Annotated in this window: 49 protein-coding genes and 1 tRNA gene (1 of these 50 cut by a window edge); 27 read left to right on the top strand and 23 right to left on the bottom strand. The window is 64.8% G+C overall.

The genetic code is table 11. The annotated features are described in order from the left end of the window. Positions 1–55: 55 nt before the first annotated feature. The 5 genes from DCG74_RS06090 to DCG74_RS06070 form a co-directional block, all read right to left on the bottom strand. Positions 56–856, bottom strand: a complete 801-nt coding sequence (locus DCG74_RS06090) for a hypothetical protein (RefSeq protein WP_172787904.1) — start codon at positions 854–856, stop codon at positions 56–58. Between the two features lie 126 nt (positions 857–982). Then, positions 983–1,492, bottom strand: a complete 510-nt coding sequence (locus tag DCG74_RS06085; RefSeq protein WP_172787905.1) for an OsmC family protein — start codon at positions 1,490–1,492, stop codon at positions 983–985. A gap of 55 nt (positions 1,493–1,547) precedes the next feature. Continuing rightward, the gene (locus DCG74_RS06080; protein ID WP_172787906.1) at positions 1,548–2,333 is read right to left on the bottom strand and encodes an ABC transporter ATP-binding protein; all 786 of its coding nucleotides are present in this window, start codon (positions 2,331–2,333) and stop codon (positions 1,548–1,550) included. 4 nt (positions 2,334–2,337) lie between these two features. After that, entirely contained in the window at positions 2,338–3,183 is an 846-nt protein-coding gene (locus DCG74_RS06075; protein ID WP_172787907.1) for an ABC transporter permease, read from the bottom strand. A 133-nt stretch (positions 3,184–3,316) separates the two neighbouring features. Further along, positions 3,317–4,288, bottom strand: coding sequence for an aliphatic sulfonate ABC transporter substrate-binding protein (locus tag DCG74_RS06070; protein ID WP_172787908.1), 972 nt, complete (start codon positions 4,286–4,288; stop codon positions 3,317–3,319). Positions 4,289–4,475: 187 nt separating this feature from the next. Here DCG74_RS06070 and DCG74_RS06065 point away from each other — a divergent pair, with 187 nt between their 5' ends. Continuing rightward, complete coding sequence (locus DCG74_RS06065) at positions 4,476–7,265, top strand: [protein-PII] uridylyltransferase (protein WP_172787909.1); 2,790 nt, start codon at positions 4,476–4,478, stop codon at positions 7,263–7,265. Between the two features lie 159 nt (positions 7,266–7,424). Here DCG74_RS06065 and DCG74_RS06060 read toward each other — a convergent pair whose 3' ends face one another. After that, positions 7,425–7,955 (bottom strand): methylated-DNA--[protein]-cysteine S-methyltransferase, encoded by a 531-nt coding sequence (locus DCG74_RS06060; RefSeq protein ID WP_172787910.1) that lies wholly within the window; start codon positions 7,953–7,955, stop codon positions 7,425–7,427. Between the two features lie 72 nt (positions 7,956–8,027). Here DCG74_RS06060 and DCG74_RS06055 point away from each other — a divergent pair, with 72 nt between their 5' ends. Both DCG74_RS06055 and DCG74_RS06050 read left to right on the top strand, forming a co-directional pair. Further along, complete coding sequence (locus tag DCG74_RS06055) at positions 8,028–8,411, top strand: DUF1304 domain-containing protein (protein ID WP_246708945.1); 384 nt, start codon at positions 8,028–8,030, stop codon at positions 8,409–8,411. Between the two features lie 134 nt (positions 8,412–8,545). Next, entirely contained in the window at positions 8,546–9,772 is a 1,227-nt protein-coding gene (locus DCG74_RS06050; protein ID WP_172787912.1) for an ABC transporter substrate-binding protein, read from the top strand. Between the two features lie 139 nt (positions 9,773–9,911). On the opposite strand, the gene DCG74_RS06045 is transcribed toward DCG74_RS06050, so the two are convergent. Further along, positions 9,912–10,337, bottom strand: a complete 426-nt coding sequence (locus DCG74_RS06045; RefSeq protein WP_172787913.1) for a DUF1330 domain-containing protein — start codon at positions 10,335–10,337, stop codon at positions 9,912–9,914. Between the two features lie 170 nt (positions 10,338–10,507). On the opposite strand from DCG74_RS06045, the gene DCG74_RS06040 reads away from it, so the two are divergent. Further along, the gene (locus tag DCG74_RS06040; RefSeq protein WP_172787914.1) at positions 10,508–12,718 is read left to right on the top strand and encodes a transglycosylase domain-containing protein; all 2,211 of its coding nucleotides are present in this window, start codon (positions 10,508–10,510) and stop codon (positions 12,716–12,718) included. Between the two features lie 326 nt (positions 12,719–13,044). Here DCG74_RS06040 and DCG74_RS06035 read toward each other — a convergent pair whose 3' ends face one another. The 4 genes from DCG74_RS06035 to DCG74_RS06020 all read right to left on the bottom strand — a co-directional run bounded on the left by DCG74_RS06035 (position 13,045) and on the right by DCG74_RS06020 (position 17,371). Further along, positions 13,045–13,884 carry a M48 family metallopeptidase gene (locus DCG74_RS06035; protein ID WP_172787915.1) on the bottom strand — a complete coding sequence of 280 codons (840 nt, stop codon included), beginning with the start codon at positions 13,882–13,884 and terminating at the stop codon, positions 13,045–13,047. A 216-nt stretch (positions 13,885–14,100) separates the two neighbouring features. Then, entirely contained in the window at positions 14,101–15,429 is a 1,329-nt protein-coding gene (locus DCG74_RS06030; protein WP_172787916.1) for a polyhydroxyalkanoate depolymerase, read from the bottom strand. Between the two features lie 121 nt (positions 15,430–15,550). Beyond that, entirely contained in the window at positions 15,551–16,369 is an 819-nt protein-coding gene (locus tag DCG74_RS06025) for an ABC transporter permease (protein WP_172787917.1), read from the bottom strand. Between the two features lie 198 nt (positions 16,370–16,567). Next, positions 16,568–17,371, bottom strand: coding sequence for an ABC transporter ATP-binding protein (locus DCG74_RS06020; RefSeq protein ID WP_172787918.1), 804 nt, complete (start codon positions 17,369–17,371; stop codon positions 16,568–16,570). 119 nt (positions 17,372–17,490) lie between these two features. Here DCG74_RS06020 and DCG74_RS06015 point away from each other — a divergent pair, with 119 nt between their 5' ends. Continuing rightward, positions 17,491–18,813: an ActS/PrrB/RegB family redox-sensitive histidine kinase gene (locus DCG74_RS06015; RefSeq protein ID WP_172788009.1), complete on the top strand. Its 1,323-nt coding sequence runs from the start codon at positions 17,491–17,493 to the stop codon at positions 18,811–18,813. A gap of 102 nt (positions 18,814–18,915) precedes the next feature. Next, a complete protein-coding gene (locus DCG74_RS06010; protein WP_271505019.1) occupies positions 18,916–19,470 on the top strand; it encodes an ActR/PrrA/RegA family redox response regulator transcription factor in 555 nt (184 codons plus the stop codon). Positions 19,471–19,595: 125 nt separating this feature from the next. Here the strand turns inward: DCG74_RS06010 and DCG74_RS06005 are convergent, their stop codons facing one another. Then, positions 19,596–20,084, bottom strand: coding sequence for an MmcB family DNA repair protein (locus tag DCG74_RS06005; protein WP_172788010.1), 489 nt, complete (start codon positions 20,082–20,084; stop codon positions 19,596–19,598). A 315-nt stretch (positions 20,085–20,399) separates the two neighbouring features. Between DCG74_RS06005 and DCG74_RS06000 the strand changes: the two genes are divergently transcribed. Further along, positions 20,400–22,100 (top strand): alpha-amylase family protein, encoded by a 1,701-nt coding sequence (locus DCG74_RS06000; RefSeq protein ID WP_172787920.1) that lies wholly within the window; start codon positions 20,400–20,402, stop codon positions 22,098–22,100. Positions 22,101–22,277: 177 nt separating this feature from the next. Here DCG74_RS06000 and DCG74_RS05995 read toward each other — a convergent pair whose 3' ends face one another. Continuing rightward, positions 22,278–23,876, bottom strand: a complete 1,599-nt coding sequence (locus tag DCG74_RS05995) for an alpha-amylase family glycosyl hydrolase (RefSeq protein WP_172787921.1) — start codon at positions 23,874–23,876, stop codon at positions 22,278–22,280. Between the two features lie 161 nt (positions 23,877–24,037). Between DCG74_RS05995 and DCG74_RS05990 the strand changes: the two genes are divergently transcribed. Continuing rightward, positions 24,038–24,718 (top strand): MBL fold metallo-hydrolase, encoded by a 681-nt coding sequence (locus DCG74_RS05990; protein WP_172787922.1) that lies wholly within the window; start codon positions 24,038–24,040, stop codon positions 24,716–24,718. Positions 24,719–24,910: 192 nt separating this feature from the next. On the opposite strand, the gene DCG74_RS05985 is transcribed toward DCG74_RS05990, so the two are convergent. Both DCG74_RS05985 and DCG74_RS05980 read right to left on the bottom strand, forming a co-directional pair. Then, a complete protein-coding gene (locus DCG74_RS05985; protein WP_172787923.1) occupies positions 24,911–26,110 on the bottom strand; it encodes a PHB depolymerase family esterase in 1,200 nt (399 codons plus the stop codon). A 127-nt stretch (positions 26,111–26,237) separates the two neighbouring features. Further along, on the bottom strand, positions 26,238–26,417 hold the full coding sequence (locus tag DCG74_RS05980) for a hypothetical protein (protein WP_172787924.1): 180 nt from the start codon (positions 26,415–26,417) through the stop codon (positions 26,238–26,240). Positions 26,418–26,757: 340 nt separating this feature from the next. On the opposite strand from DCG74_RS05980, the gene DCG74_RS05975 reads away from it, so the two are divergent. Continuing rightward, positions 26,758–27,993, top strand: coding sequence for an LLM class flavin-dependent oxidoreductase (locus DCG74_RS05975; protein ID WP_172787925.1), 1,236 nt, complete (start codon positions 26,758–26,760; stop codon positions 27,991–27,993). 242 nt (positions 27,994–28,235) lie between these two features. Next, complete coding sequence (locus DCG74_RS05970; RefSeq protein WP_172787926.1) at positions 28,236–29,612, top strand: cytochrome P450; 1,377 nt, start codon at positions 28,236–28,238, stop codon at positions 29,610–29,612. Positions 29,613–29,838: 226 nt separating this feature from the next. On the opposite strand, the gene DCG74_RS05965 is transcribed toward DCG74_RS05970, so the two are convergent. Then, positions 29,839–30,678 carry an SDR family NAD(P)-dependent oxidoreductase gene (locus tag DCG74_RS05965; RefSeq protein WP_172787927.1) on the bottom strand — a complete coding sequence of 280 codons (840 nt, stop codon included), beginning with the start codon at positions 30,676–30,678 and terminating at the stop codon, positions 29,839–29,841. A gap of 176 nt (positions 30,679–30,854) precedes the next feature. On the opposite strand from DCG74_RS05965, the gene DCG74_RS05960 reads away from it, so the two are divergent. The 13 genes from DCG74_RS05960 to DCG74_RS05900 all read left to right on the top strand — a co-directional run bounded on the left by DCG74_RS05960 (position 30,855) and on the right by DCG74_RS05900 (position 48,546). Further along, on the top strand, positions 30,855–31,820 hold the full coding sequence (locus DCG74_RS05960; RefSeq protein WP_172787928.1) for a sensor histidine kinase: 966 nt from the start codon (positions 30,855–30,857) through the stop codon (positions 31,818–31,820). A 439-nt stretch (positions 31,821–32,259) separates the two neighbouring features. After that, on the top strand, positions 32,260–33,996 hold the full coding sequence (locus DCG74_RS05955) for a bifunctional diguanylate cyclase/phosphodiesterase (protein ID WP_172787929.1): 1,737 nt from the start codon (positions 32,260–32,262) through the stop codon (positions 33,994–33,996). Positions 33,997–34,251: 255 nt separating this feature from the next. Further along, positions 34,252–35,694, top strand: a complete 1,443-nt coding sequence (locus DCG74_RS05950) for a sigma-54-dependent Fis family transcriptional regulator (protein WP_172787930.1) — start codon at positions 34,252–34,254, stop codon at positions 35,692–35,694. A 245-nt stretch (positions 35,695–35,939) separates the two neighbouring features. Next, the gene (locus DCG74_RS05945) at positions 35,940–37,967 is read left to right on the top strand and encodes an acyl CoA:acetate/3-ketoacid CoA transferase (protein WP_172787931.1); all 2,028 of its coding nucleotides are present in this window, start codon (positions 35,940–35,942) and stop codon (positions 37,965–37,967) included. A 106-nt stretch (positions 37,968–38,073) separates the two neighbouring features. Continuing rightward, the gene (locus tag DCG74_RS05940; protein WP_172787932.1) at positions 38,074–39,258 is read left to right on the top strand and encodes a substrate-binding domain-containing protein; all 1,185 of its coding nucleotides are present in this window, start codon (positions 38,074–38,076) and stop codon (positions 39,256–39,258) included. Positions 39,259–39,427: 169 nt separating this feature from the next. Continuing rightward, positions 39,428–40,201 (top strand): ABC transporter ATP-binding protein, encoded by a 774-nt coding sequence (locus DCG74_RS05935; RefSeq protein ID WP_172787933.1) that lies wholly within the window; start codon positions 39,428–39,430, stop codon positions 40,199–40,201. Next, entirely contained in the window at positions 40,198–40,920 is a 723-nt protein-coding gene (locus DCG74_RS05930; protein WP_172787934.1) for an ABC transporter ATP-binding protein, read from the top strand. The genes DCG74_RS05935 and DCG74_RS05930 overlap by 4 nt, the downstream gene beginning before the upstream one ends. After that, positions 40,917–41,927: a branched-chain amino acid ABC transporter permease gene (locus DCG74_RS05925; RefSeq protein WP_172787935.1), complete on the top strand. Its 1,011-nt coding sequence runs from the start codon at positions 40,917–40,919 to the stop codon at positions 41,925–41,927. The genes DCG74_RS05930 and DCG74_RS05925 overlap by 4 nt, the downstream gene beginning before the upstream one ends. Beyond that, positions 41,924–43,009, top strand: a complete 1,086-nt coding sequence (locus DCG74_RS05920) for a branched-chain amino acid ABC transporter permease (RefSeq protein ID WP_172787936.1) — start codon at positions 41,924–41,926, stop codon at positions 43,007–43,009. The genes DCG74_RS05925 and DCG74_RS05920 overlap by 4 nt, the downstream gene beginning before the upstream one ends. A 179-nt stretch (positions 43,010–43,188) precedes the next feature. Continuing rightward, positions 43,189–46,311 (top strand): EAL domain-containing protein, encoded by a 3,123-nt coding sequence (locus tag DCG74_RS05915; protein ID WP_172787937.1) that lies wholly within the window; start codon positions 43,189–43,191, stop codon positions 46,309–46,311. After that, positions 46,311–47,348: a diguanylate cyclase gene (locus DCG74_RS05910; protein ID WP_172787938.1), complete on the top strand. Its 1,038-nt coding sequence runs from the start codon at positions 46,311–46,313 to the stop codon at positions 47,346–47,348. The genes DCG74_RS05915 and DCG74_RS05910 overlap by 1 nt, the downstream gene beginning before the upstream one ends. Before the next feature lie 62 nt (positions 47,349–47,410). Beyond that, a tRNA-Arg gene (locus tag DCG74_RS05905) sits at positions 47,411–47,487 on the top strand. Positions 47,488–47,763: 276 nt separating this feature from the next. After that, positions 47,764–48,546: an alpha/beta fold hydrolase gene (locus DCG74_RS05900; RefSeq protein ID WP_172787939.1), complete on the top strand. Its 783-nt coding sequence runs from the start codon at positions 47,764–47,766 to the stop codon at positions 48,544–48,546. Between the two features lie 87 nt (positions 48,547–48,633). On the opposite strand, the gene DCG74_RS05895 is transcribed toward DCG74_RS05900, so the two are convergent. Next, complete coding sequence (locus DCG74_RS05895; protein WP_172787940.1) at positions 48,634–48,843, bottom strand: hypothetical protein; 210 nt, start codon at positions 48,841–48,843, stop codon at positions 48,634–48,636. 128 nt (positions 48,844–48,971) lie between these two features. Here DCG74_RS05895 and dinB point away from each other — a divergent pair, with 128 nt between their 5' ends. Beyond that, positions 48,972–50,072: a DNA polymerase IV gene (gene dinB / locus DCG74_RS05890; RefSeq protein WP_172787941.1), complete on the top strand. Its 1,101-nt coding sequence runs from the start codon at positions 48,972–48,974 to the stop codon at positions 50,070–50,072. Positions 50,073–50,171: 99 nt separating this feature from the next. Here the strand turns inward: dinB and DCG74_RS05885 are convergent, their stop codons facing one another. Then, positions 50,172–50,465, bottom strand: coding sequence for a hypothetical protein (locus tag DCG74_RS05885; RefSeq protein WP_172787942.1), 294 nt, complete (start codon positions 50,463–50,465; stop codon positions 50,172–50,174). Positions 50,466–50,668: 203 nt separating this feature from the next. Then, positions 50,669–51,355, bottom strand: a complete 687-nt coding sequence (locus DCG74_RS05880; protein WP_172787943.1) for a DNA-3-methyladenine glycosylase I — start codon at positions 51,353–51,355, stop codon at positions 50,669–50,671. Between the two features lie 256 nt (positions 51,356–51,611). Between DCG74_RS05880 and DCG74_RS05875 the strand changes: the two genes are divergently transcribed. The 3 genes from DCG74_RS05875 to DCG74_RS05865 all read left to right on the top strand — a co-directional run bounded on the left by DCG74_RS05875 (position 51,612) and on the right by DCG74_RS05865 (position 55,059). Further along, positions 51,612–53,006 carry an MBOAT family protein gene (locus DCG74_RS05875; RefSeq protein ID WP_172787944.1) on the top strand — a complete coding sequence of 465 codons (1,395 nt, stop codon included), beginning with the start codon at positions 51,612–51,614 and terminating at the stop codon, positions 53,004–53,006. A gap of 3 nt (positions 53,007–53,009) precedes the next feature. Further along, entirely contained in the window at positions 53,010–54,080 is a 1,071-nt protein-coding gene (locus tag DCG74_RS05870; RefSeq protein WP_172787945.1) for a hypothetical protein, read from the top strand. A gap of 151 nt (positions 54,081–54,231) precedes the next feature. Further along, positions 54,232–55,059 carry a metallophosphoesterase gene (locus DCG74_RS05865; protein ID WP_172787946.1) on the top strand — a complete coding sequence of 276 codons (828 nt, stop codon included), beginning with the start codon at positions 54,232–54,234 and terminating at the stop codon, positions 55,057–55,059. Here DCG74_RS05865 and DCG74_RS05860 read toward each other — a convergent pair. The 4 genes from DCG74_RS05860 to DCG74_RS05845 all read right to left on the bottom strand — a co-directional run. Next, a complete protein-coding gene (locus DCG74_RS05860) occupies positions 54,998–55,483 on the bottom strand; it encodes a Crp/Fnr family transcriptional regulator (RefSeq protein ID WP_172787947.1) in 486 nt (161 codons plus the stop codon). The two genes, DCG74_RS05865 and DCG74_RS05860, sit on opposite strands and share 62 nt — an antisense overlap. Positions 55,484–55,584: 101 nt before the next feature. After that, positions 55,585–56,325, bottom strand: a complete 741-nt coding sequence (locus tag DCG74_RS05855; RefSeq protein WP_172787948.1) for a di-trans,poly-cis-decaprenylcistransferase — start codon at positions 56,323–56,325, stop codon at positions 55,585–55,587. 30 nt (positions 56,326–56,355) lie between these two features. Beyond that, a complete protein-coding gene (locus DCG74_RS05850) occupies positions 56,356–56,730 on the bottom strand; it encodes a transcriptional regulator (protein WP_025033235.1) in 375 nt (124 codons plus the stop codon). Next, on the bottom strand, positions 56,717–57,311 hold the 3' portion of the coding sequence (locus tag DCG74_RS05845; RefSeq protein WP_172787949.1) for a hypothetical protein. Its footprint extends 23 nt past the window's final position; the window shows 595 of its 618 coding nt (coding positions 24–618); the start codon falls outside the window, past its right edge; its stop codon occupies positions 56,717–56,719. Before DCG74_RS05845 ends, DCG74_RS05850 begins: the two co-directional genes overlap by 14 nt.

Below are 57,311 nucleotides of genomic sequence, written 5' to 3'. Positions count from 1 at the left end.
GCAGTCGAACACCGCAGAACTACCGGCTGAGCACCGCAAAGGTCCCGTACCAAGCTTACGTTTCGATGCGCAGCCTTCTGCGTCCACGCCACCACAGCGTCAGATTCCAGGCCACGCAGGTCCCGAGTGCGACGCACAAGCCGACTGCGGAACCGAACCACACGACTGCAACGTGCAGGACGGCGATGGCCATGCCAAATCCGAGCAGGCCCCAGGCGGAGTTGGCGAGCACGGCGGCGGTCGGCGGTCCGCCGATGCGCGGATGCAGGATCACCATCATGCTGGAGAACACCACGGGGAAGAGTGCGATGATGCCGCTGATGCGCGGGCCGACCCAGCTCGAAGTCGACACCACGATGGCGACGAGGGTCGCAACCAGCGCAGCGCGCATCGGCACGTCGTACCAGCGGCGCATCACCAGCGGCATCTTCACATGGCGATAGCGCGCGAGCAGTGGAATGCAGATGCCGAATGCGATCAGATTGGCGGCAAGCCCGGCCGTGAGCGTCCAGTCGAACTGGCGGATGATCGAGGCCATCCCGATCCACACCGCGAAAGCGCTTCCGCAACTCACCACGAGAGTGTGCCGCTGCGACAGCACAACGTAAGTGAGGCACATGAAGATCGTCGCCGCATTGACCGGCAGGCTCGCCAGCGCGCCCTGCGCGATGAAAGCGGCGTCGTGGTCGATCGCAAGAAAGACGTAGGACGGCCCCGCCGACACCGGCAGGGTCGCGATCAGCGCGCCGATCACCGGCCCCGAGCGTTCGGTGATGATCGACGCCGTCACCACGAACGCCGCCGCGATCGCCATGCGCAGGAAGAGAAAGAGGAGGAAGTGGAGGTCGAGGGACATTTTTTGTGCCGGGCAAGCGGCGCGCTGATCCGGACAGAAAGCGAAGTTATTCAGTCCGTCATTCCGGGGCGCGCGAAGCGGCGCGCCCCGGGACGACGCCAATTGGTGGGATGACGACTTGCGTCCTCACATCCGCTGCATCGACACCGAAACCTTCGGGCCGTTCTTGATGGTCTGGTAGACCACGCAATAGCGCTCGGTGAGCTTGAGCAAGAGATCGAGCTTGTCCTGCGGCGCTGACGTGTCGACCTCGAAGCGCAGGCGGATCTCGGCGAAGCCGACCGGCGTCTCCTTGTCGACGCCGAGCGTGCCGCGGAAGTCGAGGTCGCCCTCGGCGTAGACGTTGCCGGTCTTCAAGGGCACCTCGATTGCGGTCGCGACCGATTTCAGCGTGACGCCGGCACAGGCAACGAGCGCTTCGAGCAGCATGTCGCCGGAGCAGAGCTCGAGGCCGGAGCCGCCGGTTGCGGGGTGGAGGCCAGCCGTTGCGATGGCGCGGCCGGTCTCGACCTTGCAGGCGATGCCTTCGCTATTGGTGGAGCCCTTGGCTTTCAGCGTGATCAGCGCAGCCTTGGGATCGGTCTTGTAGCGCTCCTTGATCGGGGCCTGCATCTGGCGCAGCTCTGCGGCGTCCATCTTGTTCTCTCCCGGAGTTTGATGCCTGCCGATGTACCGGCTCGCGGCGAGATTGTCACCACCACATGGCCTGACCGGGACCCTGGGTTGCGTCGCGGTCGGGAACGTTGCGGTCGAGCGACCGGTCGAGTGACGTCAGCACACTGCGCTTGAAATTCTCGAACAGCGGCGAATTGCGGTCGCGCGGCCGACCGAGATTGATCTCGATCTGATCGAACAGCCGCCCCGGCCGCGGCCGCATCACCAGCACGCGATCGGCCAGCACCACGGCCTCGTCGACGTCATGCGTGACGAGGATCAAGGTCGGCCGCGTATCGGCCCAGAGGTCGAGCAGATGGTCCTGCAAATCCCTGCGGGTGAAGGCATCGAGCGCGGAAAACGGCTCGTCGAGCAGCAGCACCTCCGGCTGCGGCACCAGCGCGCGGGCGATCGCGACGCGCTGCGCCTGTCCGCCCGACAGCTCGCGCGGCCAGGCCTGCGCCTTATCAGCGAGGCCGACGCGGGCGAGCGCACGCGCGACCATCTCGTGCCGCTCGGCCGCGGGCAGGCCGGCAAGGCCGAAGCCGATATTGTCGGCGACGCTGAGCCAGGGCAGCAGCCGCGGCTCCTGGAAGATGATGCCGATCTTGGCATGCGGCGAGCCGATCGCCTCGTCGTCGAGCGTCACCGTGCCGGAGCTGGCGCGATCGAGGCCGGCGATGGCGCGCAGCAATGTCGATTTGCCGCAGCCGGAGCCGCCGATAATGGCGATGATCTCGCCTTGCCTGATCTCGGCCGAGAAGCGCGCCAGCGCCTCGACGCCGTTGGGATAGGTCTTGCTGACCCGGTCGAGCGCCAGCATCGCCTCAAGCTCCCTTTGCCCGCCCGAAGGCGTCCTGCCAGCGCAGGAACGGTGCGGCGGCAAGCTCGATCAGCCAGTCGGTGAGCTTGCCGAGCATGGCGAAGATGACGATGGCGGCCAGGATCTGCGCGGGCTTGCCGAGCTGCTGGCCGTCGAGCAGGAGATAGCCGAGCCCTTCGGAGGCGCCGATCAATTCGGCTGCGACCACGAACATCCAGCCGAGGCCAAGACCGACGCGCAAGGACACGACATAGGCCGGCAGCACCGCCGGCAGCAGGATGCGGCGGATCATTGCGGGTCCCGACAGGCGAAAGGTGCGGCCGACCTCGACGATCTTGCGATCGACCGAGAGGATGGCGCCCATGACGCCGAGATAGACCGGGAAGAACACGCCGACCGCGATCAGCGCGATCTTCGAGGTCTCGAAGATGCCGAGCCAGAGGATGAACAGCGGTACCCAGGCGAGCGAGGGAATCGCGCGCAACGCCTGCACCGTCGGATCGAGCAGCCGGCGCGCCAGCGACCAGTAACCGGAGATGGCACCTAACAGCGTGCCCGCGACCACGCCGAAGGCGAAGCCGAGCGAGACGCGCCACAGCGTCGCCGTGATGTGGCGGACCAGCTCGCCGGAACGGGCGAGCTCGGTAATGGTAGCAAACACGCGCGAAGGCGGGGGCACCAGGCGCCCGTTGGACCAGCCGAGCCACACCACGAGCTCCCAGCCCAACGCGAGCGTCAGCGGCAGCACCACTCCCAGCAGCGGCCGCGCGTAACGCGACAGCCGTGAGGGCACAGGCGCGCTCTCGGCTGTATCAGGGGTTTGCTGCAGGACTGGCGCGTCGGAGATCATAGCCGGTAGGAAGCGCGTCTGGTTGTGGAATGCAACAGGACTATCGCCGCGCCCTCGCCTGTCGTCCCGGGCTCGCTTCGCGCCCCGGGACGGCGGCGGTCTCTATTGCGCGCGCTTGCCTCTTCCCTGCGAGCTAATTCGTTGGCAGCGGAACCTGGTCGTCGATCAATGCATCCAGCGTCGCCTTGACGTCGACCTTGGCATCGACGACGCCGGCCTGCTGAAGCGCAAGGCCTGCGGCGAGGATCGACTCGCGCTGCGGCGCGCCGATGCGGCTGTGGGTGAGCTCGGTGCGCTCCTTGAGCTGCTTGTCGACGACGGCCTCGGGCAGCTTCGTCACCGCGATGAAGGTCTTCTTCAGCTCGTCGTAATTCGCCAGCGAATATTTGCGCGCCTCCTCGTAAACCGCGAGGACGCGGCGCGCGATGTCGGGTTGATCCTTCAGGAACTGCTCGCGCACATTGAGGATGCCCCAGGTGTTGGCGTCGGCCTTGCGATAGAACAGCTTGGCGCCCTCCTCGACCTCGGCCTGCGCCATCATCGGATCGAGGCCGGCCCAGGCATCGACGTCGCCGCGGATCAGCGCGGTCTTGCCGTCGGCGTGCTGGAGCAGCACCGGCGTGATGTCCTTCTCGGTGAGGCCCGCACCGAGCAGTGCGCGCACCAGGAAGATGTGCGGGTCGGTGCCGCGCGTGACCGCAACGCGCTTGCCCTTGAGGTCGGCAACGCCGGCGATCTTGGACTCCTTGCCGGTCACCAGCGCGGTCCATTCCGGGCGCGAATAGACGTAGATCGACTTGATCGGGTTGCCGTTGATGCGGGCGACCAGCGCCGCCGAGCCCGCGGTCGAGCCGAAATCGATCGAGCCGGCGTTGAGGAATTCGAGCGCCTTGTTGGAGCCGGCCGACTGCACCCAGGTGACGGTGATACCGTCCTTGGCGAACTCCTTCTCCAGGAGCCCCTTCTGCTTCAGCACCAGCGACACCGGATTGTAGGTCGCCCAGTCGATGCGGATCTCCTTGAGCGGGTCCGCCGCCTTCGCCGCTTGGGTCAATGCGAGCGCCAAAGCTCCCGCCAGAACAATAATTCGTGCAATCCCAGCCATGCTCAGCCTCCTGAAAACTTCATTGTTTTTCAATGAGTTATATCCAGAGGTCAACGAGAAAATCGCCACTCCGAAAGCGCGTCGGCCGAGAACAGATTTGCCCGAAGCAGGACCTTTCCAGCATGGAACGGCTATTGCCAGATAATGGCGGGTGACAGCGCCTGTCACCTCTTATATCCGGTGAGACATGGACAGCGTCGCGACTGAGCACAAGGCCGAGGTGGACGATCGCTTCGATACCGCGCGGATCACCGCCGCGGTCGATGCGCTCGCCGAGAAGCACGAGGGGCGCGAGGACGCGTTCCGCACGGCGATGGCGCAATTGCTGAAGGCCGAGCTGATCGCGGCGCGCGCCGCCGCGCAGGCGATCCTTCTGAAGGACCGCCACGGCCGCCGCTGCGCCGAGCGGCTGTGCCACGTGCAGGACGAGATCATCCGCATCCTGTATTCGGCCGCGACGCGCCATCTCTACCGCTCGCCGATCCCGAGCGGTGCCGAGCGCATGGCGGTGGTGGCGACCGGAGGCTACGGCCGCGGCCTGATGGCGCCGGAATCGGACATCGATCTGCTCTTCATCCTGCCCTACAAGCAGACCGCCTGGGGCGAGCAGGTCGCCGAAGCCATCCTCTATTGCCTCTGGGACATGGGACTGAAGGTCGGTCACGCCACGCGCTCGGTCGACGAATCGATCCGGCAGGCGCGCGGCGACATGACGATCCGCACCGCGATCCTGGAGACGCGCTTCCTCACCGGCGACAAGCCGCTCTACGACGAGCTGGTCGAGCGCTTCGACAAGGAGGTGGTGCAGGGCACCGCGTCCGAATTCGTCACCGCAAAGCTCGCCGAGCGCGAGGAGCGCCATCGCCGCGGCGGCCAGTCGCGCTATCTGGTCGAGCCGAACGTCAAGGACGGCAAGGGGGCCTTGCGCGACCTGCACACGCTGTTCTGGATCGCCAAATACGTCTACCGCGTGCGCGATACCCACGAGCTGGTCGGGCGCGGCGTGTTCGACGCGCAGGAATATCGCACCTTCCGCCGCTGCGCCGACTTCCTCTGGTCGGTGCGCTGCAATCTGCACTTCTACTCTGGCCGCGCCGAGGAGCGCCTGTCCTTCGATCTCCAGCGCGAGATCGCGATACGTCTCGGCTACACCTCGCATCCGGGCATGCAGGACGTCGAGCGCTTCATGAAGCACTACTTCCTGGTCGCCAAGGAAGTCGGCAACCTCACCGCCATCCTCTGCGCCAAGCTCGAGGACCAGCAGGCCAAGCCCGCGCCGGTGCTGAGCCGGGTGATGGCGCGGCTGCGACCGACCGCGGTGAAGCGGCGCGTCCCCGACAGCGACGACTTCATCGTCGACAACAACCGCATCAACGTCGCCGCGCCCGACGTGTTCAAGCACGACCCGGTCAATCTGATCCGCATCTTCCGCCTCGCGCAGAAGAACAACCTCGCCTTCCACCCGGACGCGATGCGCGACGTGACGCGCTCGCTCGGCCTGATCAACGCGGGCTTGCGCGAAAATCCCGAAGCCAACCGACTGTTCATGGAGATCCTGACCTCCGACAATGCCGAGATCGTGCTGCGGCGGATGAACGAGACCGGCGTGCTCGGCCACTTCATTCGCGCCTTCGGCAAGATCGTCTCGATGATGCAGTTCAACATGTATCATCACTACACCGTCGACGAGCACCTGATCCGCTGCATCGGCTTCCTGCAGGACATCGAGCGCGGCGGCATCGAGGAGTTCGCGCTGGCGAGCGACTTGTTCCGCAAGATCCGGCCCGAGCACCGCGCGGTGATCTACATCGCAACGCTGCTGCACGACGTCGCCAAGGGCCGGCCCGAGGACCACTCCATCGCCGGCGCCAAGGTGGCGCGGCGGCTCTGCCCGCGGCTCGGCTTCAGCCCGGCCGACACCGAGCTCGTGGCCTGGCTGATCGAGGAGCACCTGACGATGTCCACGGTCGCGCAGTCGCGCGACCTCTCCGATCGCAAGACCATCGAGAATTTCGCTGCCGTGGTGCAGTCGGTGGAGCAGATGAAGCTCCTGACCATCCTGACCACCGCCGACATCCGCGGCGTTGGCCCGGGCGTGTGGAACGGCTGGAAGGCGCAGCTCCTGCGCTCGCTGTACTACGAGACCGAGCCGGTGCTGACCGGCGGCTTCTCGGAAGTCGACCGCGGCAAGCGCCTCGCCGTTGCGCACACCGAGTTCCGCATGGCCTTCGCCGAATGGCCGAAGGACGAGCTCGATGCCTATATCGGCCGGCACTATCCGGCCTATTGGCTCAAGGTCGAGCTGCCGCGCAAGATCCGGCACGCCCGTTTCGTCCGCTCCAGCGAGCAGGCCGGCCACAAGCTCGCGATCAATGTCGGTTTCGACGAGGTGCGCGGCGTCACCGAGTTGACGATCTTCGCCGCCGACCATCCCTGGCTGCTGTCGATCATCGCGGGCGCCTGCGCTTCGGCCGGCGCCAACATCGTCGACGCCCAGATCTACACCACGACCGACGGCCGTGCGCTCGACACCATCTCGATCTCGCGCGAATACGATCGCGACGAGGACGAGGGACGGCGCGCCACGCGCATCGGCGAGATGATCGAGGACGTGCTGGAGGGCAAGCTGCGCCTGCCCGAAGTGGTGGCGCGGCGCACCGTGCGCAGCAAGGCAAAGCCGTTCGTGATCGAGCCGGAGGTGACCATCAACAACCAATGGTCAGATCGCTACACCGTGATCGAGGTCTCCGGGCTCGACCGGCCCGGCCTGCTCTACGAGCTGACCACAGCGATCTCCAAGCTCAACCTCAACATTGCGTCAGCCCATGTCGCGACCTTCGGCGAGCGCGCGCGCGACGTGTTCTACGTCACCGACCTCCTGGGCGCGCAGATCAACGCGCCGACGCGCCAGGCCGCGATCAAGAGCGCGCTGACCCATGTGATGGCCGGCGACAAGGCGGTGCAGCCCGCGGCGTGACGAGCGATCGGGGGATTCTCTCCACTCGTCATTCCGGGGCGCCGCGCAGCGGCGAACCCGGAATCCATCAAGCAACACCGACAGTGCCGGTGAATGGATTCCGGGTTCGCGCTTCGCGCGCCCCGGAATGACGAGTGGAGGGGTTGGCGCGTTGCGTCTTCAAACCTCCACACCCTCGTGCCGCAGCAGCCAGCGCTTGCGCGCGAGGCCGCCGCCGTACTTCACCAGCGAGCCGTCCGCACCGATCAGGCGGTGACAAGGCAGCACCACGCTGATCGGGTTGGAGCCGTTGGCGTGGCCGACGGCGCGAATCGCGTTGGGCATGCCGATGGTTGCGGCGAGCGCGCCGTAGCTCAGCGTGGTGCCGGCGGGAATTTGCGCCAGCGCGGTCCAGACCTTCTGCTGAAACGGCGTGCCGGCGGTGCGCCAGGCGATGCCGGAGAGCTGGCCGAGCTCGCCTTCGAAATAACGCGAGAGCGCGGTGCGCATCTCTGCCGGCGCCGGCCGATCGCCGAGATCGACCGTCCCGTAATGCAGACGCAACAGCTCGCGCATCCGATGCTCGTAATCATGCCAATCGAGCGCCCGCAGCTTGCCCTCGGCATCGGTGACCAGCAGCGCGGTCCCGATCGGCGTCGCCAGGCGATCGAGGCCGAAGCGTTCAGGGAGGTTGGTTGATCGGATGGGCATGCAGCACCAGGCGGTCGAAACACATCGATCGCACTTGCCATGGTGGCCGTGCTAACGTCCACCCGAAAGCTGATGCTTTTGGGGGAGCTCACCTTGATCCTGATCGCCAATGTTCTGGTGGCGCTGGTCGCCGCGCTGCACGTCTTCTTCCTGGCGCTAGAGATGTTTCTCTGGGACAAGCCGCTGGGCCTGAAGGTGTTTCGGAATTCGCCCGAGAAGGCCGAGATCACCAAGGTGCTGGCCGCCAATCAGGGCCTCTATAACGGCTTTCTCGCTGCCGGCCTGATCTGGGGCCTCGTCCACGGCAACCCGGCCTTCGCGTTCCAGATCAAGGCGTTCTTCCTGCTCTGCGTGATGGTGGCCGGCGCCTATGGCGCGGCGACCGTCAGCACGCGGATCCTGATGGTGCAGGCGTTGCCGGCGGCAATCGCGCTGATTGCACTGTTTCTCGCCTGAGACGCTACGGCGCAGCGCCGCGATCCTTGCACTGCGGCGAAGCTTCCTCCACAATCTTCGGCAGCGATGGCGACCGTTGCAATCAACGGAGAAAGACCATCGGCCTAAAATTCCGTCAGGAGGAACTAACCAACATGAACAATCGCAGAGCCTTCATAGCGGCCACGGCGGCGTTCGCCGTCGCCGTCTCGACCAGCCAGGCGCTCGCCCAGAAGAAATACGACACCGGCGCTAGCGACACCGAGATCAAGATAGGCCAGACCGTGCCGTTCTCCGGCGCCTATTCCGTCTATGCCAATATCGGCAAGACCCAGGCCGCGTATTTCAAGATGATCAACGATCAGGGCGGCATCAACGGCCGCAAGATCAACCTGATCCAGTATGACGACGCCTATTCGCCGCCGAAGACCGTGGAGCAGGTGCGCAAGCTCGTCGAAGGCGACGAGGTGCTCTTCACCTTCCAGCTGATCGGCACAGCCGCGAACGCCGCCGTGCAGAAATACCTCAACGGCAAGAAGGTGCCGCAGCTGCTCGCCTCGACCGGCGCCGCCCGCTTCAACGATCCGCAGAACTATCCCTGGACCATGGCTTACAATCCGAACTACGTGTCGGAGGGACGGATCTACGCAAAATACATTCTCGCCAATCATCCCAACGCCAAGATCGGCGTGCTCTACCAGAACGACGACATGGGCCGCGACTATCTCGCCGGCCTCAAGAGCGGCCTCGGCGACAAGGCCGCCAGCATGATCGTCGGCGAGGTCTCCTATGAGGTGACCGACCCGACCGTCGACTCGCAGGTGGTCAAGCTGAAGTCGATGGGCGTCGACCTGTTCTATGACGCCTCGACGCCGAAATTCGCGGCGCAGGCGATCAAGAAGCTCGCCGACCTCGGCTGGACACCCGTGCACATCCTCGACATCAACGCGAGCCCGGTGTCGGCGACGCTGAAGCCGGCCGGCCTCGACATCTCCAAGGGCATCATCTCGACCAACTACGGCAAGGATCCGGGCGATCCCCAGTGGAAGGACGATCCGGGCGTGAAGGCCTTCTTCGCCTTCATGGACAAGTATTTCCCGGAAGGCGATAAGCTCAACACCGTCAACACCTACGCCTATTCGGTCGCCGAGCTGCTGGTGCAGGTCTTGAAGCAATGCGGTGACGATCTGACGCGCGAGAACGTCATGAAGCAGGCCGCCAGCATCAAGGGCTTCGTACCGAGCCTGGGGCTGCCCGGCATCAAGATCAACACCGGCGCGAACGACTATCGCGTCAACAAGCAGATGCAGATGATGAAGTTCAACGGCGAACGCTGGGAGCTGTTCGGACCGATCATCGAGGACACGGGCCCGTCCGGCTAGGCGAAGAGACGACGCGCCTGCCTCAACGACGTCATGCCCGGGCTTGTCCCGGGCATCCACGTTCTTGGGTCGTCAAGGAAGCCGTGGATGGCCGGGTCAAGCCCGGCCATGACGATCGAGAGAGCTTCCTACTTGGCGTTCAGATCGGTATCTCCCCAAAATTCTTCCCGACCGGCAGCACGGCGTGCCGGATCAGCCGCGAATCCTCGACCGCGGCCTGGCGGTGCTTCACCGCCTCGCGATAGACGGGGTCGCGGATCATCTCCACGAAGGCGGCGACGCTCGGATATTCGGCGATGAAGCAATGGTCCCAGCGCTCCTCCTGCGGGCCGATCAGCATCAGCTCGAACCTGCCCTGCCAGACGATACGGCCGCCGAGACGCTCGAACACCGGGCCGCTTTCGCGGCCGTAGGCCGCATAGGCTTCCGCGCCGCTGGCCTTGCGTCCGTCAGGATAGGCAGCCTCTTTGCGCAGGCGGACCAGGTTCAGCATCTGGATCGGGCCCGGGCGATCGTTCTCCCGGAATTGCGCGAAGATCTCCTTGGTCGGATCGATATGGCCCATGGCGCTCCCTCTCCTTATTGGAGCCGGCGATCCTAGCCTTGCCGCCCCGGAAGCGGAACTGCGGCCGGCGAATGCCGCATCTCCTAATCGCGCGTTAACGCCGGGGTAACCCGGCCTTAAACAGCGACCGCTAGCGTCTCGGCGGGGCGGGCTGACCGGGCGTTTGGCGTATGGCGTGGGGAAAGAAAAAGGGTGCGCGGAAGGAGCCGCTGTTCGGCTTGCCCGCGGCGCTCGCCGATCTGCGCCTGACCGCCGCGGACCGCGTTCCCGGCGGCGACGACAAGCCGAAGAAATCTGCCAAACCATCCGCCAAGCGCAAGAGCGAGGATGCCGGCGACGAGCCGCCGCGCGAGCGCAAAGCGCCAGCCAGCCGCAGCGGCGCCAAGCGGCGATCAAAGTCGCGCTTCGGTGCCGGCCTCGGCCGCCTGGTCTATTGGGGCGCGGTGCTGAGCCTGTGGGGCGTCATCGCCGTGATCGGCGTCGTGATCTATGTCGGCGCCCATTTGCCGCCGATCCAGTCGCTGGAAATCCCCAAGCGCCCACCGACGATCCAGATCGTCGGCATCGACGGCAGCATGCTGGCGCAGCGCGGCGAGATGGCCGGCGCCAATGTCGCACTGAAGGATCTGCCGCCGTATTTGCCCAAGGCGTTCATCGCCATCGAGGATCGCCGCTTCTATTCGCATTTCGGCATCGACCCTGTCGGCATCCTGCGCGCGCTGGTCACCAACGTCCTCCATCGCGGCGTGTCACAGGGCGGCTCGACCTTGACGCAGCAGCTCGCGAAAAACCTGTTCCTGACCCAGGAGCGCACCCTGCAGCGCAAGCTGCAGGAGGTGGAGCTCGCGATCTGGCTGGAGCGCAAGCACTCCAAGGACGAGATCCTGGAGCTCTATCTCAACCGCGTCTATTTCGGCTCCGGCGCCTACGGCGTCGAGGCGGCGGCGCAGAAATATTTCGGCAAGTCGGCGAAGAACGTGACGGTCGCGGAGGCCGCGATGCTGGCCGGCCTCGTCAAATCGCCGTCCCGCCTTGCCCCGAACCGCAACCCAGAAGGCGCCGAAGCGCGGGCGCAGATCGTGCTCGCGGCGATGGCGGATGCGAAATTCATCACCGACGCGCAGGCGAAGGCCTCGATCGGCCATCCCTCCTACAACGTGAAGCCGGCGGGCGCCGGCACGGTGAACTACGTCGCCGACTGGATCGGCGAGGTGCTGGACGATTTGGTCGGCCAGATCGACGAGAGCATCAAGGTCGAGACCACGATCGATCCGAAGCTGCAGAGCGTCGCCGAAGCCGCCATCATCGACGAGCTCGCGGCCAAGAGCGTGAAGTTCAACGTCAGCCAGGGCGCGCTGGTGGCGATGACGCCCGATGGCGCCGTGCGCGCCATGGTGGGCGGTCGGAACTATTCCGACAGCCAGTACAACCGCGCGGTCACCGCCAGGCGCCAGCCGGGCTCCTCGTTCAAGCCGTTCGTGTACCTCACCGCGCTCGAGCAGGGGCTGACGCCCGATACGATGCGCCAGGATGCGCCGATCGAGGTCAAGGGCTGGAGACCTGAGAACTACACCCATGAATATTTCGGCGCGGTGACGCTGACGCAGGCGCTGGCGATGTCGCTCAACACGGTCGCCATCCGCCTCGGCCTCGAGGTCGGGCCGAAGAACGTGGTGCGCACCGCGCACCGGCTCGGCATCTCCTCCAAGCTCGAACCCAACGCCTCGATCGCGCTCGGCACGTCGGAGGTCTCAGTCGTCGAGCTGGTCGGCGCCTACGCGCCGTTCGCCAATGGCGGCCTCGCGGTGGCGCCGCATGTCGTCACAAGGATCAGGACGCTCAGCGGCAAGCTGCTCTACATGCGCCAGCCGGAGGAACGTAACCAGGTCATCGACCCCCGCTATGTCGGTATGATGAATGCGATGATGCGGGAGACGCTGATATCGGGCACAGCCAAGAAGGCGGAGATCCCGGGCTGGCCGGCGGCCGGCAAGACCGGCACCAGCCAGGATTACCGCGACGCCTGGTTCATCGGCTACACCGCGAGCCTCGTCACCGGCGTCTGGCTCGGCAACGACGACAACTCGCCGACCAAGAAGGCGACCGGCGGCGGCCTGCCGGTGGAAGTCTGGTCGCGCTTCATGAAGACCGCGCTCGACGGCGTGCCGGTGGCAGCCTTGCCGAGCTCGCCTAGCGGCTGGGGCCTGTCGAACCTCGCGCAGGCGGCCTCGCAGGTGTCGCCGCCGACCCCGGCGCCTCCGCCGCAAGCGAACGCCGGCGGCTATCGCCCGCCGCCTCCGACGCGCGCCAATGTGCGCCCCGAGGCAGCCGCCGGGCTCGATGGCTGGCTGATGGATCGGCTGTTTGGCGGGAATCGGTAGCCGCAGGCTGAGGCCCTTCGGCGCCTCACAACAAAAACTGCGAAAACAACCCCATGCACAGTAGAACGCGAGTCCGGCGTGACGCGTGGTGGATCACTCGAAGCATTTGATGCGACGGGGTTAGTCAGGCAAACGGCGCAATCGTCGCGAAATGTGGCGAGAATCGAGCGAGACGCGGTGATGTCCCTTCACCCTCCACTGTCATTCCCCGCGAAGGCGGGGATCCAGTACGCCGCGGCCTATCGATTCAATTACCAAGGCCTCTGGAATACTGGATCGCCCGCCTGCGCGGGCGATGACACCTCCCAAGGTGCCATCAGCGAACCCTAATCCTCGACGCCGTACCGATGCAGATCGTTGCCGTAGGTGTCGAGCCACTTCTTGGCGCGCTCCATCGACGGGCAGACCTTGCCGCAGACGCGCCAGAACCGCGCCGAATGATTCATCTCGACGAGATGGGCGACCTCGTGCGCGGCGAGGTAGTCGAGCACGAAGGGCGGGGCGAGGATCAGGCGCCAGGAGAACGACAGCGAGCCCGCCGAGGTGCAGGAGCCCCAGCGGCTGGACTGATCGCGGATCGAGAGCCGCTTGACCCTGACGCCGAGCTCGGCGGCGTAGGCTTCCGCCGAGCGCTGCAGGTCGCGGCGGGCCTCGCGCTTGAGGAAGTCGCTGACGCGGCGGTCGACATGCTCGAGGCCGCCGGCGACGCAGAGAATGCGCTCACCGCTGTCGCGCATCTCGGTCCACACCGTGCCGCGCTGACCGGCGCGATGAACGATGCGATGCGCCGTGCCGCGCAGCGGTATCACCGTGCCCGGCTGGAACGGCGCGGCCTTCGGCAAGCGGCCGAGACGCGCGGCAATCCACGCACCGTGACGCTGTGCGAAGTCTTTTGCTTCGGCAAGCGTGCCGCGCGGCGGCATGGTGAGGATGGCTTCGCGGTCGCTCGGATGAATTCTGAGCGTGTAGCGGCGCGCTCGGCGGTGCCGACGCAGCCGAATCGCAAAAAATTGCGATCCGTGGGTGATGACGAGGGTCTTTGGTTCGTGGGGCCGACGATAGAGGAGTGCGCGAGTGGCCATGTCTGTCAGTCCGGGGGGCAGGAGAGCGCCCGGATTCTGCCATAACCGCCGCCAGGGAAAGCGCTCGGCGCAAAAACAAATCATTTGCCCAATATACAGCGGTCCGGCGTCCGGGAGACCCTACAGACTGGGGTTGGAACCGGCTTTTTTCGCCCCCGCTGGACGCATGCGACACCCCCAAGGGGTGAGGGTAGACTCACTCCTATAAAGCTACCTAAATACCGCGAATCTGGCGGGAACTTGCCCCTGCCGAAGGCCTTGGCAGGGGCCGAAATTTCGACGGGAAAGCCGAAATTCAGGTTATTCAGCCGCGAGGGCCTGCAACGAAGCAGGATTCGCAGCCGAAACCATGAAGTCGTGAATCCGCGGCACGATCTCCGACTTGAATCGCGATCCGTTGAACACGCCGTAATGTCCGACGCCCTTCTGGACGTAATGAACGCGGCGATGATCGGGAATCGCGCTGCACAATGTGTGCGTCGCTTCGGTCTGACCGAGACCGGAGATGTCGTCGTTCTCGCCTTCGACCGTCATCAACGCGACGCGCTTGACCTTGGAAGGATCGACGCGGGTTCCGCGATGGGTCATCTCGCCCTTGGGCAGCGAGTGCTTCACGAACACGGTGTCGACGGTCTGCAGGTAATACTCGGCCGGCAGATCCATCACCGCGAGATATTCGTCGTAGAAGTCGCGATGCTTGTCGACGAGGTCGCCGTCGCCCTTCACCAGATGGGCAAACAGCTGCTTGTGGGCATCCATGTGCCGGTCGAGATTCATGCTGATGAAGCCGTTGAGCTGCAAGAATCCCGGATAGACGTCGCGCATCATGCCCGGATGCGGAAACGGCACCTTGGTGATGACGTGGTTGCGGAACCAGTCGATACCGCGCTCCTGGGCGAGGTTGTTCACCGCGGTCGGATTGCGGCGGGTGTCGATCGGGCCGCCCATCAGCGTCATCGAGGTCGGCACGAACGGATCGCGCCGCGCTTCCATGATCGAGACGGCCGCGACGACGGGCACGGAGGGCTGGCACACCGCCATCACATGGGTGTTGCCGCCGAGCACATGCAGCATCTCGATGACATAGTCGATGTAGTCGTCGAGATCGAAGCGGCCATCGCTCAAGGGCACCATGCGGGCATCGGCCCAATCGGTGATGTAGACCTCATGCGCCGGCAGGAAGGCCTCGACCGTGCCGCGCAGCAGCGTCGCATAATGGCCGGACATCGGCGCCACGATCAGCACGCGCGGCTGCGGGCTGCGCAACGGACGGGCGAACTTGCGATCGAAGTAGAGCAGCTTGCAGAACGGCTTTTCCCAGACCGAGCGGATCTCGACGGGGACGCGGATGCCGTTGACCTCGGTGTCGTTGAGGCCCCATTCCGGCTTGCCGTAGCGGCGCGTGGTGCGCTCGAACAATTCGCAGGCCGCGGCGACCGACTTGCCGACCTCGGTACGCGACCAGGGATTGAGGGGATTCTGAAACAGCAGCTTGGTCGCGTCGGTGACCGCACGAGCCGGATTGAGAGAGGCGTGCGCCATCTCGTACATCCAGTACATCGGCGTCGTCAGGACTGGACTGCCTTCTGCCGCCAGGGGCGGCGCGCCGCCGAACTCACCAATGGGCATCGTTAATATCCTCTTCGCATCGCAGCATACTGCCGAATGCGTAATATTGCGTCAATCCATGGTTCCGTACATCTACGTGCCCGAAACGCCCAAACCAGCCTGAATCCACGGGAAAGTGACGTTATTCACCGCCGGACAGCAGCGAGCCGTGCCGCTTTGCGCTGCGCAAAAGGGCAAGGAATGCCCCAAAAGATGCAACCAAAAGGATCGCGTTGATCACCAACGCCTCCAGCATCAGATCGGTCCTAAAAGTCTGCTCGATCAGCAGCGCGCGCATTCCCTCGAAGGCGTAGGTCGGCGGCAATGCCCAGGCGACGTATTGCAGCCAGACCGGCAACACGCTGACGGGATAGTAGACGCAGGCGAGTGGCAGGATCGCGAACATCAACGTCCAGACGATGCTCTCGGCGCCGAGGCCATTTCGCAGCACGAGGCCCGAGACGAAGATGCCGACCGACCAGCTCGTGAAGATCAGATTGCAGAAGAACGCGATCAACGGCAGGCCAAGGGCATAGACGTTGAAGTGAAACAGGAACAGCGCAAGCAGCGTCATCGGAATAATCCCGATCGCAAGCCGGATCAGGCTCATGACCATCAGCGACAGCAGAAACTCGATCGGCCTCAAGGGGCTCATCATGAGATTGCCGATGTTGCGCGCCCACATCTCCTCCAGGAAGGAGATGGAGAAGCCGAGCTGGCCGCGGAACAGGATGTCCCAGAGGATGACGGCGCCGATCAGCGTGCCGCCGGCGCGCGCGAAGAAGTTGGCGTTCTCGGCGATGTAGTATTGGAGAAAGCCCCAGGTGATGACCTGCAGCGCCGGCCAATAGAGCAGCTCGAGCAGCCGCGGCCAGGACGACAGCAGCAGATACCAATAGCGCAGGATCATCGCGCCGATGCGGTGCACGGAGATGCCGCGGGCGAGGGAGAGGTCATTCATATCGACGCCGCGTACCCAGGAGGAGCTCGTCATCCCGGGGCGCGACGAAGTCGCGAGCCCGGGATCCATAGCCACAGGATCGAATTTGGCGAAGACTCGGAGTTGACCGTCTCGCCCGACTACAGCGGCCTGTGGTTATGGATTCCGGGCTCGCGCTCCGCGCGCCCCGGAATGACGAGGACCGACATAGGAGCCCCCTCATCGCACCGCCTCCTTCGCGCCGTTTGCCCGGCCGCGGGCGACGTCCAGAAACACCTCCTCCAGCGTGGTGCGGTTGTAGCGGGCCATGATCGCCTCGGGCGTATCGTCGTCCTCGATGCGGCCGCGCTTCATGATGATGACGCGGTCGCAGAGCCGCTCGACCTCGAGCATGTTGTGCGAGGCGAGGAGAATGGTGGCGTTGTTGTCCCGGCGGTACTGCTCCAGATGCGCCCGCACCCAGTCGGCGGTATCGGGGTCGAGCGAGGCGGTCGGCTCGTCCAGGAGCAGCAGCTCGGGCTGGTTGATCAGCGCCTTCGCCAGCGCAACGCGGGTCTTCTGCCCGGCGGAGAGCTTGCCGTTGGCGCGGTCGATGAAATCGCCGAGGTCGAGATCGGCGGCGAGCCTGGTAATGCGCTCAGTGAGGTTCTTCACGGCATAGAGCTTGCCGAACACGGTGAGGTTCTGCCGCACCGTGAGCCGCATCGGCATGTCGACATAGGGGCTCTCGAAATTCATCCGTCCCAGCACGGACGCGCTCTCGTCGGGCATCTCATGACCGAGCACCTGCACGCGGCCGGAGGTCGGCAGCACCAGGCCCATGATCATCGCGATGGTCGTGGTCTTGCCGGCGCCATTGCCGCCGAGAAGCCCCGTGATGCTGCCGCGCGGCAGCGAAAAGGAGATGTCGTCGACGGCGCGGGTCTGCTTGTAGACCTTGACGAGGTGCTCGACCGCAATTGCCGCGGACGAATTTCGATCCGCGACAGTCGGCCGACTTGAAGCCTTGCCATTCTCGGTCATGCTGGCCGTTCTTCTGCTATTGCATCGGCGAGCGCAAGGCTTGATGTAAGGGCTCCTCCGCGGGCGGTTCCGCAAGCCCAGCGTTCGTGACCTTGGAAGGCGCCGCTACATTGGCCGATATGACCGAAATTGCCGATTCCGACTTCCGCCACGCGCAGCGGCATATCCGGCTGGACACGATCCTGCGGCTGCGCTGGCTCGCGGTGCTGGGCCAGCTCGCGGCGATCTTCATCGTGGCCCAGGGGCTGGAGTTCAACGTCGAGATCATCCCCTGCGTCAGCATCATCGCGCTGTCGGCGGCGCTCAACCTCGCGCTCCAGACCGCGGCCAATCCGATGCGGCGGCTGGAGCCGCTGCAGGCGGCCGGCCTTCTCGCGCTGAACATCGTCGAGCTGGCGGGCCTGTTGTTCTTCACCGGCGGGCTGCAGAACCCGTTCTCGTTCCTGTTCCTCGCGCCCGTGCTGATCTCGGCCACGGCGCTGCCGGCCCGCTTCACCTTCGGCCTCGGCCTGCTCGCAGTGGCCTGCGCGTCGGTGCTGTTCTTCTATCATTTTCCGCTGCCGTGGGATTCCGACGATCCCCTGGTGTTGCCGCCGATCTATCTCGTCGGCGTCTGGCTCTCGATCGCGCTCGCGATCGGCGTCACCAGCCTCTACTCGTTCCAGGTGACCGAGGAGGCGCGCAAGCTCGCGGACGCGCTGGCCGCGACCGAGCTGGTGCTGACGCGCGAGCAGCACCTGACCCAGCTCGACGGCCTTGCTGCCGCGGCCGCGCACGAGCTCGGCACGCCGCTCGCGACGATCTTCCTGATCTCGCGCGAGCTGGAAAAAACCGTGAAGGACGCGAGCATCGCCGCCGACCTGAAGACCTTGCGCGAGCAGACCCAGCGCTGCCGCGACATCCTCAGCAAGATCACCCAGCTCTCCTCCACCGGCGCGCCGTTCGACCACATGAAGCTGTCGGAGCTGATCGAGGAGGTGGTGGCGCCGCACCGCGATTTCGGCGTCGAGATCAAGGTGCGGATCGCGGTGGCCGCGGCGGCCGAGCCGGTCGGCTCACGCAATCCCGCGATCCTCTACGGCATCGGCAACATCGTCGAGAACGCGGTCGATTTCGCCCGCACCACGGTCGAGGTGAATGCCTGGTGGAACAATGACCATATCGAGCTCTTGATCTCCGACGACGGACCCGGCATTCCGCCCGATATCCTCAACCGGATCGGCGAGCCCTATCTGTCGCGGCGGCGCTCCCAGGACGACGGCGGCGGCGAACGGCGCGGCCTCGGCCTCGGCGTGTTCATCGCGCGCACCTTGCTGGAACGCACCGGCGCCAAGGTCTCGTTTACCAACCGGATCTTTCCGGACCATGGTGCGGTGGTGCAGATCACATGGCCGAGACAGCGTTTTGAGGCTATCGAGACGCTCGAAGAAACAATAGGATAGCCGCGACCTTGCGTCGCACAACGGGCCGGGTCGACCATTTGCTGCCTTGGCACCGCGCGATTGCGACGCCATATGTCAATGTGCTGGAGAGAGGACACAACCTTGAACGCCATTGCCGAACTGAACGAACAGACCGACCGCTCGCTTCTCATCGTGGAAGACGACAAGCCGTTTCTGGAGCGGCTGTCGCGCGCCATGGAGACACGGGGCTTTGCCGTCACGTCATGCGACACGGTGTCGGATGGCCTTGCGCAGATCGGCAAATCGGCGCCCGCCTTCGCGGTGGTGGATCTGCGGCTCGGCGACGGCAACGGCCTCGACGTGGTCTCGGCGCTGAAGAAGAAGCGCCCGGATGCACGCGCCATCGTGCTGACCGGCTACGGCAACATCGCCACTGCGGTGACCGCGGTGAAGATGGGCGCGATCGATTATCTCTCCAAACCGGCGGATGCCGACGACGTCGTCGCCGCGCTGCTGTCGACCAACACCGAGAAATCCGAGCTGCCGGCCAACCCGATGTCGGCCGACCGCGTCCGCTGGGAGCACATCCAGCGCATCTACGAGATGTGCAACCGCAACGTCTCGGAAACGGCGCGCCGGCTCAACATGCACCGCCGCACCTTGCAGCGGATCCTGGCCAAGCGCGCGCCGAGGTAAAGGTGTCGGTAGGGTGGGCAAAGGCGCGCAGCGCCGTGCCCACCGTGTCTCTCCTATCATGATCGACTAGTTTGGTGGGCACGCTACGCTTTGCCCACCCTACGGCACCTTTTTTGCGGCGCCTGCTATTCCCAAAAATCCGCGTGGCCCTGCGGATCGACCAGGCGGTTGATCCGCAGGGCCGCCGCCATCGCGAACCGTACCGTCATCTGCTTGCGCGTGGCGGCCGCGAGCTTGTGCTCGGGCGCCTCGCAATGCAGGTGCGCGCCGTAGGCGTCGGCGATGATCAGGCCGGTGTCTTCGGGGAAGATCTCGCACGGCAGATCCTGCGTGAAGGCGAAGAACAGCCGGTCGCAATGAGCGCGGTATTCGTGCCATTTCTGGTCGGCGCGCAAATCCTCGACCGACGACTTGATCTCGACGATCCAGATCTCACCGCGCTCGTTCAGCGCGACGAGATCGGCACGCCGGCCCGACGGCAGCGGCAATTCGCTGATGCAGGAGAAGCCGAGCGAGCGCAGCAGACGCGCGGTGCCGCGCGCGATGGCGAGCGCCGTCTCCGACTGGCGGCGATCCGGCGGCGGCACGAGGGTGATGCGGGCGGTGTTGTCCATGGCGGGGAGGATAGCCGATTCCATCTCGCCCGTCATTCCGGGGCGCGCGCAGCGCGAGCTATGATGCGCAATTGCGCATCTGAGAATCCATAGCCACGGGGCGACGTGTGGGGCAAAGCGGGTAACTCCGAGTCTTCGCAAAATTGCTGCCTGTGGTTATGGGTCCTCAGATGCGCAATTGCGCATCATAGCTCGCGCTGCGCGCGCCCCGGGACGACAGCGAGTGTGACGTGAGAGCGCGGAACCGCGCTCGGCCTTAACACTTATCACGCAGCCGCCGCACCCGGGCGGAACCACCCACCGAGCGGCTCGCGCATGATCGACGATCTCTGGTACAAGAACGGCGTGATCTATTGCCTGTCCGTCGGCTCCTATATGGACGCCAACGGCGACGGCGTCGGCGATTTCAAGGGCCTGTTGCGGCGGCTGGATTATCTGCACGGGCTCGGCATCACCACGATCTGGCTGATGCCGTTCCAGACCTCGCCCGGGCGCGACGACGGCTACGACATCGCCGACTATTACAGCGTCGATCCTCGCTACGGCACGCTCGGCGATTTCGTCGAGTTCACCCATGGCTGCAAGCAGCGCGGCATCCGCGTCATCATCGACCTCGTCGTCAACCACACCTCGGACCAGCACCGCTGGTTCAAGGAAGCGCGGCGCGACAAGACCTCGCCCTATCGCGACTGGTACGTCTGGTCGGACAAGAAGCCGGCCGGTGCCAACAAGGGCATGGTGTTTCCCGGCGTGCAGAAATCGACCTGGACGCGCGACAAGGAATCGGGCGCGTATTACTTCCACCGCTTCTACGATTTCCAGCCGGATCTCAACACCTCGAACCCGCATGTGCAGGCCGAGATCCTGAAGATCATGGGCTTCTGGATCCAGCTCGGCGTCTCCGGCTTCCGCATGGACGCCGTGCCCTTCATCATCGCCACCAAAGGCGCGAAGGTGAAAAAGCCGGTCGAACAATACGACATGCTGCGCGCCTTCCGCGAATTCCTGCAATGGCGGCAGGGCGACGCCATCATTCTCGCCGAAGCCAACGTGCTGCCGAAGACGGACATGAAGTATTTCGGGCGCGACGGCGATCGCATGCACATGATGTTCAACTTCCACGTCAACCAGCACCTATTCTACGCGCTGGCATCCGCGGATGGCCGTCCGCTAGCGAAGGCGCTGAAAGCAACAAAACCGCGGCCGGCGACGGCGCAATGGGGCCTGTTCCTGCGCAATCACGACGAGCTCGATCTGGGGCGGCTGACCAAGACCCAGCGCGACACCGTGTTCAAAGCGTTCGGACCCGACAAGGACATGCAGCTCTACGACCGCGGCATCCGCCGGCGGCTCGCGCCGATGCTGGGCGGCGACCGCAGGCGGCTCGAGCTCGCCTACAGCCTGATGTGCACGCTGCCGGGGACGCCCGTGATCCGCTACGGCGACGAGATCGCGATGGGCGACGATCTCTCCTTGCCCGAGCGCAATTGCGCGCGCACGCCGATGCAATGGTCGACCGAGCCGCATGGCGGCTTCACCAAGAGCGACAAGCCCGCATGTCCCGTCATCGACGAGGGCCCTTACGGCTTTCCGCACCTCAATGTCGCAAAACAGCGGCGCGATCCGAACTCCATGCTGAACTGGACCGAGCGCATCATCCGCATGCGGAAGGAAGTGCCCGAGGTCGGCTGGGGCGATTTCACCATCATTCCCGTGCGCGATCCCGCGGTGTTCATCATGCGCTACGATTGGCGCAACAATTCGGTGCTGTTCGTGCACAATCTCGACGAGAAGCCGCGCGAGGTCGCGTTCTCGACAGGGCTGTCGGGCGAGACCGGCGCGCACCTGATCAATCTGCTCGCGGAGGACCACAGCCACGCCGACAAGCGCGGCCAGCATCGCATCGTGCTGGAGCCATACGGCTACCGCTGGTATCGCGTCGGCGGGCTGGACTATCTGTTGAAGCGCAGCGATATCGACGACGACGCCATGGACGGGAAGAAGCATCCGGGGTGAGGTCGAGACGCCGTCGCTAGCTCCGCTGTTTCAACGATCGTCATTGCGAGCGCAGCGAAGCAATCCAGAATCTTTTCAACGGAAAGACTCTGGATTGCTTCGTCGCAAGGGCTCCTCGCAATGACGGGGAGATAGCGGTGGCCACCTTCTCCGCCGTTCTCCCGGCGAAAGCGACGCCTACGGCGACGCCACCACCACGCCCTCATTGCCGCGCAGGTTCAGCACGCCTTCGATCTCCTCACCTTCGCGATCCAGGAACGTCGACAGCAGGATGCTGCTGCCGAAACGGATCGCGCTGGTGGTCACCGCGACCGGATCGGGGCCGAGATTGAGCGCCACGATCACGGCCTTGCCGGCGGCCTCGCGGCGGTAGATCAGGAGATCGCCTTGCGCGGCGATCGGATGATAATCGCCTGCGACCAGCGGGGGACAGCTCTTCCGCAAGCCGATCAGGCGCTTGTAGAGGCTGAGGATGGAGCGCGCATCGGATTCGAGATTAGCGACGTTCTCGCGGATGTGGTCCTCCGGCAGCGGCAGCCACGGCCTTGCTTGCGAAAAGCCGGCGAAGTTCGAGGAATCCCATTGCATCGGCGTGCGGCAGCCGTCGCGGCCAACTCCGATGCCGGGCACGTTCTTCTCGAAGGGATCGCGCACGTCCTCCGGTGCGATCGCGAGCTGGTGCATGCCGATCTCGTCGCCGTAATAAAGCGTCGGCGTGCCGCGCAGCGTCAGCAGCAGCATGGCGGCAACGCGGGCCTGCTCTGGCCCGACGCGGCTCGCGACGCGCGGGCGATCGTGGTTGCCGAGCACCCAGTTCGGCCAGGCACCGCGCGGCAGCGCCTTCTCGTAATCCTCGATGATCTTTTCGATCGAGCGGGCGCTCCAGAAGGTCGAGAGCAGCGCGAAATTGAACGGCATCTGCGCGCCGGTGAGATCGTTGCCGTAATAGGCCATGAGCCGGTGCAGCGGCAGATAGATCTCGCCGATCAGGACGCGCGCGCCATAGGAATCTGTGACACGCCGCATCTCGGCGATGACATCGTGCACCTCCGATTGGTCGGTGGAATATTGCGTCAGGATCCTCTCGTTCGGCGGGCGGCCCTCGACATAATGCGGGTTGGGCGGGTTGTCGCGGAATTCGGCGTCCTTGATCAGGTGCCAGATCACGTCGACGCGAAAGCCGTCGACACCCCGGTCCAGCCAGAACCGCATCACGTCGTAGATCGCGGCGCGGACGTCCGGATTGCGCCAGTTGAGATCCGGCTGCTGGGCGAGGAAGGCGTGGTAGTAATATTGGCCGGTGGCCTCGTCGAACGCCCAGGCGCTGCCGCCGAACTCGGACAGCCAATTGTTCGGCACGCCGCCGCCTTCTGCCGGATCGCGCCAGATGTACCAATCGCGCTTGGGATTGTCGCGCGAGGACCGGCTCTCGACGAACCAGGGGTGCTGGTCGGAGGTGTGGTTCGGCACGAGGTCGAGGATCAGCTTCAGGCCATTGTCATGGGCGGCCGCGAGCAATGCGTCGAAATCCGCCATCGTGCCGAACAGCGGCTCGATGCCGACATAGTCCGAGATGTCGTAGCCGAAATCCGCCATCGGCGAGGGAAAGATCGGCGACAGCCAGATCGCGTCGACGCCGAGCGATTTGACGTAAGGCAGCCGCTGCAGGATGCCGGCGAGATCGCCGACGCCGTCGCCGTTCGAGTCCTGAAACGAGCGCGGATAGATCTGATAGAAGATGCCGTCGCGCCACCAATTCTCGTTGTCGTGAGCCATGCCGAAGACCACCCAAATCCGCCGCCTTGCGCGGGAGAACGCGACAGCAACGCCCCGGTTCAAATTGGCAGGCCAATTGGGACGGCCGTGTGACGGTTGTTCCCCGGCGCGGGCACGAATCTTTTGCTTGGCGGCCCGGCAAAAATCGGCATTGTGAGGCCATGACCGAGCAAAACGACACCCAAGAATCCCGGCAAGCCAAGGCGGGCGCGATCATCGTTCCCGTGACGCTGTTCGAGCAGAACTGCACCATCATCTGGGACGAGCCTTCCAAGAAGGCCGTGGTGATCGATCCCGGCGGCGACGTGCCGAAGATTCTGGATGCGATCAAGCAAACCGGCGTCACCGTGGAGAAGATCTGGCTGACCCATGGCCATATCGATCACGTCGGCGGCGCAGCCGAGCTGCGCGATGCGCTGAAGGTGCCGATCGAGGGTCCGCATGTCGCGGACAAGTTCCTGCTCGACAACGTCGTGGCGAGCGGCGCGCGCTTCGGCATGACCGGAGGACGCGATTTCACGCCCGACCGCTGGCTCGACGAGGGCGAGCGCGTGTCGATCGGCGACCTGCACTTCGACATCCTGCATTGCCCGGGCCACTCGCCGGGCAGCGTAGTGTTCTTCAACAAGGATCTGCGCTTTGCCCATGTCGGCGACGTGCTGTTCGCCGGCTCGGTCGGGCGCACCGACCTGCCCGGCGGCAGTCACGCCACGCTGATCGACTCGATCAAGACGAAATTGCTGCCGCTCGGCGACGACGTCGGCTTCATCTGCGGCCATGGCGCCGGCTCGAGCATCGGCCAGGAGCGGATGACCAATCCGTTCATCACCGGCGAGATGTGAGGCGCTACAAACTCCGCTGTCATCCCGGACAAGCGCAAGCGCAGATCCGGGATCCATAACCACAGGGAGATGTGGTTACGGGACTCGGAGTTACCTCTTCGTGCCCAACTTTGTCCTGTGGCTATGGGTCCCGGATCTGCGCGCGCTTGAGGCGCGCTTGTCCGGGACGACGGCTGAATGTGTGTCGACCAACTACTTCATCAATCCCGCGGCCGTCAGCGCGCGGGTGATGATCTGGCCGAGATCGAAGCCGCGCGCCATTTCGCGTCGCGGCTCGGCCGGCTCTGCGGCAACCGCGGTGCGGATCGAGCGGGCGAGATGCGGCGCAGGCGAGAGCGCCGGTTTCGCGGCAGGTTTCGTAGCGGACTTCATGGCAGGCTTGGCCTCCGCCTTCTTCGTGGCGGCGTCCGGAATCCAGCCGGTGAGGCCGAAGAACTTAGCGATGTGATAGGACGATGAGATGCCGGCCTCGATCAGGAAGGCGCCTTCGATGCCGTAGCGCTGATCGTTGTCGGCCAGCCCAAGCGGCGTGCCGTGCGCCATGTCGGTGATGGCAAAGGACTCGACCAGCGTCTCGCCGTCCTTGTCCCACCAGGCCTGGCGCGGATAGCCGTCGACATTGGTCTCCGCCATCGGCACTTCGGGCAGACCGTGCAGGTCCAGCCACTGCTTGACGATCTCGTTGGCATTGCCGGGATTGACGGTGCGGTCGGCGCTGCCGTGCCACACCGAAACCCTCGGCCATGGCCCGCGATGATCGGAGGCGCTGCGCACGAGATCGCCGAGCTCGCGCCCAGGACGCGCCGGAGAATGAAACATGCCGTCGAGCGCCTCGCGCAGATTGGAGGCGATGCCGTAAGGCAGCCCGGCAATGATCGCGCCCGCGGTAAAGACTTCCGGATAGGTCGCGAGCATCACCGAGGTCATGCCGCCGCCGGCCGACAGGCCGGTGATGAAGACGCGCCTGGGATCGATGCGATGCGCCTTCACCATGTGCGCGATCATCGCGCGGATCGAACGCGGCTCGCCGCTGTCCCGCGCGGTGTCCTCCGGATTGAACCAGTTGAAGCAGATGTTGGCGTTGTTGATGCGCTGCTGCTCGGGCATCAGCAGCGCAAAGCCGTAATGCTGCGCGAGCGTCGACCAGCCCGCGCCGAGATCGTAACCGGCCGCCGTCTGCCCGCAGCCATGCAGCACGACGACGAGCGCGCGCGGCCGCTGCAATTGCGCCGGCACGAACGCGAACATGCGCAAGGCGCCGGGATTGTCGCCGAAGCCAGTGACCTCCTGCAGCGGGCTGAATCCACCTGCACCGCGGCCGGGCTCGGCGAAGCGCAGTCCGTCCAGCCTGGGCAGACGTCTCAAGAGATCGATATTTCTGGCTAACGACACGGCAATGTCCTGGTGGGCGACGTTCAACGTCCAGCCCAACCAGATAGTTGCTGCGTTGCAAAATAAAAAGACCGTGCGCTGTCGATCTCGGTGAAATTCGCGGGAAGACCGCAGGATTCCGCAGGTATTAACAGCAATGCCTCGACTTCTTGCAGAGGCGCGGCGCATCCGCGCCGGAAATGCGGCGCGGGGTCACGGTTAATGTCACAAACAGCGCGAGCGAGACGAGAAAGGCTACGCGTGCTGATTGCGGCCATTCCGGCCGCATTTCCGATCTGATCGTCGCGCCATAGCTGAAGACGATCATCCTGGGCGCCAGCGCGTGCGCCTCTTCATTCGATCGCAGATCGCTTCGCCTCTCCGCGAGTCCGATATCGCTTGAGCGACGCCCTCTCGACACGTCATTGCGAGCGCAGCGAGCAATCCAGAGTCTTGCCGCGGAGATACTCTGGATTGCTTCGCTGCGCTCGCAATGACGGCGTGGCACCATCGAGACACTGAATTACATCAGCCCCCGCTGAGGCTCCCCTCCTCGCTTCGGCGCATGCCTGCATTCCACCACGCGGGACATCGCGTGATTGCGTTCGTGCCGTCAGGCACGTAGCCTGACACGACCAACAAACAGAAAATTCAGCCGGAGAGAACACATGGCGCGCCTGAAGTTCGGAGCCTTTCTTGCCCCGCATCACCCGATCGGGGAGCATCCGATGCTGCAGTTCCGGCGCGATCTCGACCTCGTCGAGCAGCTGGATGCGCTCGGCTATGACGAGTTCTGGTGCGGCGAGCATCATTCCTCGGGCTGGGAGATGATCGCCTCGCCCGAGATGTTCCTGGCCGCGGCCGGCGAGCGCACCAAGCGGATCAAGCTCGGCACCGGCGTGGTGTCGCTGCCCTATCACCATCCCTTCAACGTCGCCCAGCGCATGGTGCAGCTCGATCACATGACCGGCGGCCGCGCCATTTTCGGCTCCGGACCGGGCGCGCTCGCCTCCGATGCGCACACGCTCGGCATCGATCCGATGACGCAGCGCGATCGCCAGGACGAGGCGATCGGCGTGATCCGCCGCCTCTTCAACGGCGAGCGCGTCACCGCCAGGAGCGACTGGTTCACCATGAACGACGCCGCGCTGCAGATCCTGCCCTTGCAGGAGGAGATGCCGTTCGTGGTGGCCTCGCAGATCTCGCCCTCCGGCATGACGCTGGCCGGCAAATACGGCATCGGCATCATCTCGCTGGGCTCGATGACGACGCAGGGCCTGATGTCGCTGCAGCAGCAATGGCAGTTCGCCGAGGATGCCGCCAAGAAGCACGGCACCAAGGTCGATCGCGCCGACTGGCGCGTGCTCTTGACCTGGCACATCGCGGAGACGCGTGAACAAGCCCGACGCGAGGCCGGCGCGGGCCTGATGCGCTGGCACAACGAATATAATGTCGGCACGCTGCAGCGGCCGGGCCTCACCGCGTTCTCCTCGCCCGACGAGGCCGTCGACAAGACCGCCTTCGTCGAGGGCGCGGCGTCCACCATCGGCACGCCCGACGATCTCGTCAAAACCATCAAGAACGTGATGCAGGTCTCCGGCGGCGTCGGCGCCATCATCGGCTTCGTGCACGACTGGGCCAATCCGGAAAACACACGCCGAAGCTGGGACATGGTGGCGCGCTACGTCGTGCCCGAGATCAACGGCTACATCGACGGGCTGCGGAGGTCGCAAAAATTCGTGATCGAGAACCGCGCGATCTTCGAGCGTGCGGGCCAGGCCGTGATGGCCAAGATCATGGAGAACGAGAAGGCCGCCGAGGCGCTGAAGGTCACCGGCCCCGGCCGCGTCGCCATTCCCGCCGTCAACGCGCCGGATCTGCAGAAGGAAGCGGCGAAGCGGTAGGGCGCCCCGCTCGTCGTCCCGGGGCGCGCGCAGCGCGAGCCCGGGACCCATAACCACAGGATGCGGATTTTCGAAGACTCGCAGCTACCAGCCTCGCACCACAACTTCTCCCTGGGGTTATGGGTCCCCGCCTTCGCGGGGACGACGGCGGTGGGTGTGACGATTTTGTGCGCAAGACGACCGCAGCTCATCGCGGCCAGACCGTGCTATGCTCGCCGAGCCAGCCAATCGGAGCGATCGTCATGTCGATGCAGAATTTGGCCGCCCCTGCGCTTCCGTTCACTCCGCCGCGGCGCAACGAGCTGACCCACATTCCCGGCGACGAAGGCTGGCCGATCATCGGCAAGACCTTTCAGGTGCTCGCCGATCCCAAGGGCCACATCGAAGCGAACGGCGCCAAGTACGGCCTGGTCTACCGCACGCATTTTTTCGGCGAGACCAATGTCGTGCTGCTCGGGCCCGAGGCCAACGAGCTCGTGCTGTTCGACCAGCAGAAGCTGTTCTCCTCGACTCATGGCTGGGACAAGGTGCTGGGGCTGTTGTTTCCGCGCGGATTGATGCTGCTGGATTTCGAGGAGCATCGCCTGCATCGCAAAGCGCTCTCGGTCGCCTTCAAATCCGGGCCGATGAAGTCCTATCTCGGAGATCTCGACCGCGGCATTTCCGCGCGCGTCGCGCAATGGAAGGCCAAGCCGGGCGAGATGCAGCTTTATCCGGCGATGAAGCAGCTCACACTCGATCTCGCCGCGGCCTCGTTCCTCGGCGCCGATATCGGGCCCGAGGTCGACGAGATCAACCGCGCCTTCATCGACATGGTGGCGGCCGCCGTCACCCCGATCCGCCGTCCCCTGCCCGGCACCCAGATGGCGCGAGGGGTGAAGGGACGCAAGCGCATCATCGCCTATTTCCGCGAGCAGATTCCGCTGCGACGCGGCAATCACGGCGGCGACGATTTGTTCTCGCAGCTCTGCCGCGCCACCCATGAGGACGGCGCGCTGCTGTCGGACCAGGACATCATCGACCATATGAGCTTCCTGATGATGGCCGCGCACGACACGCTGACCTCGTCGCTGACCTCCTTCATCGGCGAGCTCGCCGCCAATCCGGACTGGCAGGACCGGCTGCGCGCGGAGGTGCTCGCGCTCGGTCTCGTCTCCGGCGCGCCGACCAGCTTCGACGATCTGGAAAAGATGCCGCTGACCGAGATGGCATTCAAGGAAGCGCTGCGGATCAAGCCGCCGGTGCCGTCGATGCCGCGCCGCGCGATGCGCGATTTCAGCTTCAAGGGTTTTGCGATCCCCGCCGGCACGGCGGTCGGCATCAACCCGCTTTATACGCACCACATGAAGGAGATCTGGCCGGAGCCGGACCGTTTCGATCCCCTGCGCTTCACCGAGGACGCGCAGCGCGGCCGCCACCGCTTCGCCTTCGTGCCGTTCGGCGGCGGCGCGCATATGTGCCTCGGCCTGCACTTCGCCTACATGCAGGCGAAATGTTTCGCGCGGCATTTCCTGGAGAACATCGAGGTGTCGCTCGCGCCAGGCTACAAGCCGGACTGGCAGATGTGGCCGATCCCGAAGCCGCGAGACGGGCTGCGGGTGCGAGTGAGGGCGGTTTAGCGTCACCACCGTGATTGCGAGCGAAGCGAAGCAATCCAGACTGTCTCCCCGGAAACAGTCTGGATTGCTTCGTCGCAAGGGCTCCTCGCAATGACGGAAGCCTAGTCTCGTAGGGTGGGCAAAGCGAAGCGTGCCCACCATGCCTCGCCGGATTCAAACATCGATGGTGGGCACGGCGCGCCAAGAGCGCGCCTTTGCCCACCCTACGGCACCGTCGGTGGGGCTTCTACGCCCCCTGATCGAACGCCTTGCGCAGGGCCACATAGCCCTGCTGCTGCTGGCTCCAATTGCGGCCGCCGGTCATGGCGCCGTCGACGACGAGGTCGTGGCCGTTGATGAAGCTGGATTCGTCGCTGGCCAGGAACACTGCGGCCTGCGCGATGTCGTCGGGCAGGCCGGCCCGCGGGATCGGCTGCGCGGTCTTGTAGACCTCGCGCATCACTGCCGGCGTCTTCTCGGCGGCATCGGTCGAGAGCCCCAGCGCCTTGCCGAAGATGCCGGTCGCGATCGCACCGGGCGAGATCGCGTTGACGCGGACGTTGGATTCGCCGAGCTCCATCGCCACGCATTTGGTGAGGTGGATCACCGCCGCCTTGGCCGCACTATAGACCATCGACGACGAGAAGCCGGCGAGGCGGCCAGCAATGCTGCCATTGTTGATGATGCTGCCCGCGCCCTGCTTCTTCATGTAGGGCGCGGCGTGCTTCATGCCGAGCATGACGCTGCGCACCAGCGTCGCCATGGCCGCATCGAACCGCTCGACCTCGAGGCCCTCGATGCCGCCGGTCTGTGCCGGCCCGCCGGCATTGTTGAACAGGCAATCGATCCTGCCGAACTTGTCCACCGCGAGCGCGATCAGCGCCTGCATCTGCGCTTCGACGGTGACGTCGGTCTGACGGAAGATGCAACTCTCCCCGAGTTGCTTCGCCAACGCCTCGCCTTCCGGCACGCGCCGACCCGCGATCACAATTTTGGCACCTTCGGCAACGAAGACTTCCGCAGTGCGCAATCCGATGCCGCTCGTCGCTCCCGTAATCACCGCAACCTTGCCGTCCAGCCTGCCCATGGAATGTTCCTGTTTTCGAGCGATTTGATGCCAAATGGCGAATGCCGGCCGCCGTCGCCGCAGCGGTCACTATCCCTGCCCGCTTCCGACAAGGCAAGCTATGCTTGGACGAGCGGCATGCGTAACATCCTCGCGGGCCGCTCGATCGTCGTACGCCCATCGCAACCGGGCAGCGCATGAAGAAGCTGATCGACGAGTTCCGCAAGGGCTGGCAGGGTACGGCGCCGCCTTCGCTCGGTCTGAGCATCGGCTTTGCGGTGGTCTGCCTGTTGGGTGCAACCCTGGTCCGCTGGGGCCTCGCTCAGGTTCGTCCCGACATCTATTTCACGCCCTACTTCCCAGCCGTGTTCTTTGCTGCGGCCCTGGGCGGCTTCCGGATCGGCATCGTGACGGCGCTCGTCGGCGGCGTGCTCGGCGTCGTCCTCAATTTCGGCGATGCTTTTGCCGATCGCGCGCGGTTTGCCCTGCTGGCGCTTTACTGGGCCGTGTGCGCGATGACCATCTGGGGTGTCGAGCATTATCGCACCATGCTGGCCGAGCAGCGCCGAATTTCCAAACGCCTGATCGAGGAAGAAGATTATCGCAAGCTGCTGGTCGAGGAGCTCCAGCACCGGCTGAAGAACAAGCTGTCCACGGTGCATGCCGTGCTGCACCAGGTGCTGCACGACCAGCCGCAGGTCTGGGCCCGGGTCGATCCGCGGCTGCGCTCGCTGGCCGCAACCGACGATTTGATCTCGCGGATCGACAAGGCCGGCTGCGACATCCGTGACCTCCTGATCTCCGAGCTCGGGCCTTACGGCCATGTCCGCTTCACGCTCAACGGCGAGCGGCTGTTCCTGCCGCCGAAGCTCGCGGTCACGCTGTCATTGATGTTTCACGAGCTAGCCACCAATGCGGGCAAGTACGGCGCATTCTCCGCCCCGCGCGGTCTGTTGCAGGTGTCATGGACCATCATCGACGACCGCCTGACCGTCACCTGGGACGAAACCGAAGGACCGAGCGTGGACAAGGTGTCGGAGCCCGGCTTCGGCACCAAGCTCTTGAAATCGGCACTCTCGGCGTTCGACGGCAGGACCGAGATCTCGTATCTGAAAACCGGTCTGCATTGCATCATGCAGTGTCGAATTCCACGAAGCGAATAGAACATCGCGACATGAAAGGTGTAATCCTTCCCCCCGCTTGCGCGGTGGCGCAATCGCGTGCGGCATTTGCGCGACCTGAGCAAGCGCCTCGTCCTTCGAGACGACCGCTTCGCGGTCTCCTCAGGATGAGGCTAAGCGGCCTCGGTGTTCGCTGAAACTGGCGCAGCGCACTCCGCTCCTCATCCTGAGGGTCCGCCGACGGCGGGCGTCTCGAAGGATGGCCGCAGGCGAAATCGCACCCACGCGCGTACCTCGCGCTGTTTTGCTGAGCGCGTTGACGCTCTGTTAATGACGATCGTCGGCGCGCGTCGGATCGTCGCAAGTTTTCTCCAAAACACCCCCGTATTTCTCCCGACCCCTTAACCAAACTTAAGAGGGAACCGCGGAAGATCGCGCCCATTGCTAAAGGCGCGCTCAAACAACAAGATTCATGACTTCTATGAACGACAATCGATATTCCGGCGCGACTGAAGCCGAGCTCGGTTTTCTCAAGGAAATCGTTAGAATGCTGCCGGCCGGCCTCACCGTGCAGGACGCGAATGGCGAACTGCTGCTGGTCAACGATGCCGCCGCCGCGCAGCTCGGCCTGGATGGCAGCCGTCCTTCACCCGATCTGACGCCGCGCCGCGAAGCCTGCCGGCAGGCCCTGAGCGCCGGCCAGCCGGTCGTGACCGAGGAAGCGCTTCACGCCGGCGCCGCGCGAAAGGTGCTGCTCACGACTCATCGTCCGGTTCGTCTCGACGGACGCGAGCTCCTGATCTCGGCATCCTCCGACATCACCGAGCAGAAGAACTTCGAGGACCAGCTGTTCCGCTCGGCCTATTTCGACGAGCTGACCGGGCTGCCCTCGCGGCGCGTGATCGAGCACCGCGCCAATGCCCTGCTCGCGCGCGACCGCGGCGACGAACGCTTTGCGCTGGCCTTTCTCGACGTCGACAATTTCAAGCACATCAACGACTATTACGGCCACGCCGTGGGCGACGCGCTGCTGGTCGAACTGTCGAAGCGGCTCGGACGTGACTTGCGCGATTCCGACATGCTCTCGCGCATCTCCGGCGACGAATTCCTGCTGCTGCTGTCACCGATCCAGGGACAGGAGGAAGTCGCCGAATTCATGCAATCGACGCTGGAGCGCCTGACCGCGCCGTTCTTCATCGACCATTCGGAAGTGTTCGCCTCGACCTCGGTCGGCATCAGCCTCTATCCCGACCATGGCAGCAGCTTCGAGACGCTGCGGCAGAACGCGGACATCGCGATGTACCGCATCAAGAACAACGGCAAGGGACTGGCCGCTTTCTTCGATGCCAGCATGGAGCGCGAGGCGCAGGCGCGGATGAAGGTCGAGCAGTCGCTGCGGCTCGCGATCCTGGAAAAGCGCTTCTGCTGCGCCTTCCAGTCCAAGGTCGACATCCGCACGCAGGCTGTGAAAGGCATCGAGGCCTTGGTGCGCCTGCGCGACGACGAAGGCGTGATCCAGGCGCCCGGCTCGTTCATCAATCTTGCCGGCGAGCTCGGCCTGATCGACGAGCTGACCCATCTCGTGCTCGCCGAGATCGTCAAGTCGATCGACCTGATCAACGACACGTTCGGCCCGGAGGCGACCATCAGCATCAACGTCGCCGCCAAGCAGGCCGGCAATCCCGAGTTCATGCGCAGCTTTGCGCAAGCGCTGGACGAGACCGGCTTTCCGCAGCGGTTCATGATCGAGGTGACGGAAGACGCCTTCGTCGCCAAGAATCACTTCCAGGCTGAGATCCTGCCGATGTTCCGCAAGCTCGGCGTCGGCATCTCGATCGACGATTTCGGCACCGGCTATTCCTCGCTCTCGGCGCTCGCCGACATCACCGCCGACGAGATCAAGATCGACCGCTCCTTCATCACCGACATCCATAAGCGTCCGCGCAGCCAGGGCATCCTGCGCGCGATCGAATCCTTGAGCGAGGCGCTCGGCATGACGGTGATCGCCGAAGGCCTCGAATCCTACGAGGAGCTGGCCTATCTGCAGGCCGCCACCAAGATCCGCTACGCGCAGGGTTATTACTTCTCGCGGCCGATCTTCCTGGAGGAGCTGAAGCTCGCAACGCCCTCCTCAAGCGAGGCGCGGGTCAGCGTGGCAAGCCGCCCGGCGCAACAGAACCGCCAGGGCTATTCCCGGGCGAGCGGGTATCGGCGGTAGGGGCAGCGCAACACATCCCGCTGTCGTCCCGGGGCGCGCAAAGCGCGAGCCCGGGACCCATAACCACAGAGCGCAGTTGCTGCGCGACGCTCCCACTCAGAGTCTTCGCCAAATTGCTCCCTGGGGGTATGGGTCCCGGGCTCGCTTCGCGCCCCGGGACGACAGCAATTGCTGGAGCTGGCTTCAATCCCCATTTCCCCCTTTGAAATCGCTACACTTTTGGTAATACACAGGCGGACCTCCCCGAGGTATTTCATGCCTGCCGCTTCCTCCTCGATCAGCGATCCCGCCTATCTCCGTGCGCGCGCGATGGAGACGCTGTTCGAGCGGCTGGAGAAGCTCTGCGAGGGCGCGATTGCGATCGATCGCGGCGGACGCGTCGTCTACGTCAACGAGAAATATCTTGCAGCCCTCGGCCTCAACCACCCCAGCGAGGCGATCGGCCGGTCGATCGAGGAGGTCATCCCGAACAGCTTGATGCGGAGGGTGGCAGAGACCGGCGAGCCGATCCTGCTCGACATCATGGAGCTCGGCGGCGAGCAGCTCGTCGTCACCCGCATGCCGATCGAGGACGAGAACGGGACGGTGATCGGCGCGATCGGCTTCGTGCTCTACGATCATCTCGAAAGCCTGAAGCCCCTGCTCGCCCGCGTCGCCCAGCTCGAGAGCGATCTGCGGCTGGCGCGGCGGCAATTGTCCAACGCCCGCGCGGCGCGTTTCACCTTCGCCGATTTCGTCGGCACGACGCCGGCCATCGCGCGCGCCAAGGAGCTCGCCAGCCGCGCCGCGCGGCAGAGCGTCACGGTGCTGCTCACCGGCGAGACCGGGACGGGAAAGGAGATGCTGGCGCAGGCGATCCACAACGCCTCCTCGCGCGCCGAGAGGCCGTTCGTCAGCGTCAACGTCGCCGCCATCCCCGAGACGCTGATCGAATCGGAGTTCTTCGGCACTGCGCCGGGCGCCTATACCGGCGCCGACCGACGGGGACGCGAGGGCAAATTCCGCATTGCCGACGGCGGCACGCTGTTCCTCGACGAGATCGGCGAGATGCCGCTGCAGCTCCAAGCAAAACTCCTGCGCGTGCTCCAGGAGCGCGAGATCGAGCCGCTCGGCTCGGACAAGATCACCAGGGTCGACGTCCGCGTCATCGCCGCGACCAATGTGGATCTGCGCAAGCGCGTCAGCGACGGCGCATTTCGCGCCGACCTCTACTACCGTCTCAACGTGCTTTCGGTCGACCTGCCGCCGCTGCGCCACTGCCTGGACGATCTCCCTGACATTTGCGCCCGGCTGCTCGACGACATCAGCGCATCGGGCGACTACGTCAAGGCGAAGATCACGCCGAGCGCGCTCGCTGCGCTCGCCCGTTACGATTGGCCGGGCAATGTCCGCGAGCTCCGCAATATCCTCGAGCGCGCGCTGATCCTCAGCGATTCCGGGCGGCTGACCGGCGAGGATGTCGCCCGCATTCTCCCGATCGAGACCGAGGTCAGGCTTGCACCGCCCGAGCGTCCGGCCGGATCGGTGGTGCCCTATGCCGAGGCCGAGGCCGAGTTCGAGAAGCAGACGCTCGAACAGGCGCTCGCCGCCAGCAACGGCCAGATCACCGAAGCCGCCAGGATGCTGCGGATCTCGCGTGCGACCTTCTACAAGAAGCTCGCCAAATTCGGCCTCGCCTCGGGATCGGCGCCCGTCTGAGTTTCGAGACATGGGAGTGTCCGGAGTCTCGGATTCCGGACACCGCATCCGGCCGCTCTTCGGGGGTGAATTGCAGGCAATTGCCGCAGATTTCAGCCGTTTTGCGCGGCACTGCGGGATCTGGCGCGGACCTTGCTATCCGCTTTGCCGTCTTTCCTTCGCGAGGAGCAACCTGTTCCGGGGCAGCTCTTCGCGATAAGATCAAGCAAAACAAGGCCTACGGTCCAGGGAGCGGGAGGAACGCCGTGAGCCATCATCCAGCTCTGCCTTATCTGCGCAACTCCGAGAAGGGCAAGGTCGTCTCGGCGAATGAAGCCGTCATGCTGATCCGCGACGGCGACACGGTGGCGACCGGCGGCTTCGTCGGCATCGGCTTTGCCGAGGAGATCGCGGTCGCGCTGGAGGAGCTCTATCTGTCCCACGAGGGCGATGCGCCCTATACGCAAGGCAAGCCGCGCAACCTGACGCTGGTCTATGCCGCCGGGCAGGGCGACGGCAAGCAGCGCGGCCTCAATCATTTCGCGCATGAAGGCCTGGTGCGGCGTGTGATCGGCGGGCATTGGGGTCTTGCGCCGAAATTGCAGCAGCTCGCGATCGCCAACCAGATCGAGGCCTACAACCTGCCGCAAGGCGTCATCACGCATCTGTTCCGCGACATCGCCGCGCACCGCCCCGGCCACATCACCCGCGTCGGCATGGGCACCTTCGTCGATCCCCGGCACGGCGGCGGCAAGCTGAATGCGCGCACCACCGAGGACCTGGTGGAGCTGATCACGCTGCGCGGCGAGCAGTGCCTGCTCTACAAGACCTTTCCCATCGACGTCGGGATCATCCGCGCCACCACCGGCGATCCCGACGGCAATCTCACCATGGAGAAGGAAGCGCTGACGCTGGAGGCGCTCACCATCGCCATGGCGGCGCACAATTCCGGCGGCATCGTCATCGCCCAGGTCGAGCGCGTCGCCGAGGCCGGCAGCCTCAATCCGCGCCAGGTCAAGATTCCTGGCATCCTCGTCGACTGCGTCGTGGTGTCGAGGCCGGAGAATCACTGGCAGACGTTCGGCACGCAATACAATCCGGCGTTCTCGAGCGAGATCCGCGTCCGCGCCGCCTCGCTGCCGGTGATGCCGATCAGCGAGCGCAAGATCATCGCCCGGCGTGCCGCGCTGGAGCTGAAGGCCAACAGCGTCGTCAATCTCGGCATCGGCATGCCGGAGGGGATCGCTTCGGTCGCCAACGAAGAGCGCATCATCGATCTCATCACGCTGACGGCGGAACCCGGCGTGATCGGCGGCATTCCGGCGAGCGGCATCGATTTCGGCGCGGCGATCAACACGCAGGCGGTGATCGACCAGCCCTATCAGTTCGATTTCTACGACGGCGGCGGCCTCGATGCCGCCTTCCTCGGCCTCGCCCAGGTCGATCGCGTGGGCAACCTCAATGTCAGCAAATTCGGACCGAAGCTTGCCGGGGCCGGCGGCTTCATCAACATCAGCCAGAACGCCAAGGAAGTGATCTTCGTCGGCACCTTCGGCGCGGGCAAGCAGCGCATTGCGGTGAAGGACGGCAGGCTCGCCATCCTCGACGAGGCCAAGTCGCGCAAGTTCGTGGAGAGCGTCGAGCACGTCACCTTCAGCGGCCCGTTTGCCGCCGCGCGCAAGCAGCGCACGCTGTACGTCACCGAGCGTTGCGTGTTCGAGCTCCGGCCGGGCGGGCTCGAGCTCATCGAGATCGCGCCCGGCATCGACATCGAGCGCGACATCCTGCGCCTGATGGATTTCAAGCCGCTGATCCCGCGCGATCCGGCGCTGATGGACTCGCGCATTTTCGGCGACGGGCTGATGGAACTGCGCGAGCGCCTGCTCACGATCCCGCTTGACCAGCGCTTCACGCTGGACGAGCAGCAAAACCTGTTCTTCGTCAACCTGGAACGCTATCCGCTGCGCAGCAAGGCCGAGATCGACACCATCGCTGCCATTGTCGAGGCCCGCCTGGCACCGCTCGGACGCCGGGTCTACGCCATCGTCAATTATGACAATTTTTCCATCCTGCCGGAGCTGATGGACGATTATTCGGCCATGGTCCGCAGCCTCGTCGACCGCTTCTATTCCGGTGTGTCGCGCTACACCACGTCGGGCTTCCTGCGCATCAAGCTTGGCGAAGCCCTGGAGAAGCGCGGCGTCGCGCCGCACATCTTCGAGAGCGCGGAGGAAGCACAGTCGGATCGGCGCCAAGCCGAGGGCGCCGGCGCTGCGCGGCCAGCTCAAAAATGATGCATGTTCGAGAGGCCGAGATGCTCAGGCGGAAGGTTCAATTGCAATGTCTGTAACGTTGTGCAAATCGCTGTTGCCGAGAAACTTTGAATCAGGAGGGACCATCGTGCGTCGATCACTCATCATAGCAACAACCATTCTCGCGCTCGGCGCGGGCACCTCCGCGCTGGCCGACGATCTCAAGATCGCGCTGATCTACGGCAAGACCGGTCCGCTCGAAGCCTACGCCAAGCAGACCGAGACCGGCCTGAAGATGGGCTTCGAATACGCCACCAAAGGCAGCATGACGCTCGACGGCCGCAAGATCGTCATCATCACCAAGGACGACCAGGGCAAGCCCGACCTCGCCAAGGCCGCGCTCGCGGAAGCCTATCAGGACGACAAGGCCGACATCGCGATCGGCACGACGTCGTCGGCCGCGGCGCTCGCCATTCTTCCCGTCGCCGAGGAGAACAAGAAGATCCTGATCGTCGAGCCCGCGGTCGCGGACCAGATTACCGGCGAGAAGTGGAATCGCTACATCTTCCGCACCGCGCGCAACTCCTCGCAGGACGCGATCTCCAACGCGGTCGCGATCGGCAAGCAGGGCGTCACCGTGGCGACGCTGGCGCAGGACTACGCCTTCGGCCGCGACGGCGTCGCCGCCTTCAAGGAGGCGCTCGCCAAGACCGGTGCGACGCTCGCGGCGGAAGAATATGCCCCGACCTCGACCACCGACTTCACCGCGGTCGGCCAACGCCTATTCGACGCGCTGAAGGACAAGCCCGGTCGCAAGGTGATCTGGGTGATCTGGGCCGGCGCCGGCAATCCGCTGGCCAAGCTCCAGGACATGGATCCGAAGCGCTATGGCATCGAGCTCTCCACCGGCGGCAACATCCTGCCGGCGCTCGCAGCCTACAAGGGCCTGCCCGGCATGGAAGGCGCGACCTATTACTTCTATGAGATCCCCAAGAACCCGGTGAACGACTGGCTGGTCGCCGAGCACCAGAAGCGCTTCAACGCGCCGCCGGACTTCTTCACCGCGGGCGGTTTTGCGGCCGCGATGTCGGTCGTCGCCGCCGTCACCAAGGCGAAGTCGACCGACTCCGAGAAGCTGATCACCGCGATGGAAGGCCTGGAGTTCGATACGCCCAAGGGGAAGATGGTGTTCCGGAAAGAGGACCATCAGGCGCTGCAGAGCATGTATCACTTCAAGGTCAAGGTCGATCCGAACGTCGCCTGGGCCGTGCTCGAGCCGGTGCGCGAGCTGAAGATCGAGGACATGGACGTTCCGATCAAGAACAAGCGGTAGGTTCCTTGCTTCACCTCTCCCGCTTGCGGGAGAGGCCGGGAGATGGCTCTCTCCCCTTGGGGGTTCTCGCGTGCGGAAACACCCTCTCCCCACCCCTCCCCCGCACGCGGGGGAGGGAGCCCACCGTGATCGTGGATAGATCTTCATCCAAATCCGATCGAAATTTCTCATGCCGCTCACCCTCGAAACCCGCGACCTCACCATCCGCTTCGGCGGGCATGTCGCGGTCAACAATGTCTCCTGCACGTTTCGCCCGGGCGAGCTTACCGCCATCGTCGGGCCGAACGGCGCCGGCAAGACCACCTATTTCAATCTGATCTCGGGCCAGCTGCGGGCGTCTGGCGGCAGCATCCTGTTTGACGGCACCGACATCACCCAGCATTCCGCGCCGATGCGAACCCGTGCGGGTCTCGGACGCGCGTTCCAGCTCACCAACCTGTTTCCCAACCTGACGGTGGAAGAGAATGTCCGCCTCGCGGTGCAGGCTGCCAGCGGCACCCATTACGACATGCTGCGGCCCTGGATGGTGCGGCGCGACCTGATCGCGCGCGCCGATGCCATTCTCGACCAGGTTGCGCTCGGCAATCGCCGCGGCGTCACTGCGACCGCGCTGTCGCATGGTGACCAGCGCAAGCTGGAAGTGGCCCTGATGATCGCGCTGGAGCCAAAGGTGTTCATGTTCGACGAGCCGACCGCCGGCATGAGCATCGACGAGGTGCCCGTCGTCCTCAACCTGATCGCGCAGCTCAAGCAGGACAGGAGCAAGATCATCTTGCTGGTCGAGCACAAGATGGACGTGGTGCGCTCGCTCGCGGACCGCATCATCGTGCTGCATAACGGACAGCTGGTGGCCGACGGCGTGCCTGCCGAAGTGATCGCCTCGCCGATCGTGCAGGAAGCCTATCTCGGCGTCGCGCCCAAGAACGCAGGGAGCGCAGCATGAGCGATCTCCTCAAGGTCTCCGGCGTGCACACCCATATCGGGCGCTATCACATCCTCCAGGGCATCGATCTCACGGTGCCGCAAGGACAGGTCACGATGCTGCTCGGTCGCAACGGCGCCGGCAAGACCACGACGCTGCGCACCATCATGGGCCTGTGGCAGGCCTCGAAGGGCGAGATCACCCTCGCAGGCCAGCGCATCGAGAGCCTTGCGACGCCGGACATCGCCCGGCTCGGCGTCGGCTACGTGCCGGAGAGCATGGCGGTGTTCTCCGACCTCACGGTGAAGGAGAACCTGGTGCTGGCCGCGCGCGACGCGCCGCTCGACGACACGCAGCTGGATTGGATCTTCGGCTTCTTCCCGGCACTGCGCCGCTTCTGGCTGTCGCGCGCGGGGAGCCTGTCGGGCGGGCAGAAGCAGATGCTGTCGATCGCCCGCGCCATCATCGAGCCGCGCAAGCTGCTCCTGATCGACGAGCCGACCAAGGGCCTCGCGCCCGCCATCGTCATGGCGCTGATCGAGTGCCTGAAGGAGATCAAGCGCAAGGGCGCGACGATCCTCCTGGTCGAACAGAATTTCTTTGCCGCCCGCGAGCTCGGCGACAACGTGCTGGTCATGGACAACGGCACCATCGTTCATCGCGGCGAGATGGCGGCGCTCGCCGCCGACGTGCCGCTGCAGGAGCGGCTGCTCGGCCTGAGCCTGGAGGCGCATCAGTGACAGACCTTGCCGCAACCGATCCGCTGCCGAAGCCGAAGCGCGACCTCGCGCCGATCCTGCTGCCGGTGGCGCTGGCGCTGCTGATGATCCCGCTGATCGGATCGACCTCGTCCTGGCTGACCCTGACCGCCGCGAGCCTTGCCATGGGCATGATGATCTTCATCATGGCCTCAGGGCTCACGCTGGTGTTCGGCCTGATGGACGTGCTCAATTTCGGCCATGGCGCCTTCATCGCCGTCGGCGCCTATGTTGCCACGCTCGTTCTGGCGCCGTTCGCGGCGTCCATCCAGGCCGACTCGCTCTGGACGAACCTCGCGGTGCTGGCCCCGGCTGCGCTGCTCTCGATGGCGGTCTCCGGCGCGCTCGGCCTCGTCGTCGAGCGCGTGCTGATCCTCCCCGTCTACGGCCAGCACCTGAAGCAGATCCTGATGACGACCGGCGGCCTCATTGTTGCGGAACAGACGCTCTATGCGCTGTGGGGACCGCAGATCATCCCGATGCCGCTGCCGGCCTCGCTGCGCGGCTCCTTCATCCTCGGCGACGTCGCGATCGCCAAGTACCGCGTGCTGGCGATGTTGATCGGACTTTCTGTCTTCATCGCCATCCAGCTCGTGCTCAACCGCACCAAGCTCGGCCTTCTGATCCGCGCCGGCGTCGAGAACCGCGAGATGGTCGAGGCGCTCGGCTATCGCATCCGCCGCCTGTTCCTCGGCGTGTTCATGACGGGATCGGCGCTGGCCGGCCTCGGTGGCGTGATGTGGGCGCTCTATCGCGAGCAGGTCCACGCCTCGATGAGCGACGACCTCACCGTGCTGATCTTCATCGTCGTCATCATCGGCGGGCTGGGATCGATCGGCGGCTGCTTCATCGGCGCCATCCTGGTCGCCATGGTCGCCAATTACGGCGGCTTCCTGGTGCCGAAGCTCGCCCTCGTCTCCAACATCCTGCTGATGGTCGCCATTCTGATGTGGCGGCCGCGCGGCCTCTATGCGGTGACCAGCCGATGATGATCCTCTCGGGCGATCCGCCGCGCAGCCGCGTCCTGACCCTCGTTCTCGTTGTCATCATCCTGGCGCTGGCGGCGACGCCGTTCCTGTTTCCGGGTGCCAAGGCGCTGAACGTCGCGGCCAAGATCTGCATCTTCGCAGCCCTCGTCGCTTCCTACGATCTCTTGCTCGGCTATACCGGGTCGGTGTCGTTCGCTCACACCATGTTCTACGGCATCGGCAGCTACGCCATCGCAATCGCGCTATACGGGATGGGCCCGAACTGGGCGGCGGTCGGCACCGGGATCGTCACCGGCCTGCCGCTCGCCGCCCTGCTCGCGCTGGCGATCGGGCTGTTCTCGCTGCGGGTCGCCGCGATCTTCTTTGCCATGATCACGCTCGCGGTCGCCTCGGCCTTCCAGGTGCTGGCCTCGCAGCTCTCATGGCTCACGGGCGGCGAGGACGGGCGCAGCTTCCAGCTCCCCGAACTGCTGCGTCCCGGCACGGTGTTGATCTCCAAGAACCTGTTCGGCTTCGAGGTCAACGGCCGCATCCTGACCTTCTATCTGGTGTTCGCGATCTCGGCGCTGATGATCCTCGCTCTGCTCCGCGTGGTGAACTCGCCGTTCGGGCGCGTGCTGCAGGCGATCCGCGAGAACCGCTTTCGCGCCGAGGCGCTCGGCTTCCGCACCGTGTTCCACCTGACCTACGCCAACTGCCTTGCGGCCCTGGTCGCCGCCAGCGCCGGCATCCTGAACGCGCTGTGGCTGCGCTATGCAGGTCCCGACACCTCGCTCAGCTTCTCGATCATGCTGGACATCCTGCTGATGGTGGTGATCGGCGGCATGGGCACGATTTACGGCGCGATCATCGGCGCCACCATCTTCATCCTCGCGCAGAACTATCTGCAGTCGCTGATGGGCGTCGCCTCCAAGGCGGCGGACGAAGCCGGCCTGCCGTTGCTGCCGGGGCTGTTGCATCCCGACCGCTGGCTGCTCTGGCTCGGGCTGCTGTTCATCGCCAGCGTCTATTTCTTCCCGACCGGCGTGGTCGGGCGGCTGCGCCATGGCGGCGGCAAGAAGACCGCCGGCCCCTCGCATTAACCGATGATTCATGATGCAGCGCTGTGATTGCGGCGCGCGCGACACAATCCTCGTGCGTGATACCCGCGGTGCTGCATATGGATGTGCGATCAGCCCAGCTGCATTAATGCTTAGGTAACTGGCTTTCCTAAGGTTTGCGCCATTTGTGCGGTGTATTCCTGGTCCTCCAGTGAGGGGGAATGCGCCAGGTCTTTGCCAGGGTAGCAGCCGGAATGTCTCTAGCCGCGAGAAACGGCTGGGAGGCCTTGGCGCGCCGTGGTCCCGTCCTGTGGCTGACCCTGTGCGGCGTGTTTCTGGTCGCGGGAATCTTCATCGCCACGGCGGTAGCCGTCGGCGAGTTTCGCGAGCGGACCCTCGCCAACCGCGAACGCGAGCTTGAAAACACGGTGAAGCTGATCGCGCGGCATTTCGATCAGCAATTCGAGGATTCCGACGTCGTCGCCGCCGACCTGATCGGGCAGATGAACCTGCCGGAGATCACCTCGCCTGCGATGTTCCGCGAGCGCATGTCCGGGCCTGCGGCCAACCAGATGCTGCGCAGCAAGATCAGCTCCGTGTCGTATCTCGGCGACATCGCGATCTACGATGCCGAGGGCGAGCTGATCAACTGGTCGCGGGCCCAGCCGCTGCCCAAGATCAACGTCTCCTCGCGCGCCTATTTCCAGTCGTTCAAATTTAACCCGGCGGCCGAGCCGGTGATCCTGGAATCGGTCCGCAGCTTCCTGATCGGCAAATGGACCACGGTCGTCGCACGCCGGCTGCGCGGCGCGGACGGCACCTTCCTCGGCGCCATGGTGCGGCGGATCGATCCGGACAGCTATCAGCAATACTTCGCATCGGTCGCGCTCGCCGACGGCACGGCCATTTCGCTGCTCGACCGCGAGGGCAAGTTGCTGGCGCGCTATCCGCACGCCGAGGAACTGATCGGGCGGAACTTCAAGGACGCGCCGCTGATGCAGAAAGTGCTGGCCGAAGGCGGTCAGCAGACGCTCCGCGGCAGGAGCCCCGTCACCGGCGAGGAGCGGCTCGGCTCGGCCGCGTCGCTGACGCATTTCCCGCTGGTCATCATCGCCACCAACATCACGGCAGCGGCGCTCGCGGACTGGCGGCAGCAGACCGGCTTCATGGTGGCAACGGCGGGCTTCTCGGCGGGCGTGATCGCGCTGATCCTCTATCTGATCATCCGCCAGATCAACCGGCAGAACCGCGAGACCCAGCAGCGGATCGAGGCGGAGCGGCTCCGACTCGACACCGCCCTCAACAACATGTCGCAAGGGCTGATCCTGTACGACGCCGGCGGCACCATCGTCACCTGCAACCGCCGCTACGCCGAGATGTTCGGCCTGTCGCACGACGTCATCAAGCCCGGCTGTCACATCCGAGAGGCGATGTATCATCGCAAGGGGCGCGGCGCGTTCGACGGCGACGTCGAGGCGTTTTGCGCCGAGGTCATGCGGGTCGTCGCCGAAGGCACGGTCTCGACGCTGACCCATCAACTGGCCAATGGCCGCGCCTTCCAGGTCATCAACACGCCGCTCGCACAGGGCGGATGGGTCGCCACGATCGAGGACATCACTGAGCGCCGCAACCTGGAACAGGAGCGCGACCGCAACTACACCTTCCTGCGCGAGATCATCGACCACATCCCGTCGCAGATCACCGTGAAGGACGCTCGGACGCGGCAATATCTGCTACTCAACGTCGTCGCCGAGCAGCTGTTCGGCCAGTCCCGCCAGGACGTCGTCGGCAAGACCGCCTTCGACATCTTCCCCGAGGGGGCCGCCGCCCACATCACCGACGACGACAGCAGGGCGCTGAAATCGGCCAAGGGCTTGTTCAAGGACGAGCACGCCTGGCAGATGCCCGGCATGGGCCTGCGCTACATCACCTCGACCCGCATCGGCATCAACGACAGCGCCGGCGAGCCGCGCTATCTCATTCATGTCATCGACGACGTCACCGAGCGTCGGCGCGCCGACGAGAAGATCGCGCATATGGCGCATTACGATGCGCTGACCGACCTGCCGAACCGGACCCTGTTCCGCGAGCAGATCGAACGCGAGCTGGCGAACGTCGCCGATGGCTGCCAGTTCGCGCTGCTCTATATCGACGTCGACGAGTTCAAGGGCATCAACGATTCGCTCGGCCACCACGTCGGCGACGAGTTGCTGAAGGCGATCGCAGGCCGCCTCCGCGGCTGCCTCAAACAGGGCGACCTGATCGCGCGGCTCGGCGGCGACGAGTTCGCGGTGATCCAGACCGGGATTCAGTCCCCCGCGGACGTACTGTCCTTCGTGACGAGGATCTACCAGGCGATCCGCCAGCCCTATCATTGCCTCGGCCACCAGCTCTCGACCGATGCCAGCATCGGCATTGCGCTGGCGCCGCAGGACGGCTCAGACCTCGATCAACTCATCAAGAACGCCGACCTCGCGATGTACGGCGCCAAGGCCGAGGGCCGCCGCACCCACCGCTTCTTCGAGCCGGAGATGGATGCCAGCGCCAAGGCGCGCCTCAGCATGGAGCAGGATCTGCGCCAGGCCCTGGTGAACGGCGGCTTCGAGATCCACTATCAGCCGCTGGTCGACCTGCGCACCAACGAAGTCTCCGGCTGCGAGGCGCTGCTGCGCTGGCGCCATCCCGAGCGCGGCATGGTGTCGCCGGCCGAGTTCATTCCGGTCGCCGAGGATACCGGCCTGATCACCGAGCTCGGCGACTGGGTGCTGCGCATGGCCTGCAACGAGGCCGCGACCTGGCCGGCGCATGTGCGCGTCGCGGTCAACGTCTCGCCCGTACAGCTCAAATGCGACACGCTGGCGCTGCGCATTGCGAGCGCGCTCGCCGCCTCCGGGCTGGACCCGCGCCGGCTCGAGCTCGAGATCACCGAAGCCGTGCTGATCCGCGACGACGAGGCGGCGCTCTCGATCCTGCACCAGTTCCGCGCGATCGGCGTGCGCATCGCGCTCGACGATTTCGGCACCGGCTACTCCTCGCTGAGCTATCTGAAGCGCTTCCCGTTCGACAAGATCAAGATCGACCGCTGCTTCGTCGCTGACATCGCCGAGACCACCGGCTCGCCCGTCATCGTGCAGGCGGTGGTGAACATCGCTTCCGCCAGCAGCATGACGACGGTGGCCGAGGGTGTCGAGACCGAGGCGCAGCGCGACATGCTGCGCGCGCTCGGCTGCACCCAGATGCAGGGCTATCTGTTCAGCGCGCCGAAGCCGGCCAGCGAGGTGCGCAAGCTGTTCGGTGCCGGCGATGGCTCGCCCGGGACCTTGCCCGTGGCTGCGGTGGCCTGATGCCGAAGTCGCGCAGGACCGTCGATGTCGCCGATTCCTACGCGGTGCGGCTGATGCAGCACCTGGTGGTGCCGACCTTCGTGATCGACCCGAAGCGCCGCGTCGTGATCTGGAACAGGGCCTGCGAGCGGCTGACCGGCGTCGCCGCCTCGGAGGTGATCGGCACCAGCAAGCACTGGCAGGCGTTCTACGAGACGAAGCGCCCCTGCCTTGCCGACCTCGTCGCGCTCGACCGGCCCGAGCAGCTGCCGGAGTACTATCCGGAATATGCCGCGCGCGGCCACAACGGGCTCGGCTTCTCCGCGGAGAACTGGTGCGTGATGCCCAAGCTCGGCAGCCAGCTCTATCTCGCCATCGACGCCGGCCCGATCCACGACGAGGCTGGCAACCTGATTGCGGTGGTGGAGACGCTGCGCGACCTCACCGACCAGAAGCGCGCCGAGATGGCGCTGAAGGAGCTCGCCACCAAGGACGGGCTGACCGGCTTGGCGAACCGCCGCGCCTTCGACCAGATGCTGCTCGGCGAATGGGCCCGCGCCCAGCGCACGCAGAAGCCGCTGGCGCTGCTGTTCGTCGACGTCGACCATTTCAAGCTGTTCAACGACCAGCACGGCCACCAGAGCGGCGACGAGTGCCTGCGCGCGGTTGCTGGCGTCGTCAGCCGGCACGCGGTGCGCCCGCTCGATCTCGCCAGCCGCTATGGCGGCGAGGAGTTTGCGCTGATCCTGCCCGACATGGATTGCGACAGCGCCTGCATGGTGGCCGAGCAGATCCGCTATGCCGTCATGGCCTTGGCGATCGCCCATGGTGCGATGGGTGCCGGCGATCACGTCACCCTCAGCGTCGGCGTCGCCAGCCACGTTCCTGATGGGAGCGACGGCGGCCCGGACCGGCTGCTCGGCGCCGCCGACGAGGCGCTCTATGTCGCCAAACGCCTCGGCCGCAACCGCGTCGTCTGCGCCGAACGGGCGCTTGCCGAATTCGCCGCCCGCGGCGGAAAGCCGGTTCCGGCCCCGGTCAGGCGCAAATCGGCCTGAAGCGCGCTCCGGCGAGAAGCGGTTGCCCACCCCGCGCCAATCGGCTAAATGAACCTGCAACTGCACCCGTAGCTCAGCTGGATAGAGCGTTGCCCTCCGAAGGCAAAGGTCACACGTTCGAATCGTGTCGGGTGCGCCAGCTCAGGATTTTGCGCGAGGCGGTGCGAGTCTCCTAACAGCGCGATGCGATTGGGATGGGTCTCATCGCGCTTTAGATGGTTGTTTGGACATAGTCTTTTCGGAAAACCGCTGCACACTTTTCCGGACCACGCGCTAGGACGCGCTGGAAGATTGGCCATACGCGATTGCAAGGAGCCGCTTGAGGCTTGACGTCAGCGATCGACGGGTCGCCCCAGCCCCCTTACCCGCATCATTGCCCGAGAAGCCTGGAATGCCGGTGGATACGGAGATGACAATGAAGCTCGCGCGTGAAGGTATCCAACTGTCGTTCGACATCGCTGGGAAGGGATCGCCTGAGTTCCTGTTCGTCCATGGCCTTGGCGGAGATCGCACCCACTTTGCGCCACAGATGGAGTACTTCGGTCGGCACGGTCGCGCATTGAATGCCGAACTGCGAGGACACGGCGAGAGCGACAAGCCGCACCAGGACTACTCGATCGAAGGCTTCGCCGAGGATCTCGTCTGGCTGTGTGCCCGGCAAGAGATAACGAAGCCGGTCATCGTGGGCCAAAGCATGGGCGGCAACATGGCACTCGAAATCGCGGCTCGTTACCCGGATTTTCCTGCGGGGCTGGTGCTGCTCGATTCCGGCGTGCTCTTCCCTGCCTCGGCGGGAGCGGTGTTCACCAGCTACCTGGAGGGCCTGCAGGGGCCGAACTTTGCGGACGAGATCCGAAAAATCGTGGCGGACTCCTGTCTGCCGACCGACAGATGCCACGCCCATGTCGAACAGACCTTCCTGGCGACGCCACAGCACGTGCTGGTGTCGACGTTTAGGAGTCTGTTTCCCTGGGATGTGCATCGGGCGGGTCAGTGCGCCCAAGCGTGCCGGGTCCCGGTGCTGTATATCGAAGCGGCTCATCGGCTCGCGGATCTAAACCGCCTTGGCGCACTATGCCCGCAACTGGTTACGGCCAAGGCTGTTGGCTCCGGGCATTTCCTGTCGCTCGAGGTGCCGGAGCAGATCGACGCCATGATCGATCGATTCATCTCGCTTTACGTGCAAAGACGCGAATGAACTTCGCATGTGCGTGAACTGTGCCAACGGCGGCGAGGACACTACATTGGCAGGGCGGATCAAGGTCAGACGAGATCGTGCCGGCACTCAATTCAGCATCGCGACAATCGCCTGGATCTGGTCGGACGCGGTCATCACCAGTCCGTCATATGACGTCTGGCCGTGTGCGGCGGCCTTCAGGATGCATTCGGCCACGGCCGCTTTCAGGCCGAAGACTGACTGATGCGCCGGCACGCTTGCCATCACGGTCTCCAGTGCCTGACGCATCGTGTGAATGAGCTCGGAGCTGTATTGCATCGGCTGTCCTCCGCGGACTCATATTGGGTCGCGTGCCCCTGCTTGCCACTCACAAGCCTGCGATCGCGCTTTGACAACCGCCCATGCATCACCTCGCGCTTCTTTTCACGCGATTGTATCATCCTGCCATGAGCGAATCCGACACGATGCCTGGCGCAGCCGCGGCCGTGCGCAAGATCATCCATATCGACATGGATGCGTTCTATGCGTCGGTGGAGCAGCGCGACAATCCGGAGCTGCGCGGCAAGCCGGTCGCGGTCGGCGGCTCCGCGGAACGCGGTGTCGTTGCGGCAGCGAGCTACGAGGCGCGCAGGTTCGGCGTCCGCTCGGCCATGCCGTCGGTGACGGCGAAGCGGCAATGTCCCGATCTGATCTTCGTCAGGCCGCGCTTCGAGGTCTACAAGGCGATCTCCAGGCAAATCCGCGACATCTTCGCCGAGCACACGCCCGTCATCGAGCCGCTGTCGCTGGACGAAGCCTATCTGGACGTCACGGAAAACCTGCAAAGCATCCCACTGGCGCGGGACATCGCCCTCAGTATCCGCGCGAAGATCAAGGCCGAGACCGGCCTCAACGCGTCGGCGGGCATCTCCTACAACAAGTTCCTGGCCAAGCTCGCGTCCGATCATCGCAAGCCCAACGGCCAGTTCGTGATCTCGCCGGAGATGGGGCCGGCCTTCGTCGAGACACTGCCGGTCGGCAAGTTCCACGGCATCGGTCCGGCGACGGCCGCGAAGATGAACGCGCTCGGCCTGTTCATCGGCCGCGACATCCGTAACCAGTCGCTGGAGTTCATGAACGCCAATTTCGGCAAGTCGGGCGCGTATTATTATTGGATATCACGCGGCGTCGACGAACGCCCTGTGCGCGCCAACCGGATCCGCAAATCTGTCGGCGCGGAGAACACGTTCTCGACCGACCTCGACGCCTTCGACGCGCTTGCCGCCGAGCTCAGGCCTCTCGTCGACAAGGTCTGGCGGCATTGCGAGGCGACCGGCAATCGCGGCCGCACCGTCACCCTGAAGATCAAGTTCGCCGACTTCGAGATCATCACGCGCAGCAGATCGGTCGCGGTGGCCGTTGCCGGGCGCGACGATCTGGAGCGGTTGGCCTGCGGCCTGCTCGAAGCCGAGATGCCGCTGCCCAAGCGCGTCAGGCTGCTGGGAGTTGCGCTGTCCTCGCTCCACGCCGCCGGCGAATCGGAGCCGCAGCTGACGCTGGGCATCTGAACGCGGCGCAAGCTTTCGGCGACGGAGCGCACCAGGCGCGACGAACGGTGGCGGATGTTTCGATCCGCCACCGATGGAGGCAATCGCGCTCGGGTCCGTTCAATGCTTCATATGCTCGAACACCACGATCACGCCGGTCGGTTCGGGCTCATGCGCCATCAGGCGCGTCAGGTCGGAATCGCCCCAATCGGCGAGGCTGACGACCTCGCCGCTCTCGCGGTCGCTGCCGAGCGATCCCGTCGGCTCGAGGACCTTGAGCCCCATCTCGTCGACGAAGAAAGTGTGCTCGCCGAACATGCTGTTGAGCTGCGGCATCGCCGGATGTTCGTCGGGCAGCACCTGAGCGCCGAGTTGGTGGACGGTCTGCTTCACCTGTTCCGATGTGAGCTTCATGAGCTGCTCCGTTGCTGGATCCGGTTGTCATTGAGCCGGGCGGGAGCGAGCATTCCCTGCGCCCTTGTGCGCCTGGCTCAGAGTCCCGAACAGGCGCTGCGGACAAATGTTCCCGCGAAATGTATTTCGTGATCGCGAGTTTCATCGGCCGCGTTCGCAGCACAAGATCGCCACAGGATGCACACGATCGGCCGATCGACGCGCTACCCGCTGCTGTTCTCGCCGACCGACAGCGCGCAGATGCGTGACAGATATGTGTACGGCAGGCCGCTCTCCTCGGCCCAGGCATTGAACTGCGCCTGCACCTTGGCGAGATCGCCCTTCGACTTGACCTCCTCGGCGATGTCGAGACCGGCATCGCGCAGGCAGGCCACCACGTCCTTGGACGTCACGAAGCCGTCCCAGCCGACGAAGCGCAGCAGCATCTGGCCGGTGTTGCCGCCCAGCCGGCTGCCGCGCTTGTTGAGGAGATCGAGCAGGCCGATCTCGTCGGACGACGGCCATTTCGCCAGAAACTTGCCGAAGCTGCCGTGCTCCTTCGCGATCTCCTGCACGAACGCGGCATTGTCCCGCACCGACATGATCTTGGCGCCGTTGCGCACGATGCGCGCATCGCGCAGCAGGCCCTCCCAATAGTCTTCGGGCTGGAAGCTGAGCTTGGCGGGCTGGAAATGCAGGAAGGCCGCTTCAAAGCCGTCCCATTTGGAATCGATCACGCTCCAGGCAAAGCCGGCGCAGAACACCCGCTTGGTCATTTGGGCGAGGATGCGATCGTCGCCGAGCTTGGCCAGCCGCTTGAGGTCCGGCTTGGCGGGCATCAATTTGTCCAGCGCCCTGGGCCCGCCCTTGCGCTTCTCGGCGCGGGCGCGAATGGTCTTGAAGGAGGTCATGTGGACATGCGCTCTCGAGGATGCGCCACGACATCAGAATTCACGCGGCGGGTCCAGTCCCGCGAACATCAGGCGTCCTGATCGCATCGCCGGATCAGGCGAATTTATGTTGATTTCATCTCGGGGTTGCTATTCTGATGCCGTGGTGATGGAAATGATCCTTGTCACCACGACGCCCCTGTCTTCCTTCCCGTCGTCGTCCCCATTGATATGGCGAGCGGCGCGCTTGCTGCTCAGCAAGTGATTGTCTGCTGCGATGTCGTTCGTTTCCCTGGCGTTCCTTTGCTTTGTTCCCGCGACCTTTCTGCTCTATCACGCCACCTCGAGGCTTGCGGTTCAGAACGTCATCATACTGGTCGCTAGCTACGTATTCTACGGCTGGTGGGACTGGCGCTTTCTGCCCCTCCTGGCCGGCATTTCCATCGTCAACTATGCCGCGGCGATCGTCATCGCGGCCTCCAAGCGCGAACAAACCCGAAAGCTCCTGCTCACTCTCGCCATCGCAGCGGCGATGATCGTTCTTGCGATCTTCAAATACTTCAATTTCTTCATCGATTCGTTCTCGATGATCGCCGAGCGCGTAGGGCTTCATCCGAACCTGCCGACATTGCGCATCGTGCTGCCGCTCGGCATCTCCTTCATCACCTTCCAGGGCATCGCCTACGTGGTCGACGTCTATCGCGGCAAGCATGCCGCCGAGAGGGACGTCGTCAAGTTTCTCGCCTTCAAGGCGTTCTTCCCGCAACTCGTGGCCGGCCCGATCGAGCGGGCGAGCAACCTCCTGGATCAATTTTCGGCGCCGCGACGTTTCACGTCCGATCACGCCGAGCGCGCGCTCTGGCTCCTGATCTACGGCTATGCCATGAAGGTCGTGGTGGCAGACAGCCTCGCGCCGATCGTGGACACGCTCTTCATTCCGGAGCAGCCCTTCGGTTGGTCGGTCATCCTCGCCACGCTCGCATTCGGCATCCAGATCTATGCCGACTTCAGCGGATACAGCCTGATCGCCAAAGGCGTCGCGCTGCTGTTCGGCTTCGAGCTGACCTGGAATTTCCGCTACCCCTACTGGTCGGTTTCGATCAGCGAGTTCTGGCATCGCTGGCACATCAGCCTCAGCACCTGGCTGCGCGACTATCTCTACATCCCGCTCGGCGGCAACCGCCGCGGCGAGCTCATCACCAACCGAAACCTGCTGCTTACGATGGCGCTGGGAGGTCTCTGGCACGGCGCGTCATGGACCTTCGTGCTCTGGGGCCTGGTTCACGGCCTGGCCCTCGTGGCCTGGCGCGCGTTTTCCGGCAAGGAGGCGCCGGGCTCGACGGTCGCCCGCGGCCTCGGCTGGGCTCTCACCATGCTGGTGGTGTTCGTGGGCTGGTTCTTCTTCCGCGCGTCCAATTGGAACTTGCTGGTGGGCATGCTCTACGCCCTCGGCAACTGGGAGTGGGCTCCGGTGCACGGCGCCGCCGGTCTCGCGATCCTGTCGCTGTCCGTGCCGCTGATGCTGCTGGAGTGGCAGCTTCGGTCGCGTGGCGACTATTCGATCCTGCAGTGGCCTGCATGGCTGAGATATCCGCTGTTTGCTACGCTGGCGGCGATGACGATCGCCGCCTCCGGACACGTCAATGCCACCTTCATCTATTTCCAGTTCTAGATCATGCCCCTGAAACAGACGATCGAATCGATCGGACAATGGCCGCTGGCAGGTGCGGTATGGATCGTTGCCCGACGGCTCATTCCTCTGGCCGTGCTCACCGCCCTCATCCTCGGCGTTGCACATTACATCCATCAGCAGAGCTTGCATCAATGGTCGCGCGGCATCGAGACCTACATCGTCCTGGAGCAAATCAGGCGCTCGGAGCGGCTGCCTGCGGCCGACCTTGCCTTTCTCGGCGATAGCTCCTGCCTGATGGGGATTCACGTCCCGACGTTGTTGCGGGCATTCCCTGGGTCCGGGATCGAGTCGTTCTGCACCATCGGATTCGTCGGTCCGGATGGCTATGGCGCGATGCTTGAAAAGATGATCGCCCGCGGGCGCCAACCCAGGAAGCTGGTTCTGGTGTTCAACCCGATTCAGTACGAGCGCGATCCGAGGTGGAACGAATGGGTGAGTTTCATCCGGACCAACCGCTTCGAAGTTCCGTCCGGCCTGACGTTTCCAGCCGGTGGCCCGGAGTACATCCGCCTGCTGATGGAGCGAGCGGTCTACAATCCGCTGCCCGGTGGTTACGCGGTGTATTACGGCGGCAAGGACCAGTTCATTTCAACCATTTGGCGCGAGCATGGCAGCGCGATCGATCCCAATCGGATGCTCGATATTCCTTCGCTCGACGCCTACAAGGCCACGCTGGCCGGTCACGTCTTCTTCAAGCCCGATCCCAAGATCAAGCCGTTCGTGATGAACGCGGAATTCGAGAAGGCGCTCGCCTCCTTGTCGGAAACGCTATCGAAGTTCGACCGGTCGAAGGTGTACCTCGTCATCACGCCGGTCAATTCGCTCTATGCCCAAGGCGGTCCACAGAGCTTTCATGCCGAGGCTGGAGAAAGGATCGCCGCCATGCTCGGCATCGACAGATCGCACTTCCTCGATACGCCGGATATGATGCTGGACATCATGTACGCGCACTATCCCTCGCATCTGCATCGATGGAGCCGGATCATCTACACCGAGCAGCTTGCCGAGGCTCTGGCGGGCCGTGGCATCCTGGGAAGGGAGAAGGGCAACTGAAAGACGGCCGGCCCCCGATCGGCTCGGGCGCGGCCCTTTTGCCGCGTCGGCGGGGCCGACAGGGCCGGTTTGCTTCTTGCCTTGGATGCCGGCCGTGGCAATATCCGTCAATTCGCAAGCCTTCCGATTGCTTTGACCTGACGGATTTTCAATGCGCTGCCTGGTCGTGGCCGACTTGCACTATTCGCTGCCTCAGCTCGACTGGCTGGTCAGCGCGGCGCCGCGATTCGACCTCGTGATCTTCGCCGGCGACGCGCTCGACATCGGCTCGATGGTGGATTTCCGCGCCCAGATCGTGGTGGTGAAGAAGTACCTCGCGCTGCTGGCCGCGACGACCCGCGTGATCCTCTGCTCCGGCAATCACGACCTCGACGAGCGCAACGCCGAAGGTGAGAAGATTTCGCGCTGGATCTCGGAGGTGCGCGAGCTCGGCATCGCCTGCGACGGCGACAGCCTTAACGTCGGCGATACCCTGTTCACGGTGTGCCCGTGGTGGGACGGACCTCAGGTCAAGCAACGCCTCGTCGCGCAGTTGCGCGATGCCGCAGCCGTCAGGCCGCAGCGCTGGATCTGGGCGCATCATGCGCCGCCGGCGGATTCACCGACGAGCTGGGGCGGCAAGCGCTTCTTCGGCGACGTCGAGCTGGTGCAGTGGATCATGCAATACCAGCCGTCGATGGTGATCTCGGGCCATGTGCATCAATCACCCTTCATCAGCAATGGATCGTGGTTCGATCGGCTGGGCCAGACCTGGGTCTTCAACACGGGCCTGCAACCCGGCCGTCCGCCGACCTACATCGTGCTCGATCTCGATGCCGACAAGGCGTTCTGGCTGGCGGCCGGCGCGGCGCAGTGGATCGACCTGAATGCGCCGCTGCAGCGGCCCGCCGCCGCCATCGAGGCGCCGCCCGACTGGCTCACATTCTTGGATCGGATTGCCGATCCGAGCCTGGCGAAACCTCAAGCGGCGGCAGGTTGATCATGCTCTGGAGCACCTCGCCGACCATGGCCAGATGCGTACCGTGGCCGGCATATTGCCGCTTCAGATCGGCGAGGTAAGTGTTGGCGACGTTGAGCCGCTGCGCCAGCATTTTTGCGATCAGGAGGGCCACGCCCGGCTCCTTCTCGAGGAACGAGGCGGCATCCTCGAACTCGTAGACGATGGCGTCAGAGCAGGCCCGCACGGTTGCGGTGTGCGGCTGGCCCAGCAGCACGGACATCTCACCCAGCACCGCGCCGGGCTCGGTGACGGTGGCGACCACCATCTCGCCCTTGAGCACCTCGAGCCTGCCTTGCATCAGCACGTAGAGATGGCCGGAGGTGCCCCCCTCGGCGACGATGATCGTGCCGGCGGCAAGCTGCCGCTCCGTTCCGCCGGTGCAATAATCGAGGACTGCACGCATCGTACGAAAGCTCCGTCGCGGGACGATACCCAGCGCCGGAATACTAGAGCACGATCCATGCCGGGCGGCAATCAGCGGGGAGCCGGCGGGCGCGAGGCGCGTCACACCTGGGACAGCGAAGGCACTTCGCCTGGCAGGATCGCCTGCAGACCGCCAAAGCGGCGCTCGCGGTTGTGGAAGGCGGCGAGCGCCTCGGCGAGATCGCCCGCGTCGAATTCGGGCCACATCCGCTCGGTGAAGTGCAGCTCGGCATAGGCGCCTTCCCAAAGCAGGAAGTCTGACAGCCGCTTCTCGCCCGAGGTGCGGATGATGAGATCGACGTCGCGAAGGCCAGCCTCGCCTGTGACCAGCTGCGAGAAGGCTTCGCGGGTGAGGCTGGTCAGCGCGGCCGCCTTCGCCGCGGCATTGAGGATGGCGTCGCGCGCGGAATAATCGACGGCGATGCGCACATGCAGCGCGCGGCCATCCGCGGTGGCCGCCTCGGCGCGCGCGATCGCGGCGGCGATGCCGTCGGGCAGGCGATCGCGGCGGCCGATGACGGAGAGGCGCACGCCGTTCTTGACGAGGCTCTGCACTTCGTTCGCGAGGTAGAAGCGCAGCAAGGTCATCAGCGCCGCGACCTCGGCCTTCGGCCGCCGCCAATTGTCCGTGGAGAAGGCGTAGAGCGTCAGCGTGCCGATGCCCTGCTTGGGGGCGGCCTCGACGATGCGGCGGATGGTCTCGACGCCGGCCTCGTGACCGCGCAGGCGCGACAGGCCGCGCCGCGTCGCCCAGCGGCCGTTGCCGTCCATGATGATGCCGACATGAAGCTTCTCGTTACGGGACGTGATGTCACTTTGCATTGCAAAGTCTCCGGTCAAAAAGGGGGAGGATCAGGTCGAGGCGATACCGAGGCGGCCGAGCGGCGGCGCCTCGCGGCCGGCGGCCTTCGCCGCGTCGCGCACCAGCCGCTCGAGCACGGCGAGATAGTCGAGGAAGCGGCGGCGGCCGGCCTTGGTGAGACGGCAGGTGGTGTGCGGACGGTTGCCCTCGTAGCCCTTGGTCACCTCGACGAGGCCGGCCTCCTGAAGCACGGCAAGGTGCCGGCTGAGATTGCCGTCGGTGAGGCCGCAGAGCTGCTTGAGATCGCCGAATGCCAGCCCCTTGGGATGCGCCATCAGCGACGTCAACAAGCCGAGCCTCGCCTTCTCGTGGATCACGCGGTCGAGCCCTTCATAGGAGAAGGGCGCGCTGTCAGTCTTCGACATCGTTGTCTCCGGAGGCGAAATGCAGAATGGCCGCCATCACCGATTGCCCGATCACGAAGGGCAGCCCCATGGTCCATGGCGACAGCGTGTGGGTTCGGCTCGCGAGCACCACGACCGCGAAGCCGGACACGAAATACCAGGCGCCGGCGAGCGCGACGGTGCGCGGCAACGAGCGGACCGAGGCGAAGATGCCGAGCGACACCAGGATCTGCCACAGGCCCGGCAGCAGCCACAGCGTCTCGCTCGCGAACTTCCACATCACCACCGCGAGCAGAACGCCGGCAACGCCCGCCGGCAGGAACTGCTCGACCGCCTGGTGAATCATCGCGTCGGCGAGACCGGAATGATGGCGTCGCGACCGCGCGCGCATCTCGATGCCGATGATCAGCCCCGAGAGCGCGGCGGCGATGAACCAGCCGATGAAGAAGCCGAGCGGCTCGCCGGTGGGATCATCCAGCAACCAGAACTGCAGAATGGCGGTGATGAGTGCGACGGCGCCGGTCGCAGCCATCGCTGCCGGGCCGTAGCCGCGGAAGGCCGTGCCCGCCGCGATCTGGCTGCGGATCGCCACGATGTCGGCC

Source organism: Bradyrhizobium sp. WBAH42 (assembly GCF_024585265.1).
GTDB lineage: Bacteria > Pseudomonadota > Alphaproteobacteria > Rhizobiales > Xanthobacteraceae > Bradyrhizobium.
The sequence above is the reverse complement of the archived record's forward strand: the minus strand, read 5'-3'. Positions and strand labels throughout refer to the sequence as shown.

Bases quoted from the DNA above. Each gene is read 5' to 3' on its own strand.
- DCG74_RS06030 (WP_172787916.1), bottom strand. From the start codon at position 15,429: ATGCCCATTGGTGAGTTCGGCGGCGCGCCGCCCCTGGCGGCAGAAGGC.
- DCG74_RS05980 (WP_172787924.1), bottom strand. From the start codon at position 26,417: ATGATCGTCTTCAGCTATGGCGCGACGATCAGATCGGAAATGCGGCCG.
- DCG74_RS05895 (WP_172787940.1), bottom strand. From the start codon at position 48,843: ATGCAATACAGCTCCGAGCTCATTCACACGATGCGTCAGGCACTGGAG.
- DCG74_RS05865 (WP_172787946.1), top strand. From the start codon at position 54,232: ATGCGCTGCCTGGTCGTGGCCGACTTGCACTATTCGCTGCCTCAGCTC.
- DCG74_RS06070 (WP_172787908.1), bottom strand. From the start codon at position 4,288: ATGGCTGGGATTGCACGAATTATTGTTCTGGCGGGAGCTTTGGCGCTC.
- DCG74_RS05900 (WP_172787939.1), top strand. From the start codon at position 47,764: ATGAAGCTCGCGCGTGAAGGTATCCAACTGTCGTTCGACATCGCTGGG.
- DCG74_RS05965 (WP_172787927.1), bottom strand. From the start codon at position 30,678: ATGGGCAGGCTGGACGGCAAGGTTGCGGTGATTACGGGAGCGACGAGC.
- DCG74_RS05970 (WP_172787926.1), top strand. From the start codon at position 28,236: ATGTCGATGCAGAATTTGGCCGCCCCTGCGCTTCCGTTCACTCCGCCG.
- DCG74_RS06005 (WP_172788010.1), bottom strand. From the start codon at position 20,084: ATGGACAACACCGCCCGCATCACCCTCGTGCCGCCGCCGGATCGCCGC.
- DCG74_RS06090 (WP_172787904.1), bottom strand. From the start codon at position 856: ATGTCCCTCGACCTCCACTTCCTCCTCTTTCTCTTCCTGCGCATGGCG.
- DCG74_RS06075 (WP_172787907.1), bottom strand. From the start codon at position 3,183: ATGATCTCCGACGCGCCAGTCCTGCAGCAAACCCCTGATACAGCCGAG.
- DCG74_RS06020 (WP_172787918.1), bottom strand. From the start codon at position 17,371: ATGACCGAGAATGGCAAGGCTTCAAGTCGGCCGACTGTCGCGGATCGA.
- DCG74_RS05870 (WP_172787945.1), top strand. From the start codon at position 53,010: ATGCCCCTGAAACAGACGATCGAATCGATCGGACAATGGCCGCTGGCA.
- DCG74_RS05910 (WP_172787938.1), top strand. From the start codon at position 46,311: ATGCCGAAGTCGCGCAGGACCGTCGATGTCGCCGATTCCTACGCGGTG.
- DCG74_RS06080 (WP_172787906.1), bottom strand. From the start codon at position 2,333: ATGCTGGCGCTCGACCGGGTCAGCAAGACCTATCCCAACGGCGTCGAG.
- DCG74_RS06045 (WP_172787913.1), bottom strand. From the start codon at position 10,337: ATGGGCCATATCGATCCGACCAAGGAGATCTTCGCGCAATTCCGGGAG.
- DCG74_RS05885 (WP_172787942.1), bottom strand. From the start codon at position 50,465: ATGAAGCTCACATCGGAACAGGTGAAGCAGACCGTCCACCAACTCGGC.
- DCG74_RS05975 (WP_172787925.1), top strand. From the start codon at position 26,758: ATGGCGCGCCTGAAGTTCGGAGCCTTTCTTGCCCCGCATCACCCGATC.
- DCG74_RS06000 (WP_172787920.1), top strand. From the start codon at position 20,400: ATGATCGACGATCTCTGGTACAAGAACGGCGTGATCTATTGCCTGTCC.
- DCG74_RS05990 (WP_172787922.1), top strand. From the start codon at position 24,038: ATGACCGAGCAAAACGACACCCAAGAATCCCGGCAAGCCAAGGCGGGC.
- DCG74_RS06055 (WP_246708945.1), top strand. From the start codon at position 8,028: ATGCTTTTGGGGGAGCTCACCTTGATCCTGATCGCCAATGTTCTGGTG.
- DCG74_RS05915 (WP_172787937.1), top strand. From the start codon at position 43,189: ATGCGCCAGGTCTTTGCCAGGGTAGCAGCCGGAATGTCTCTAGCCGCG.
- DCG74_RS05880 (WP_172787943.1), bottom strand. From the start codon at position 51,355: ATGACCTCCTTCAAGACCATTCGCGCCCGCGCCGAGAAGCGCAAGGGC.
- DCG74_RS06085 (WP_172787905.1), bottom strand. From the start codon at position 1,492: ATGGACGCCGCAGAGCTGCGCCAGATGCAGGCCCCGATCAAGGAGCGC.
- DCG74_RS05920 (WP_172787936.1), top strand. From the start codon at position 41,924: ATGATGATCCTCTCGGGCGATCCGCCGCGCAGCCGCGTCCTGACCCTC.
- DCG74_RS06065 (WP_172787909.1), top strand. From the start codon at position 4,476: ATGGACAGCGTCGCGACTGAGCACAAGGCCGAGGTGGACGATCGCTTC.
- DCG74_RS06060 (WP_172787910.1), bottom strand. From the start codon at position 7,955: ATGCCCATCCGATCAACCAACCTCCCTGAACGCTTCGGCCTCGATCGC.
- dinB (WP_172787941.1), top strand. From the start codon at position 48,972: ATGAGCGAATCCGACACGATGCCTGGCGCAGCCGCGGCCGTGCGCAAG.
- DCG74_RS06040 (WP_172787914.1), top strand. From the start codon at position 10,508: ATGGCGTGGGGAAAGAAAAAGGGTGCGCGGAAGGAGCCGCTGTTCGGC.
- DCG74_RS05855 (WP_172787948.1), bottom strand. From the start codon at position 56,325: ATGCAAAGTGACATCACGTCCCGTAACGAGAAGCTTCATGTCGGCATC.
- DCG74_RS05850 (WP_025033235.1), bottom strand. From the start codon at position 56,730: ATGTCGAAGACTGACAGCGCGCCCTTCTCCTATGAAGGGCTCGACCGC.
- DCG74_RS06035 (WP_172787915.1), bottom strand. From the start codon at position 13,884: ATGATTTGTTTTTGCGCCGAGCGCTTTCCCTGGCGGCGGTTATGGCAG.
- DCG74_RS05930 (WP_172787934.1), top strand. From the start codon at position 40,198: ATGAGCGATCTCCTCAAGGTCTCCGGCGTGCACACCCATATCGGGCGC.
- DCG74_RS05960 (WP_172787928.1), top strand. From the start codon at position 30,855: ATGAAGAAGCTGATCGACGAGTTCCGCAAGGGCTGGCAGGGTACGGCG.
- DCG74_RS05860 (WP_172787947.1), bottom strand. From the start codon at position 55,483: ATGCGTGCAGTCCTCGATTATTGCACCGGCGGAACGGAGCGGCAGCTT.
- DCG74_RS05995 (WP_172787921.1), bottom strand. From the start codon at position 23,876: ATGGCTCACGACAACGAGAATTGGTGGCGCGACGGCATCTTCTATCAG.
- DCG74_RS05955 (WP_172787929.1), top strand. From the start codon at position 32,260: ATGAACGACAATCGATATTCCGGCGCGACTGAAGCCGAGCTCGGTTTT.
- DCG74_RS06025 (WP_172787917.1), bottom strand. From the start codon at position 16,369: ATGAATGACCTCTCCCTCGCCCGCGGCATCTCCGTGCACCGCATCGGC.
- DCG74_RS05875 (WP_172787944.1), top strand. From the start codon at position 51,612: ATGTCGTTCGTTTCCCTGGCGTTCCTTTGCTTTGTTCCCGCGACCTTT.
- DCG74_RS05950 (WP_172787930.1), top strand. From the start codon at position 34,252: ATGCCTGCCGCTTCCTCCTCGATCAGCGATCCCGCCTATCTCCGTGCG.
- DCG74_RS05935 (WP_172787933.1), top strand. From the start codon at position 39,428: ATGCCGCTCACCCTCGAAACCCGCGACCTCACCATCCGCTTCGGCGGG.
- DCG74_RS06050 (WP_172787912.1), top strand. From the start codon at position 8,546: ATGAACAATCGCAGAGCCTTCATAGCGGCCACGGCGGCGTTCGCCGTC.
- DCG74_RS06015 (WP_172788009.1), top strand. From the start codon at position 17,491: ATGACCGAAATTGCCGATTCCGACTTCCGCCACGCGCAGCGGCATATC.